The 50,912-nt window shown below is 46.9% G+C and carries 35 protein-coding genes; 21 read left to right on the top strand and 14 right to left on the bottom strand.

Annotation, left to right across the window (positions count from 1 at the left end):
• Positions 1 to 73: 73 nt before the first annotated feature.
• Both L976_RS06065 and nadC read right to left on the bottom strand, forming a co-directional pair.
• Complete coding sequence (locus L976_RS06065) at positions 74 to 475, bottom strand: prepilin-type N-terminal cleavage/methylation domain-containing protein (RefSeq protein ID WP_156143235.1); 402 nt, start codon at positions 473 to 475, stop codon at positions 74 to 76.
• 521 nt (positions 476 to 996) lie between these two features.
• A complete protein-coding gene (gene nadC / locus L976_RS06060; protein WP_047535181.1) occupies positions 997 to 1,878 on the bottom strand; it encodes a carboxylating nicotinate-nucleotide diphosphorylase in 882 nt (293 codons plus the stop codon).
• A 230-nt stretch (positions 1,879 to 2,108) separates the two neighbouring features.
• On the opposite strand from nadC, the gene ampD reads away from it, so the two are divergent.
• The 9 genes from ampD (at position 2,109) to L976_RS06015 (ending at position 20,463) form a co-directional block, all read left to right on the top strand.
• Positions 2,109 to 2,648, top strand: coding sequence for a 1,6-anhydro-N-acetylmuramyl-L-alanine amidase AmpD (gene ampD, locus L976_RS06055; RefSeq protein ID WP_047535178.1), 540 nt, complete (start codon positions 2,109 to 2,111; stop codon positions 2,646 to 2,648).
• 162 nt (positions 2,649 to 2,810) lie between these two features.
• Positions 2,811 to 3,662: a beta-lactamase regulator AmpE gene (ampE, locus tag L976_RS06050; RefSeq protein ID WP_037413617.1), complete on the top strand. Its 852-nt coding sequence runs from the start codon at positions 2,811 to 2,813 to the stop codon at positions 3,660 to 3,662.
• A 394-nt stretch (positions 3,663 to 4,056) separates the two neighbouring features.
• A complete protein-coding gene (pdhR, locus tag L976_RS06045; protein WP_011070781.1) occupies positions 4,057 to 4,809 on the top strand; it encodes a pyruvate dehydrogenase complex transcriptional repressor PdhR in 753 nt (250 codons plus the stop codon).
• Between the two features lie 80 nt (positions 4,810 to 4,889).
• Positions 4,890 to 7,556, top strand: a complete 2,667-nt coding sequence (gene aceE / locus L976_RS06040) for a pyruvate dehydrogenase (acetyl-transferring), homodimeric type (RefSeq protein ID WP_037413614.1) — start codon at positions 4,890 to 4,892, stop codon at positions 7,554 to 7,556.
• A gap of 12 nt (positions 7,557 to 7,568) precedes the next feature.
• Positions 7,569 to 9,575: a dihydrolipoyllysine-residue acetyltransferase gene (aceF, locus tag L976_RS06035; RefSeq protein WP_047535174.1), complete on the top strand. Its 2,007-nt coding sequence runs from the start codon at positions 7,569 to 7,571 to the stop codon at positions 9,573 to 9,575.
• Positions 9,576 to 9,724: 149 nt separating this feature from the next.
• The gene (gene lpdA, locus L976_RS06030) at positions 9,725 to 11,152 is read left to right on the top strand and encodes a dihydrolipoyl dehydrogenase (RefSeq protein ID WP_011627382.1); all 1,428 of its coding nucleotides are present in this window, start codon (positions 9,725 to 9,727) and stop codon (positions 11,150 to 11,152) included.
• 167 nt (positions 11,153 to 11,319) lie between these two features.
• Entirely contained in the window at positions 11,320 to 15,792 is a 4,473-nt protein-coding gene (locus L976_RS06025) for an EAL domain-containing protein (protein ID WP_047535168.1), read from the top strand.
• A 225-nt stretch (positions 15,793 to 16,017) separates the two neighbouring features.
• A complete protein-coding gene (locus tag L976_RS06020) occupies positions 16,018 to 18,231 on the top strand; it encodes a patatin-like phospholipase family protein (RefSeq protein WP_047535167.1) in 2,214 nt (737 codons plus the stop codon).
• A gap of 189 nt (positions 18,232 to 18,420) precedes the next feature.
• The gene (locus L976_RS06015; RefSeq protein ID WP_047535165.1) at positions 18,421 to 20,463 is read left to right on the top strand and encodes a M13 family metallopeptidase; all 2,043 of its coding nucleotides are present in this window, start codon (positions 18,421 to 18,423) and stop codon (positions 20,461 to 20,463) included.
• A 58-nt stretch (positions 20,464 to 20,521) separates the two neighbouring features.
• Here the strand turns inward: L976_RS06015 and L976_RS06010 are convergent, their stop codons facing one another.
• A complete protein-coding gene (locus L976_RS06010; RefSeq protein WP_231570474.1) occupies positions 20,522 to 20,836 on the bottom strand; it encodes a DUF2845 domain-containing protein in 315 nt (104 codons plus the stop codon).
• A 65-nt stretch (positions 20,837 to 20,901) separates the two neighbouring features.
• A complete protein-coding gene (gene hxpB, locus L976_RS06005; RefSeq protein WP_047535161.1) occupies positions 20,902 to 21,555 on the bottom strand; it encodes a hexitol phosphatase HxpB in 654 nt (217 codons plus the stop codon).
• A gap of 420 nt (positions 21,556 to 21,975) precedes the next feature.
• Between hxpB and acnB the strand changes: the two genes are divergently transcribed.
• On the top strand, positions 21,976 to 24,573 hold the full coding sequence (gene acnB / locus L976_RS06000) for a bifunctional aconitate hydratase 2/2-methylisocitrate dehydratase (protein WP_047535159.1): 2,598 nt from the start codon (positions 21,976 to 21,978) through the stop codon (positions 24,571 to 24,573).
• A 183-nt stretch (positions 24,574 to 24,756) separates the two neighbouring features.
• Here the strand turns inward: acnB and rsd are convergent, their stop codons facing one another.
• Positions 24,757 to 25,242: a sigma D regulator gene (rsd, locus tag L976_RS05995; protein WP_086023981.1), complete on the bottom strand. Its 486-nt coding sequence runs from the start codon at positions 25,240 to 25,242 to the stop codon at positions 24,757 to 24,759.
• Between the two features lie 461 nt (positions 25,243 to 25,703).
• Between rsd and hemE the strand changes: the two genes are divergently transcribed.
• The 3 genes from hemE to L976_RS05980 all read left to right on the top strand — a co-directional run bounded on the left by hemE (position 25,704) and on the right by L976_RS05980 (position 30,603).
• Positions 25,704 to 26,768 (top strand): uroporphyrinogen decarboxylase, encoded by a 1,065-nt coding sequence (gene hemE, locus L976_RS05990; protein WP_037413592.1) that lies wholly within the window; start codon positions 25,704 to 25,706, stop codon positions 26,766 to 26,768.
• A gap of 385 nt (positions 26,769 to 27,153) precedes the next feature.
• Positions 27,154 to 29,724, top strand: coding sequence for a cyclic di-GMP phosphodiesterase PdeB (gene pdeB / locus L976_RS05985; RefSeq protein WP_047535157.1), 2,571 nt, complete (start codon positions 27,154 to 27,156; stop codon positions 29,722 to 29,724).
• Between the two features lie 75 nt (positions 29,725 to 29,799).
• Positions 29,800 to 30,603: an SDR family oxidoreductase gene (locus tag L976_RS05980; RefSeq protein WP_037413590.1), complete on the top strand. Its 804-nt coding sequence runs from the start codon at positions 29,800 to 29,802 to the stop codon at positions 30,601 to 30,603.
• On the opposite strand, the gene L976_RS05975 is transcribed toward L976_RS05980, so the two are convergent.
• The 4 genes from L976_RS05975 to purH form a co-directional block, all read right to left on the bottom strand.
• Positions 30,600 to 30,821 (bottom strand): hypothetical protein, encoded by a 222-nt coding sequence (locus L976_RS05975; protein ID WP_037413589.1) that lies wholly within the window; start codon positions 30,819 to 30,821, stop codon positions 30,600 to 30,602. The genes L976_RS05980 and L976_RS05975 overlap by 4 nt on opposite strands.
• A gap of 182 nt (positions 30,822 to 31,003) precedes the next feature.
• The gene (locus L976_RS05970) at positions 31,004 to 34,213 is read right to left on the bottom strand and encodes an ImpA family metalloprotease (protein WP_047535155.1); all 3,210 of its coding nucleotides are present in this window, start codon (positions 34,211 to 34,213) and stop codon (positions 31,004 to 31,006) included.
• A gap of 179 nt (positions 34,214 to 34,392) precedes the next feature.
• Positions 34,393 to 35,691, bottom strand: a complete 1,299-nt coding sequence (purD, locus tag L976_RS05965; RefSeq protein ID WP_047535152.1) for a phosphoribosylamine--glycine ligase — start codon at positions 35,689 to 35,691, stop codon at positions 34,393 to 34,395.
• A gap of 105 nt (positions 35,692 to 35,796) precedes the next feature.
• The gene (gene purH / locus L976_RS05960; RefSeq protein ID WP_023268923.1) at positions 35,797 to 37,395 is read right to left on the bottom strand and encodes a bifunctional phosphoribosylaminoimidazolecarboxamide formyltransferase/IMP cyclohydrolase; all 1,599 of its coding nucleotides are present in this window, start codon (positions 37,393 to 37,395) and stop codon (positions 35,797 to 35,799) included.
• A gap of 336 nt (positions 37,396 to 37,731) precedes the next feature.
• Here purH and zntR point away from each other — a divergent pair, with 336 nt between their 5' ends.
• Both zntR and L976_RS05950 read left to right on the top strand, forming a co-directional pair.
• Entirely contained in the window at positions 37,732 to 38,205 is a 474-nt protein-coding gene (gene zntR, locus L976_RS05955) for a Zn(2+)-responsive transcriptional regulator (protein ID WP_047535147.1), read from the top strand.
• Between the two features lie 2 nt (positions 38,206 to 38,207).
• Complete coding sequence (locus tag L976_RS05950; RefSeq protein ID WP_047535144.1) at positions 38,208 to 39,713, top strand: permease; 1,506 nt, start codon at positions 38,208 to 38,210, stop codon at positions 39,711 to 39,713.
• 106 nt (positions 39,714 to 39,819) lie between these two features.
• On the opposite strand, the gene L976_RS05945 is transcribed toward L976_RS05950, so the two are convergent.
• A complete protein-coding gene (locus L976_RS05945) occupies positions 39,820 to 40,707 on the bottom strand; it encodes a prohibitin family protein (RefSeq protein WP_037413580.1) in 888 nt (295 codons plus the stop codon).
• Positions 40,708 to 41,041: 334 nt separating this feature from the next.
• Between L976_RS05945 and L976_RS05940 the strand changes: the two genes are divergently transcribed.
• Genes L976_RS05940 through L976_RS05930 form a run of 3 tightly spaced genes read left to right on the top strand, consistent with a single transcriptional unit; the run spans position 41,042 to position 43,215 of the window.
• Positions 41,042 to 41,296 (top strand): hypothetical protein, encoded by a 255-nt coding sequence (locus L976_RS05940; protein WP_047535141.1) that lies wholly within the window; start codon positions 41,042 to 41,044, stop codon positions 41,294 to 41,296.
• A 3-nt stretch (positions 41,297 to 41,299) separates the two neighbouring features.
• Positions 41,300 to 41,590 (top strand): hypothetical protein, encoded by a 291-nt coding sequence (locus tag L976_RS05935; RefSeq protein ID WP_047535138.1) that lies wholly within the window; start codon positions 41,300 to 41,302, stop codon positions 41,588 to 41,590.
• A 5-nt stretch (positions 41,591 to 41,595) separates the two neighbouring features.
• The gene (locus L976_RS05930; protein ID WP_047535135.1) at positions 41,596 to 43,215 is read left to right on the top strand and encodes a PepSY-associated TM helix domain-containing protein; all 1,620 of its coding nucleotides are present in this window, start codon (positions 41,596 to 41,598) and stop codon (positions 43,213 to 43,215) included.
• A 73-nt stretch (positions 43,216 to 43,288) separates the two neighbouring features.
• Here L976_RS05930 and L976_RS05925 read toward each other — a convergent pair whose 3' ends face one another.
• Positions 43,289 to 44,461 carry an MFS transporter gene (locus L976_RS05925; protein ID WP_047535132.1) on the bottom strand — a complete coding sequence of 391 codons (1,173 nt, stop codon included), beginning with the start codon at positions 44,459 to 44,461 and terminating at the stop codon, positions 43,289 to 43,291.
• A 651-nt stretch (positions 44,462 to 45,112) separates the two neighbouring features.
• Here L976_RS05925 and L976_RS05920 point away from each other — a divergent pair.
• Positions 45,113 to 46,513 (top strand): DASS family sodium-coupled anion symporter, encoded by a 1,401-nt coding sequence (locus tag L976_RS05920; protein WP_047535129.1) that lies wholly within the window; start codon positions 45,113 to 45,115, stop codon positions 46,511 to 46,513.
• A 66-nt stretch (positions 46,514 to 46,579) separates the two neighbouring features.
• Here the strand turns inward: L976_RS05920 and trxC are convergent, their stop codons facing one another.
• A complete protein-coding gene (gene trxC, locus L976_RS05915; protein WP_047535126.1) occupies positions 46,580 to 47,002 on the bottom strand; it encodes a thioredoxin TrxC in 423 nt (140 codons plus the stop codon).
• A gap of 190 nt (positions 47,003 to 47,192) precedes the next feature.
• Here trxC and L976_RS05910 point away from each other — a divergent pair, with 190 nt between their 5' ends.
• Both L976_RS05910 and L976_RS05905 read left to right on the top strand, forming a co-directional pair.
• Positions 47,193 to 47,528, top strand: coding sequence for an FKBP-type peptidyl-prolyl cis-trans isomerase (locus tag L976_RS05910; protein WP_011070807.1), 336 nt, complete (start codon positions 47,193 to 47,195; stop codon positions 47,526 to 47,528).
• 143 nt (positions 47,529 to 47,671) lie between these two features.
• Positions 47,672 to 48,640 carry a sensor domain-containing diguanylate cyclase gene (locus L976_RS05905; RefSeq protein ID WP_037427374.1) on the top strand — a complete coding sequence of 323 codons (969 nt, stop codon included), beginning with the start codon at positions 47,672 to 47,674 and terminating at the stop codon, positions 48,638 to 48,640.
• Between the two features lie 64 nt (positions 48,641 to 48,704).
• Here L976_RS05905 and L976_RS05900 read toward each other — a convergent pair whose 3' ends face one another.
• Entirely contained in the window at positions 48,705 to 49,103 is a 399-nt protein-coding gene (locus L976_RS05900; protein WP_047535123.1) for a DUF1850 domain-containing protein, read from the bottom strand.
• Between the two features lie 35 nt (positions 49,104 to 49,138).
• A partial coding sequence (locus L976_RS05895) for a TRAP transporter permease (protein ID WP_047540182.1) occupies positions 49,139 to 50,912 on the bottom strand: 1,774 nt, incomplete at its 5' end.

Here is a 50,912-nt window from a genome sequence, read left to right as displayed (position 1 = left end):
TATGGTTAACCGGGATAATAAATTGATAAAAATAAAAAAGCCCCGAAAAGGGGCTTTAGAAAAATTTTGGTTATTAGCTGCCGATACCAGCACCTTTTTTACATTTCGTTGCATCAGTACTAGACGCGGCAACTGCATAGCTTACCCCACCAGTACCATCAAATGTTGCTGTCATATCGCAGTTAGAATCGCTCCAAGTCAATACAACGTTTGTTGCGTTGATTGCAGGAGTACCAGTTAATGCAAGTTTTGGATTTTTTCCAACTTCAGTAGCGATATCTGTACATGCAATACCTGTTTGTATACAAGTTTGTGTTTTTTGAGAAAATGCGCTTAGGCCTTTCATGGCAGCACCACCTTCGGCGGTAATTACATAATCCTTATATGCTGGCAATGCGATTGCAGCCAAAATACCGATAATGGCTACTACAATCATTAATTCGATCAAGGTAAAACCCTGAGCTTGCTTGTTCATCTTGATACCTTTCATTTTTTGCTCCAAATATAATGCAAATTGTTGTTTATCGATTGTGTTCGTTTCGGCTGCTTATCTTGATTGCTTGGAATGAATTGCTGGTTTTTTGGCTAGCGACAATTCACTTTGAGCTAATTTTGATAAGGAAGGCCGAAACGGCCATCTCGCCTAGGTAAAAGTTAGTACAAAGTTAAGTAAAATGAAACAACTTTTACGCATAAAGTATTAATTAAATGATTATTTTGTCTAAAAACTTGACGCTAAAACGTATTGCGTTCTAACAAACGTTTGACAATGTTAGTTAAGTTGACGCATTTAAAACAACGTCAAAACATCGGCGCGCATTATACCTGTGTTTTGTTAGGCTATTTAGTGGGTTTATGCTGTAAAGGGCAGGAAGCTAGAATCTAGGACGTTGCTGCGCAACTGCTAGGGCGCTCGCAAGCTCGTTCTAGAATCTAGAATGTAGGAGCTACGAGCTAGGCCCTAGGAACTAGTCCCTAGAGCCTATAACCTTCTTTTTAACCTTTCAGTCGCATGGATAGATCTAAGGCGCGAACATGCTTGGTGAGGGCGCCGACGGAAATATAATCCACCCCCGTTTTGGCAAATTCTGCCAAGGTGTCTAAGGTGACATTGCCTGAGACTTCAAGTTTTGCACCTTTGCCTTTAGCTTGGCTTTTTGCATTCAGTTCAACCGCTTCGACCATCATAGTGATATCGAAGTTATCTAACATAATGATATCTGCGCCAGAATCCAGTGCTAATGCCAGTTCGGCTAAGGACTCGACTTCGACTTCAACGGGTTTATTGGGGTGTAAAGTGCGCGCTGCATCCACTGCTTGGCGTATGCCACCACAGGCCATAATGTGGTTTTCTTTAATTAAGAAGGCATCAAATAGACCAATACGGTGGTTTTTACCGCCGCCGCAGGTGACTGCATATTTTTGGGCAGTGCGCAGCCCTGGAATGGTTTTACGGGTATCGAGCAGCTGTGTGTGAGTGCCTGCAAGTTTGTCTACATAGTGTTTGGTGAGGGTGGCGACACCGGATAAGGTTTGGATAAAGTTCATCGTGGTGCGTTCGCCAGTCAATAAGGCGCGAGCGGGGCCGGATAATTCACACAAGACTTGATTGGGTAACACAAGATCGCCATCATCGACATGCCAATGCAGCGCGACTTCGCCACCTAATTGATTAAAGACTTGTTCTGCCCAGGCTTTGCCACAAAAAACGCCTTCTTCGCGGGTGATTAAGGTCGCTTCGGCATATTTATCCGCCGGAATAAGTTCGGCAGTAATGTCACCGTAGGCAATGGTTTTGGTATGCTCGTTGATTTCAGTGCCGCCAAGATCTTCATTGAGCGCGGTTTTTACGGCGTGGCGAATATCGTTTTCTAGCATGATCGGAGTCCTTGCTTTTATACGTCGGGCGAGTGGGCATGGGTTAACATGGGTCAATCGTCTGCCTGCTTGCATTTGGGCTTAAGATTATCATGGCTGCGCCGCTAGGTGCTAGAGCGTCGCTTTGCTCCTTCTAGAATCTAGAATCTAAAATCTAGCGCCTAGAAGGGCGAAGCCCGCTCTGCTTTCCTAGCAGTCGCGTAGCGACGTTCCGTTTTTAAGGAGTAAACATGGGTTTTGAGTTTGGTTGGTATCGCGCGGTGCGGCGCTGTGAATCGCCACATTTTAATCAACGCCCCTTTGGGGAGATTAGTCTGTTGGTGATCCACAATATCAGCCTGCCCGCTGGATGTTTTGGTTTACCTTACATCGATCAATTATTTCAAGGCTGTTTAGATACCAGTGCCGATGAAACTTTCGCCGATTTAGCGGGGCTTAAGGTATCAGCACATTTTTTAATTCGCCGCGATGGTGAATGTGTGCAGTATGTGAGTTGTGAAGATAGAGCTTGGCACGCTGGCGTGTCCCGTTATGGTGAAAGGGAAAATTGTAATGATTTTTCCATTGGCATTGAGCTCGAAGGGACGGATACTAAGCCCTATACTGCCGCACAATATCAACAACTTGTTGAATTGACTCAAGCCTTGTTTGCACAATACCCTAGCTTGAGTGTCGAGCGGATTGTTGGGCATTGTGATATTGCGCCAATGCGTAAAACTGACCCTGGCCCAAGCTTTGACTGGGAAAGGTATTTAACGGCGCTGCGTTGAAGGCAAAGAAGGATGCTGCTTCTAGAATCTAGGACGCTTCGCTGCTAGGACGCAGCAAAAAGCACTGTTCTAGGACGCCACTTCGTGGATCTAGAACCTAGATGGGCGAAGCCCGCTCTGCTTTTTCTAGTCCGTCCTGCTTTTTTACAAGGAGTACTATCGATGGCATTATTTTCATTACTGGTCGCCATTCTTGTGGAGCGACTAAAGTTTCTTCCCGCCTCTTGGCAGTGTGATCGTGTACTGCAATCTTACCAATCCAGCTTTTTTGGCGATAAAGCGTCGCTTAATAACACTAATATGTTGCTGGCTTTGATACTGCCCGCGGGTGTGGTTTATCTGTTGGGTTGGATTGCGTCGGGTATGTTTTGGGGAGTATTAAGTCTCGCGCTATGGGTGCTGGTGGCGATTATTTGTTTTAATCATCAAAAACAGCGCGATACCTTTAAAAAATATATGCAGGCGGCGTGTCGCTCCGATGTGCAGGCCTGTTATCACTATGCTGCTGAATTAGATTGCAGTGAGTGTTTGGAGGCGGTTTCGGAAAAAGATTTAGGTGCTAAGGTCGGGCAGAGCGTTGCTTGGATTAACTATCGTTACTACGGTGCAGTGGCATTATGCCTTATTTTTCTTGGACCTGTGGGGGCAGTGTTATATTGCACTGCGCGATTTTATGCGGAGGAAAATATACGTAAGTCACTTAATTTACCGCTGATTGAAGATATTATGTTTGCGTTTGATTGGCTCCCAAGCCGAGTGTTTTCCTTTGGCTATGCGCTCAGTGGTCAGTTTAGTGAAGGACTCGCGGCGTGGCGCAATAATGCGTTAAATATCAATGCCAGTGCTAGGCAAGTGGTCACTGAAACCGCACTCGCTGCCCAGCCTTTGCCCGAGGTGTCTAGCGCGCCTGTTTGTGTGCAGTCGACCTTAGCATTGTTAGTCTTAAGCAAACGTAACTTTACGCTGATGGTTGCTGTGTTATCACTGCTGACTATTTTTGGATTGGTGAGTTAATAAGAAGGACGCTGCGAGGCTTCTAGAATCTAGGACGCTTCGCTGCTAGGACGCAGCCAAAAGCACTGCTCTAGGACGCCACTTCGTTGCTCTAGAATCTAGCACCTAGAACCTAAAATCTAGAATCTATAAGGGCGCAGCCCGTTCTGCTTTTTCTAGCTACTGCGCTTTTTGCAGCGATCTAGAACCTAGCCGCTAGCACTTGCTCTTGCTGTGGTTTAATGGTCTGACCCCATGATGAGTTTTTTAGGCTATGCTCTCTCATCGTGAGCGGTTTTGAGTGAGATCACCTTTTAAGGTTGATTTTCAATCTGGACATCAAAAGTGTGATTTGATAAAGTGCGCTCACTCATAAAAATTGGTAAGACCAATTTACAACGGAGCTGAGCGCCAAATGGCCTATAGTAAAATTAATCAGCCAAAAATTTCTGATGTGATCATGGCGCAACTCGAGCAAATGATCCTCGAAGGCAGTTTACAGCCGGGCCAGAAATTACCACCGGAGCGTGAACTGGCCATCCAGTTCGAAGTATCTCGTCCCTCATTGCGTGAAGCGATTCAAAAACTTGAGGCGAAAGGGCTATTAATGCGCCGTCAAGGCGGCGGTACTTATGTCAAAGAGCAACTCTGGCAGAGTCTTGCCGATCCTATCGTTGAATTAATGACAGCCGATCCAGAAAGCCAATACGACTTGCTGGAGTTTCGTCATGCGACCGAAGGCATGATGGCCTATTTTGCCGCATTGCGTGGCACAGACGCTGATATGCAAAATATCAAGCGGATGATCCTTGAGGTGGAAGCCGCCACCAATATCGAACAACAAGCTGCTGCTATTGTGCGCTTCTATCGCGCCGTCGCTGAAGCGTCACACAATGTGGCTATGTTGCATCTCGTACTCAGTTTAACCCCTGTGCTGCATAAGAATGTGGCGCAAAACCTGGAGCTTTTAAGCCGCCGCGAAGAAGCTTCCACTATGGCTAACGATCACAGACGTGCTCTGCTCGCTGCTATCGTTCGTCGTGATCCTGAAGCCGCTAGAGAAGCCTCTAATGAACATTTAAGTTACATCGAAGAGGTGATGTTATCTGTGCGGGAAGAAGATAGCCGGTTGCAGCGAAGTTTGCGCCGTTTAAAGAGTGGCGCTTAAGTTCCCGACTTTAGCACTCGCTAAAGCGGAATATGCCGCAAACACCATTCATTATCATGTATATAGAGAAGGACAGTGTCATGTCTGAAGATATGCTACAAGACTTAGATCCGTTAGAGACTCAGGAATGGGTTGATGCCCTGCAAGCTGTATTAGAACAGGAAGGCCCTGAACGCGCCCATTTCTTATTAGAGAAACTGATCGATAAAGCCCGTCGCAATGGCACACACTTGCCTTACACGGCGACCACAGCCTATTTGAACACCATTCCAGCGGGTCAAGAGCCGCACATGCCAGGCAACCAAGAGATGGAACGTCGCATTCGCGCCATCATCCGTTGGAACGCCTTAGCTATGGTGCTACGCGGTTCTAAGAAAGATTTAGAGTTAGGCGGCCATATTTCGAGTTTCGCGTCGAGTGCAACCATTTATGACGTGTGCTTTAACCACTTCTTCCGTGCGCCAAACGAGAAAGACGGCGGCGACTTAGTGTATTTCCAAGGTCATATTGCCCCAGGTATCTATGCGCGTTCATTCTTAGAAGGTCGTTTAACTGAAGACCAACTGGCTAACTTCCGTCAAGAAGTGGATGGCAAAGGTCTGTCTTCGTATCCGCACCCTAAATTGATGCCTGACTACTGGCAATTCCCAACGGTTTCTATGGGGTTAGGCCCAATTCAAGCGATTTACCAAGCGCGCTTCTTAAAATATCTAACTGACCGTGGTCTGAAAGATTGTTCTGAGCAAACCGTTTACTGCTTCTTAGGTGACGGTGAGTGTGACGAGCCAGAAGCCTTAGGTGCGATTGGTTTAGCCGCCCGTGAAGAATTAGATAACTTAGTCTTTATCATCAACTGTAACCTGCAACGTCTGGACGGCCCAGTACGCGGTAACGGTAAGATCATCCAAGAACTGGAAGGCGAATTCCGCGGCGCTGGCTGGGAAGTCGTGAAAGTGATTTGGGGTCGTTACTGGGACCCATTATTGGCCCGTGATACCAGCGGTAAGTTATTGCAGTTAATGGAAGAAACCGTTGACGGTGAATACCAAAACTGTAAAGCCAAAGGTGGCGCTTATACTCGCGAACACTTCTTCGGCAAATACCCAGAAACCGCCGAAATGGTAGCGAACATGTCAGATGATGACATTTGGCGCTTAAACCGTGGTGGTCATGACCCAGTTAAAGTGTACGCGGCATTAGACCATGCGCGTAAGACTAAAGGTCGCCCAACGGTGATCCTAGCGAAAACCGTTAAAGGTTACGGCCTAGGTGATGCGGGTGAAGGTAAGAACATCGCCCACAACGTGAAGAAAATGGGTATCGAGTCTATCCGTTACTTCCGCGATCGTTTCAATATCCCGATTCCTGACGATCAATTAGAAGATCTGCCGTTCTACCACCCAGGTCCAGATTCGGAAGAAGTGAAGTACATGATGAGCCGTCGTGCCGCGCTGCATGGTAGCGTGCCACAACGTCGTGAGAAGTTCAGCGAAGAGCTGGAAGTGCCATCACTGAAGATTTTCGATTCGATCTTAGCAGGCTCAAATGGCCGTGAAATTTCATCGACCATGGCGTTTGTTCGCGTACTGACTGCGCTGTTAAAAGACAAGAAAATTGGCAAAAACATTGTGCCAATTATTCCTGACGAAGCGCGTACTTTCGGTATGGAAGGTCTGTTCCGCCAAGTGGGTATTTATGCTCACGAAGGCCAAAAATACGTACCGCAAGACTCTGACCAAGTGGCTTACTATCGTGAAGATAAAACCGGTCAGGTGCTGCAGGAAGGTATTAACGAACTGGGTGCAATGTCATCTTGGGTAGCGGCTGCGACCAGCTACTCAGTCAACGATACACCGATGATCCCATTCTACATCTACTACTCAATGTTCGGTTTCCAACGTATTGGCGACATGGCATGGGCTGCGGGTGATATGCGTGCACGTGGCTTCTTAGTCGGTGGTACTTCAGGCCGTACAACACTGAACGGTGAAGGTTTACAGCATCAGGATGGTCACAGTCACGTACTGGCTAACACTATTCCTAACTGTATTACCTACGATCCAACTTATGGTTATGAAATTGCCGTTATCGTTCAAGATGGTATCCGTCGTATGTACGGCGAAAAACAAGAAGATATCTTCTACTACCTGACCACAATGAACGAAAACTATATTCAGCCTGAAATGCCAGAAGGTGCCGAGGAAGGTATCGTTAAAGGTATCTACAAGCTGGAAACGGTTAGTGGTTCTGGTAAAGGCAAAGTGCAGTTACTGAGCTGTGGCACCATTCTTGAGCAAACCCGTAAAGCGGCGCAAGCGCTGGCGAAAGACTTTGGTATCACTGCCGACGTATTTAGCGTGACCAGCTTCAACGAACTGACTCGCGATGGTCAAGCGGCAGAACGTTGGAACATGCTGCACCCAACGCAAACGCCAAAACAAGCGTATATCAGCCAAGTGATCTCCAGTGATGCGCCTGCAATCGCAGCAACTGACTACATGAAGATCTACGGCGAGCAGTTACGTGCATTTATGCCAACCGATTACAAAGTGTTAGGTACTGACGGTTTCGGTCGTTCAGACAGCCGTGACAACCTGCGTCACCACTTCGAAGTGGACGCTAAGTTCATCGTTATCGCGGCACTGAAGTCACTGGTTGATCGTAAAGAGCTGCCTGTTGATGTGTTAGCGAATGCCATCAAGGAATACGGCATCGACGCTGACAAGATCAATCCACAGTACGCGTAAGAGGCAATAAAAATGGCTGAATTAAAAGAAGTTTTTGTTCCTGATATCGGCGGCGATGAAGTACAAGTTATCGAAATCTGTGCTTCTGTGGGCGATACCTTAGCAGCGGAAGAGTCGATTCTGACCGTTGAAAGCGACAAGGCGACCATGGACATTCCTGCGCCTTTCGCGGGTGTGTTAGCCGAATTGAAAGTGGCCGTCGGTGACAAAGTCAGCGAAGGTACCTTAATTGCGATGATGCAAGCAGCGGGCGCATCCGCTCAAGCTGCTGCGCCAGTTGCTCAAGCTGCCGCTTCTGCGCCAGCTCCAGCAGCACCTGCTCCAGCCCCTGTGGCTGCCGCGACAGCGACGGGCGCAACCCAAGTGGTTGAAGTCACTGTGCCGGATATCGGTGGTGACACCGATGTGTCTGTTATTGAAGTCTTAGTCGCCGCTGGCGATAAGATTGAGGTTGACGCTGGCCTTATCACGCTTGAAACCGACAAAGCGACCATGGACGTACCATCGCCATTCGCGGGTGTGGTAAAAGAAGTGAAAGTGGCTGTGGGTGACAAGGTTTCCCAAGGCTCATTAGTGATCATGCTCGAAGTGGGTGGCGCAGCTCCTGCTGCCACGGCTCCACAAGCAAGCGCGCCAGCAGCGTCAGCTCCTGTCGCTCGAGCTGCACCTGCGGCGGCTGTTGCTCCAGTAGCTGCTGCACCAGTGGTTGCCGTTAAAGAAATCCAAGTGCCAGATATTGGTGATGCCAGCAATGTCGATGTGATCGAAGTGCTAGTGTCTGTGGGTGATATGATCACTGCTGACCAAGGTTTGATCACGTTAGAAACCGATAAAGCGACCATGGAAGTGCCTGCGCCATTCGCCGGTAAACTGCTGTCGTTAACCGTTAAAGTCGGTGATAAGGTTTCTCAAGGTAGCGTGATTGCGACGATTGAAACTGTGACTGCCGGTGCAGCTCCTGCACCTCAAGCCGCCGCGCCAGCATCTGCACCAGTCGCCCAAGAAGTGGCTCCAGCACCTGTTGCAGCCGCGCCTAGCCGTCCACCGGTTCCACATCACCCAAGTGCAGGTGCGCCTGTGTCTACTGGTGCGGTGCATGCGTCTCCTGCGGTTCGCCGTTTGGCCCGTGAATTTGGTGTGGATCTCACTCAAGTGACGGGTTCTGGCCGTAAAGGTCGCATCATGAAGGAAGACGTTCAGGCGTATGTGAAATACGAACTGTCTCGTCCTAAGGCGACAGCAGCAACTTCCGTTGCAGCGGGTAGCGGTGGTGGTTTGCAAGTAATTGCCGCACCGAAAGTGGATTTCAGCAAGTTTGGTGAAGTGGAAGAAATTCCATTAAGCCGTATCCAGAAGATCTCTGGTCCAAACCTGCACCGCAACTGGGTAACTATTCCCCACGTGACTCAGTTCGATGAAGCTGATATCACTGAAATGGAAGAGTTCCGTAAGCAGCAGAACGACGCAGCGGCGAAGAAGAAAGCCGATTATAAGATCACTCCGCTGGTCTTTATGATGAAAGCTGTGGCGAAAACGCTACAACAGTTCCCAGTGTTCAACTCAAGCTTAAGCAGCGACGGTGAATCACTGATCCAGAAGAAGTACTACCACATCGGTGTGGCGGTTGATACGCCAAACGGTTTGGTTGTGCCAGTGGTGCGTGACGTGGATAAGAAAGGCATTATCGAGTTATCTCGTGAGCTGGCAGATATTTCTATCCGCGCCCGTGACGGTAAGCTGAAGTCCGCCGATATGCAGGGCAGCTGCTTCACTATTTCAAGCCTAGGTGGCATTGGTGGTACTGCATTTACCCCAATCGTTAACTACCCAGACGTGGCGATTTTAGGTGTGTCTAAATCTGAAATTAAGCCTAAGTGGAATGGTAAAGAATTCGAGCCTAAATTGATGTTGCCACTGTCGCTATCCTACGATCACCGCGTGATCGATGGTGCAATGGCTGCACGCTTTAGCGTGACCCTGTCAGGAATTCTGTCCGATATTCGTACTTTGATTCTGTAAACAAATAAGGCTGCTCATCTTGAGTGGCCTTTTGTTTATTGTGATCAGTATCAAACACAGGTTAAAATGCGCCCACCTTACGCGCTGGCGCATTTTCGGTTGGCAGGATTACTCCCCTCCAACGGATTGAATGAGAATTAGAGGAAAACATGAGTAACGAAATCAAAACTCAGGTAGTGGTATTAGGTGCAGGTCCTGCGGGATATTCTGCTGCCTTCCGTGCGGCTGACTTAGGTCTGGAAACCGTTATCGTTGAACGTTTTAGCACTTTAGGTGGCGTGTGTTTGAACGTGGGTTGTATCCCATCTAAAGCCCTGTTACACGTTGCTAAAGTCATCGAAGAAGCCAAAGCCGTTGCTGCACACGGTGTGGTGTTCGGCGAGCCAACCATCGATTTAGACAAGTTACGCAGCTTCAAGCAAAAAGTGATCAGCCAGTTGACTGGTGGCTTAGGCGGCATGTCTAAAATGCGTAAAGTAAACGTTGTTAATGGCTTCGGTAAATTTACAGGCCCTAACAGCTTAGAAGTGACTGCTGAAGACGGCACTGTGACCGTTGTTAAGTTTGACCAAGCGATCATCGCTGCGGGTTCTCGCCCAATCAAACTGCCATTCATTCCCCATGAAGACCCACGTATTTGGGATTCGACCGACGCATTAGAACTGAAAGAAGTTCCTGGCAAACTGCTGGTAATGGGCGGCGGTATCATCGGTTTAGAAATGGGTACGGTTTACTCTTCTCTGGGCAGTGAAATCGACGTGGTTGAAATGTTCGACCAAGTGATCCCTGCGGCTGACAAAGACGTTGTTCGCGTATTCACTAAGCAAATCAAGAAGAAATTCAACCTGATCCTCGAAACCAAAGTCACTGCGGTTGAAGCCCGTGAAGACGGTATCTACGTTTCGATGGAAGGTAAGAGCGCGCCAGCAGAGCCTGTTCGTTACGATGCGGTGTTAGTGGCAATCGGCCGTACGCCAAATGGTAAGCTTATCGACGCTGAAAAAGCGGGCGTTAAGATTGATGAGCGTGGTTTCATCAACGTAGACAAGCAATTACGTACAAACGTACCGCACATCTACGCAATCGGTGACATCGTTGGTCAACCAATGTTGGCTCACAAAGGCGTGCACGAAGGCCACGTTGCGGCTGAAGTGATCGCGGGTATGAAGCACTACTTCGATCCAAAAGTGATCCCATCAATCGCTTACACAGACCCTGAAGTGGCCTGGGTTGGTCTGACTGAGAAAGAAGCGAAAGAGCAAGGTATTGCTTACGAAACAGCGACTTTCCCATGGGCAGCCAGCGGCCGTGCAATCGCTTCAGATTGCAGCGAAGGTATGACTAAGCTGATTTTCGATAAAGACACTCACCGCGTAATCGGTGGTGCTATCGTAGGTGTGAACGGTGGCGAACTGTTGGGCGAAATCGGCCTAGCCATCGAAATGGGTTGTGATGCTGAAGATTTAGCATTAACCATTCACGCTCACCCAACGCTGCACGAGTCAGTAGGTCTTGCGGCTGAAATCTACGAAGGTTCTATTACTGACCTGCCAAACCCAAAGGCAAAGAAAAAGTAATTTAACCTTTGTCTCGTCCTGAAATAAGTTGAGACTTATATTCGTAAAAGCGCCTTTAGGGCGCTTTTTTATTGCCTAAGTAAAAATGTAAAGTTAATGTGAATGTGCGGGTGTATTCAGACTGTTGAACTGCTACAGTAAAACTATGGTGTTAAGTAAGTCGTCAAATGAAAAAAATAATAATCCACTTCCTTTTGGCATCAATATTGGTTTTTTGTTCAGGTCTTCATTCGGCTTGGGCGGGTAGTTTTGTACAACGGGTTTTTTCTGACAGGGACGGACTTGAAGCGACCAGTATTCGCGCGCTCACACTCGATGACCATGGTTTTATATGGGCTGCAACCGAGCAAGGTTTATATCGGGTTAGTAATTCTAAAGTGAGGCGAATTGATAAAACGGGTTCTGAGTTACGCCTTGCTGATGAGTTTTTGACAACAGTTGTCAATATCGATCGCGATATGCTGTTAGTCAGTACCAATGCCGCAACCTATCTTTATGACATCGCAAAAAATCAATTTACCCAGATGGGGTCACCTAATTTATTCCCTCATTTCCCTGGTGGAGTGTTAATTTCTGCTGCTCGTAAAAATGCCCAAGAATGGCGCTTGTTGATTGATAACGGCCAGATTTACGACTTATCCCCCTCAACCTTGACCTTAACTTTAGTGAGTCAGTTACCCGTTAATCGCGATCTACCCTGGCGCAAGTTATTGAGCATGCCTGATGGTCAGTTTCTTGTTGCGGGTCAATTTCAATTGTTACTCCTTAACAGTGCCGGGGAAAAAGTCGTTGATTATCAATGGACTGAACCTATGGGCAGTATTCTGGATATGCTTGAGGATTCAAAACAGCGTATTTGGATTGCAACGAGTCGAGGGATTTACCGATTAGAACCAAAAACCTTACAGATTTTCCCTGTTCCTGAATTACCCGATTGGAGCACTGCTATGGCTGAAGGCCATAATGGTGAGATTTGGTTTTCGAGTCGGGCAGGTTTATTAAAGTGGTCTCCAGATACCCATAAGATTGAAAATTATCAACAAGAGCTTAAAACTCAAGCCAATATGGAAACATTAAAGGCGATATTGTTTGATAAATCAGGTTTGATGTGGGTTGGGGGCTCTGGAGATGGTTTAGCCTTACTGGCCTCGCAACCGGATTTCATTCTTGATACTTATACTGGCGAACCGCCACACCAATTATCTGACGCTATGGTGTGGTCGGTGTTTGCGAGTGATGAAGGATTATGGTTTGGGGCGTCAAATGTCAGCTTTGTCGGGCGAAACACTCAAAAAGCAATTACCGTAGATATTGAGGGATTAAAGCCGCACGAGAGTGTTTACGAGATCAGTCGCTTTATTGACCACTATTTATTAGTTTCGACCACGAGTGGTTTGTTTGTCGTGGATAAGTTGACCTTAAAAGGGATCAGTTTTGCCCAGTGGACGCATGGTGGTGAAGCATTTAAAAATAAACTCATCTATGGCACTTATGCCGATCCGAAACTCAAAGGACGGTTTTGGATTGCAACGGGTACGGGGCTGTATTTTTGGGAGCAAGGACTGTTTGAGCCGCAGCCATTTAACTTTGATGGGGCAACTGGGAATTCGCCAGAGCTTAAGCGGCCAACCATTCGTTCTTTATATCGAGCCTCTGACGGTAAATTATGGATAGGTGGACGAAAGGTATTTGGTTATATTGACGAGCAAAATCTTTTTCACGATCAAAGACAATTGTTCAGTGGCTTAAACTCTGTGCCCTCAATTAGCCATATTGAAGAAATATCTCCCGGTGTGATGTGGTTTGGCTCCTATGAAAGGGGCTTATTCGAATTAAATCTCCACAGCGGTAAACTGGTTTCGTTAAGTTCACAATGGCAAGTAAATTGTAGTTCAGTATTTTTTATCCAAAAAACAACCAATGCCAATGTCGTTGCCTGTGCTGATTCGCTAATTCGTCAAGATAGAGCGACAGGGCAAATCTCAATGTTTAACCAACTTGATGGCCTAATTTCTAATGAAATGAATGAAGGCGCCTATTTCTATTCTGCCGTTTCAGGTCTGTATATTGGTACTCCTGAAGGGGTGATGAACCTTGATGTGGACAAGATGGTCAACCGTATTGCCGATGATCATGTGATGTTGGAGTCGGTATCGGTTTATTACGACAACAATACCCAAGTCTCGTTGTTACCCAAACCGTTGATGGTGATTAAGCCTGACGCCAATATGGTAAGCCTGCAGATCACTAACCTCGATTACCTTGATGATTCGCCAATACAATTTAAATATCGACTCAGATATCAAGGGGAGGAAGATAACTACGTGCTGCTCCAAGGTGAGTCGCAGGTAAACCTCGCAGGCTTAGCAGCGGGAGAATATCTACTTGAGGTGTTAAGCCAAGTCAATGGAATCTGGTCAGATAAGCCCTTTACTTTTCCCTTCTATGTTGAGCAGCACTGGTGGCTGACTCAAGGGTTTAAAGGTCTATTATTATTAGTGTTTTCAATTATTGCACTGAGTTTAGCGTGGTATCGACAGCGTCAGGTTCGCACCTTTATGGCGATGAACCAAGCGCTAACCGAGAGTGATGATCGTCTCAGGCAATCGTTACGTGGCAGCGACTCTGATCTTTGGGAATGGCACAGGGATAGCCAATGTTTTTATCTCGATAACCGCGGTTATGTCTTGGGAAGTCATGCCAACGAAATTGTACTTACTCTTGAATCACTTCCCGTACATCCTTTGGATCGGGAAAAAGTACTGGTGCAATGGAATAGCATGCTTGCAGGAGAGGTTGATCGGTTTGAAGCCGAATATCGATATCATCGTCGCGATGGTAACTGGGGCTGGTTGAGGGTGCGTGGGCGTCCTGTGGCTCGTAATAAACAAACCCAAGTTATTGAGCGGGTAGCGGGGATTTATAGTGATATAACCTTGCAGCGGCAGCTTGAAGATGAAGTCAGTCTTTTAGCCCAAGCGTTTGAAAATACATCAGAAGGTGTACTTATTTTAGACGTAGATGAAAATATTCGTGTTGCCAATCATGCCGCTCAGCACATTATAGGCTCAGAACAACAGAGCTTAGTCGGCCTATCATTTTCGCAATTTGTGCAAATGAAGGATGGGTTATCTACGGAAGTTGCCCAGTTACTTGGTCAGGATAGCTCATGGACGGGTGAGCGTGAGTTAGTCGGACAAAACGGCCTAGTGTATCCCGTATGGCTTAACGTGTCGGTGATGCAGTCACTGAATGAAAATGCCATTCACTATGTAGTGGTATTTTCAGATATCACTGAGCGGAAACGCACCGAGGCCGACCTTAGACGTCTGGCAAATTACGATGTATTAACAGGACTCCCTAACCGTTCGTTATTCGCCAATCGTTTGATGCAATCTATTCAAGCGGCTGAGCAAAGTGGTGAAAAGTTAGCATTGCTGTTTCTTGACCTAGATAGATTTAAGCATGTCAATGATTCCTATGGCCACAGTATGGGCGATGCACTCTTAGTTGAAGCATCTAATCGATTACAATCCTGTATCGGAAGTGACCATTTACTCTGCCGTTTTGGTGGCGATGAATTTGTTATTTTGCTGAAGAATGTTAAAGAGTTAAGTGATATTAACCACTTAGCTGAACAGTTGTTGGCACAAATCGTCGCGCCATTTAGGTTGTTTGGCCGCGAGTTTTATATTTCAACCAGCATTGGGATCAGTATTTGGCCCGATGATGCAATGCAGCCAGAAGCCTTCATAAAAAATGCGGATCTGGCCATGTATCATGCCAAGGAAGAAGGTCGTGGTAACTTCAAATATTATTCATCAGAGCGCAATGCCCAAGCGTTATACCATTTACGTTTGGAGGCTGATTTACGTAAAGCGATAGAGCGGCAAGAATTTGAACTGTATTATCAACCACAAATTGATATTTTGCAGGGGGATAAATTTATTGGCATGGAAGCACTCATTCGTTGGCGACATCCCGTCGATGGTTTTGTGCGACCCGATATTTTTATTAAAGTTGCCGAAGCTTGTGGTTTGGTTGTTGATATTGATCGCTGGGTTTTACGCCGTGCGTGTTCGGATGGGGCCAAATGGGCAATGCAAACCGCTGAGCCATTTAAATTGTCGGTCAATATTTCAGCTGTGCATTTCCGTCAACCAGACTTTATCGATGGCGTGAAGAAAATTCTCGATGCCACCCGTATGCCCGCTTCATCTTTATGTTTAGAAATTACCGAAGGAGTGTTAATGAAAGAGTTGCAGGTGGCTAAAGCCCACTTAATGCAGCTTGACGAGCTTGGCATTGAAGTCGCGATTGACGACTTCGGCACCGGATATTCCTCTTTAGCTTATTTACGCAATTTTGAGGTGAATACACTCAAAATTGACCGTTCATTTTTGATCGATATCGCCTCGAATTCTGCCGATCAGGCTATTGTGAGTAGTATTATTGAATTGGCACGTAACTTAAAATTAACCGTAGTAGCCGAAGGGGTTGAAACCGTTGAGCAGTTAGAGCAGCTTTTTAGCCGTGGCTGTTATATTGTTCAGGGCTATTACTTTGCCAAACCAATGTCTGTCAGTGATTTTGAAAAATATCTTCAGTTACAGTCTCCGCTTGACTCATGGCAATCTTAATCTGCAATTTATGTGTGCTTAATTGCGCATTTTTAGCCTCGGCTCAAGTTGGGATTTTATGTTGAATTATCTGTTTACAGCACTTGTGTTTAAACGTAAATGAAATAACGCGATCATTAATGGCAAATTTTCAACTCATCGGTTCAGATAAAATATGACTGATGGTTAAATAGATAAATTTGCTAATATTAACTCGAAATTTTTTATCCTATAAAAGTACTCATTATGATGCGCAGAATAGTAGCTTCTCTCTTTTTATGTGTGTTGCTGACTCCCTTATGTGCGGCTGAACGGCCAAAAATAGGATTAGTGTTAAGCGGTGGTGGTGCTAAAGGCGCCGCCCATGTTGGTGTACTTAAAATTTTAGAAGAACATCATATTCCTGTGGACTATATTGCAGGTACAAGTATCGGCGCTTATGTCGCGGGTATGTATGCCTTGGGATACAGTGCAAGTGAAGTCGAAACCATCATGATGGGGGTTGATTGGGATAGTGGTTATTCGGATACCATCCCTCGTAATGTATTGAGTTATCGAGATAAACAGTTACGAGATCGCTATAATATTCCGCTCAATATTGGTTATACCGAAGGCGAGGTGAAAGCGCCAAGTGGGGTATTGCGTGGGCAGACCATGTCGCAGTTATTACGACAGTCTACGGATTTAGTGGAGCAATTTGGTGATTTTGATGCTTTAGCTATTCCTTATCGTGCCGTGGCGACGGATTTAGAAACCAGTCTACCCGTAGTGCTTAACCATGGCAGTATTATCAAAGCAATGCAGGCTTCTGCTACGGTGCCAGGTGCATTACAACCTACGCAAATCGACGGTAAGTTACTGGTGGATGGTGGTATTGCCAACAATATGCCTGTGGACGTAGTGAAGGCGATGGGCGCTGATATTATCATTGCTGTGGATATTGGCTCACCACTGGTAAAAAAAGATAAGCTCGATAGCACTATTGCCGTATTAGATCAGTTGTCCAATTTCTTGACTAACGCCAGTACTGAAAAACAAAAGCAATTATTGACTGATAATGATGTGTTGATCCGTCCTGCGATCGATGCCCTAAGCACAACCGATTTTACCATCATGCCTTTAGCGTTAACCCTCGGCAAAGAAGCGGCGACCAGTCAGTTAGTTAAATTGCAAAAGATGAGCGTTAGCGAAGAACAATATGCCGCCTATGTTGAGAGTAAAAGGGCCAAGGGTAAGACTGTCATGGCGGATATCGCTCATCCTATCAAGGAAATTGTGTTTGATAACCACTCAAAAGTTAGCCTTAATTTATTAAAAGAAACCCTAGAACTTAAACCTGGTCAGAATATTACTAAAGATGAATTGAACGATGCGATAAAACGTATCTATTCCTTAAATAAATTTGAACGTGTTGACGCCGAATTTGTGGAGGGTAAAGAAGGGCGTGTACTTACGGTAACCACGCGCGCTAAATCATGGGGACCTAATTATTTCCAACTAGGCTTTAATTGGGAGGACGATTTTAGCTCTGATTCAGCCATCAGCTTTGATATGGCTTATACCATGACAGACTTAACCTTTAATGGCGGAGAGTGGCGAAACGAAGTTAAGCTTGGATTCGAGAAGCTATTTGCGACTGAGTTTTATCAGCCCTTGAATCGGGATCAAGAGTTTTATAGTCGAGCTCGTTATCAATACGATATCCATAATTGGGACTTATACGATAACAATAATCGTGCGCTAACCTTTGATAAGAAAACCCACACCGTCGAATTAGGTATTGGTTACAACTATGTGCTGCAAGGCGTTGTCGAGTTGGGGCTAGTGGCGGAAAAAGGTGTCATTATTAATGATGCATGGTTACTTCAGGATTTTGATTTTAACTCCTATGGCGCTTATTTCAGGATGGGGTATGACAGCTTAGACAGTATTAGTTTTCCTACATCGGGCAATCGTGTCAGCTTAAACGTTTATGTTCGTAAAGAGAATTTTGACGATGTCATCGATAATCAGAACGACTATAGCGTGCAGATAGAGGCCGACTGGAAAGGCGCACTGAGCGTTGGTAATCATGCGTTTGTGGGTAAAGCGTCGCTTGCGACAAATAATAATGATGGCCTCAATACCTTACACTTATCTGATTTGGGCGGTTTCTTAAATCTTTCTGGTTATCACAAGGACTCGTTGAATGGAGCTCATAAACTCTTTGGTGCCTTTATTTATCAGTATGATTTAGGGCGTGATGCCTTAGGTATGCGAGATTACCCGCTCTATTTAGGGCTAAGTTTAGAGGCGGGAAATGTGTGGTTTGAACGATCAGAAGTATCGCTTACTGATCTTATTTATGCATCGAGTCTGTACATTGGCACTGATACCACAATGGGACCTGCGGCGATTGGTTTTGGTATTACCGATATGGGTGATAAGTCAGTTTATTTATTTATTGGTAAAGCGTTTTAATGATAAGGGTATAACTAGGGCGTGTTGACGTTTCGAGATTAGATTTTGTTCATTCTGTCTTTTAATAAGGTGGGATGAATCGATAAGTGTCATAACCTTTTACAAAATCTTACTACAGCCAAACCAGTCTAAATGCTAAGGTTTTGCAGGAAAAAATAACAACACTCTCAACGGAAGCTGGGGAAAACAATGAAGAAGATAAGCACACTGGCGCTGGGTATTGCCTTGAGCCTAGGTTTAGCCGCTTGCAGCAGCGAGCCTAAAACTGAAGTCGCCGCGGTTTCTGGCATTGAATTACAAAACTTTGATGCCTCAGTTCGCCATCAAGATGATTTTTACTACAGTGTTAACGGTAAATGGTTAGCCAACACACCTATTCCAGCTGATAAATCCAACTACGGTGCATTTTCTGTGCTGTACGATCAAAGCCAAGATGCATTGAAAAAGATCATCGATGCAGCGGCCGCAAAAAAGAATGCTGCCCCTGGCTCCAATGAGCAAAAAATTGGCGACTTTAATGCCAGCTTTATGAATACCGATTTGCTCGAAACCTTAGGTGTAACCCCATTAAATCCATTACTGGCGGACATCTCTGCAGTGAAAAATCACAGTGAATTACCCGCGGTGATGGGGAAATTACTCACCAGCGGTTCAGGTATTCCCTTTGGTTTCTACGTTAATAACGACGCGAAAAACTCTACCCAATATGCAGTGTATTTAAGCCAGTCAGGCTTAACCTTGCCAGACCGCGATTACTACTTAAAAGATGACGCTAAGTTTGTCGCTAATCGCCAAGCAATGGCGAAACATGTGACTGATATTCTGACTGAAGCGGGCTATAAAAATGCAAAACGTGCCGCGAAAAACGTGGCCGATATTGAAATGATGATCGCGAAAAGTCAGTGGAGCCGTGTAGAGTCGCGCGATGCGAACAAATCCTATAACAAACTGAACCGCGCCGAGCTGCAAAAGCTCATGGGACAGTTTGATTTTAATGCCTTTGCCGCGACTGCTGGCTTAGGTGATAAAGTGACTGACGTGATCGTGCGTCAACCCTCTTATTTTGAAAAGTTAGGTGCAAATTTTGATGCCTTCCCTGTTTCGGCTTGGCAGGACTATTTAACGTTCCACCTCGTGGATAGTTACGCCGAGCTGTTAAGTAAAAACTTTGTCGATCTTAACTTTGCCTTTAAGAGCAAAACGTTGATGGGCATTGAAGAGCAGCAACCACGCTGGAAAAAAGCGGTTGATGGCGCCGACCAAGTAATAGGTGAATTAGTGGGTGAAGAGTACGTTAAGCAGTACTTTAAACCAGAAGCCAAAGCTCGCATGGAAACTATGATCAAAAATCTGATCAAAGGTTTCGAAGTCAGTATTAATGAGCTTGAGTGGATGACGCCAGAAACTAAAGTCGCGGCTCAGGAAAAACTGTCTAAGTTTACCTACAAGATTGGTTATCCAGACAAATGGAAAGACTACACTGCGCTAGAAATCAAGCCTGATGAGCTGGTGGGCAACTATATGCGTTACGCCCAGTTTGAATATCAAGACATGATCAACAAGCTCGGTAAGCCAATCGATCGTACCGAGTGGCATATGACACCGCAAACGGTGAACGCTTATTACAGCCCAGTTGGCAATGAAATCGTATTCCCAGCAGCGATTCTGCAACCGCCATTTTTCAATATGGAAGCCGATGATGCGGTCAACTACGGCGGTATCGGTGCGGTTATTGGCCACGAAATCAGCCATGGTTTCGACGACCAAGGCGCTAAGTACGATGGCGACGGTAACCTGCGTGACTGGTGGTCGGATAAAGACCGTGAAGAGTTCCAAAAACGCGGTAAGCAACTGTCGGCGCAGTATTCTGGCTACGAAGCATTACCCGGTAAGTTTGTGAACGGTGATTTAACCTTAGGCGAAAACATCGGTGACTTAGGTGGGTTAACAGTAGCTGCTCGCGCCTATATGATGAGCTTAAACGGTAAACCTGCTCCCGTGCTCGATGGCTTAACGGGCGAGCAGCGTTTCTTCGTCGGTTGGTCACAGGTATGGCGTCGTAATTACCGTGATGAAGAGTTAGGTCGTCGTTTACTGACGGATCCACATTCACCTAGCCACTACCGCGCGATGGGGACGCCGCGCAATATTGAAGCTTTCTATAAAGCCTTTGAGCTGAAAGAGAGCGACAAGATGTATTTAAAACCAGAAGAGCGCGTAAAAATCTGGTAATCCATAGGATGAAAACGAAAAAGCCAGACATCTGTCTGGCTTTTTACTTGGGTTAGGATTAATGCCCATATCCTAAGGTTTCAATTTTTTCGATTTTTTGATCGGTTGCATAAACCCGCCGCATCAATCGTGTCGGGCCAAAATCATAGGTCCACTCAGCATATTCTATCGGCAACTTGCTTGGATCAATCACGATATCACCCGCGGAGTTTCGATAAGTGGCGGGTTGGCTATATTCTTTGGCTTCGTTTGGCGGTCCGCACTTTTCTAACACTGCGTCTAAGGGATCGCCTACGTTGATGACGAATTGCTTACAGCGCATAGAATCTGTCGCTAAGGCTGGCAAACTCGCCGCCCACAGTATTAACAACACATAATACTTCATCGGTGTATCACTAGCAGTGATTAACCTTTCTCAAATTGATTCGGTGACTTTATTTAGAACACCTTATCAAGCTCCAATAAACTCTCTAATTGATGATGGGCTATGATCCATTTTGCTTCACCGCGTTGTTCTGGCGCAGGAATCGCAACGGTTTGCATATTGGCGGCGCGGGCAGCGATCAGACCATTAAAAGAGTCTTCAATCGCGAGGCAATATCGCGGGTCAACCCCTAAGGCCGCTGCGCAATTTAAGTAAACCTCTGGATGGGGTTTGCCATAGGTGATCGCTTCAGCAGATTCTACCGCCATAAATTGGCCCTTAAGCTTAAGCCTTGCTAGCACTGCATCAATCAACGCTGTTGGTGAAGAGGTGGCTAAGCCTACCTTTAAGCCTTTTGCCTGGCAGTATGCCATTGCTTGTTGAACGCCAGACATCGGCTCACCGGTTTGCCGAATTTCTTCAGCAACTTTGTCAACAATGGCGTTGCTGACCTTGGCATTATCGTAATCGGCCCAAGGCGCTTTGTGATACCAATAATCGACACATTGATCGATACGTAACCCTGTGGTTTGTTGAATCGTTTCAATAGTGACGGGCACGCCAAGTGCCGATAACACTTCATATTCAACCCTTTGCCAAAGGGGTTCTGAATCAATTAACACGCCATCCATATCAAAAATAACGGCTTGAATACTGAGAGATGTCATTACTACTCCAAAGGACGGGAAATGGGTCATTCGAGCTTGAGTGTAAGTTTAAGCCCGTCATCTTCAAAGCCTAAACACACAAAGTTGAGAAATATTTTTGGTGGAAAAGAATTGATGTCCAAAAAATAATCGTTCGATTTTAAATTGATGAACGTATGTTAACTATTTGTAGATTATGGTTTTTTATCTGTTTTCAAACTATTGTCTAATTTCCATTGTTTTATTGTTGCCGTAAGTTGAGTTGCACCTCCGGATTTAGCCCTTATTTCGTCTTTTGCCGAGTGTGACCTGATTCATACTTTTGCAAAGCTGTAGTATACTGCTGGCCGGAAATACGGGTCGATCATGTCGGACTGTCAGCTTCAATTGAGAAGACGTGCAGTTTCGTTGTTAGAGCGCCAAACAAAGAGGAATGTTGCCGTGCTAGAAGCATATCGTAAACACGTCGCAGAACGTGCTGCAGAGGGCGTAGTCCCTAAGCCATTAGATGCACATCAAGTGGCTGAACTGGTTAAATTGGTTCAAAATCCCCCCGCTGGTGAAGAAGCTGTTATTCTTGACCTGCTCGAAAATCGAATTCCCCCCGGTGTTGACGAAGCCGCTTACGTAAAAGCCGCTTTCTTAGATGCGGTAGCTAAAGGCACTGCAACTTCACCTATCCTGTCTGCCGAACGTGCGACTGAGTTATTAGGCACTATGCAAGGTGGTTATAACATCGAGCCGCTGATCGCTCAGTTAGATAACCCCGCTCTGGCGCCTTTAGCTGCTAAAGCCTTATCTCACACTTTGCTGATGTTTGACTCTTTCCACGATGTGGTTGAGAAAATGGAAGCGGGTAACGTCTATGCAAAACAAGTGGTTGAAGCGTGGGCAAATGCAGATTGGTACTTAAGCCGTCCAAAATTAGCGGACAAAGTCACCCTGACCGTATTCAAAGTCTCTGGTGAAACCAACACCGACGACCTGTCACCAGCACCCGATGCTTGGTCACGTCCAGATATCCCATTGCACGCCTTAGCGATGCTGAAAAACGCGCGTGATGGTATCGAGCCAGATGTACCTGGCAGCGTAGGTCCAATCAAGAAATTAGAAGAACTGAAAACCAAAGGTTTCCCATTAGTTTACGTGGGTGACGTTGTAGGTACAGGTTCATCACGTAAGTCAGCTACTAACTCAGTACTGTGGTTCATGGGCGATGATATCCCATTCGTACCTAACAAACGTGCTGGTGGTTTCTGCTTAGGTGGCAAAATTGCGCCGATTTTCTTCAACACTATGGAAGATGCGGGCGCACTGCCAATCGAACTCGACGTCAGCAAAATGGAAATGGGCGATGTGATCGACATTTACCCATACGCTGGTGTTGTTAAGCGTCATGGCTCAGATGAAGTGATTTCTGAGTTCAGCCTGAAAACCGACGTACTGTTAGACGAAGTGCGTGCAGGTGGTCGTATTCCACTGATCATCGGTCGTGGTTTAACTGATAAAGCGCGTGCGGTATTAGGTTTACCAGCCTCTGACGTATTCGTACGTCCTCAAGACATCGCTGATAATGGCAAAGGTTATACCCTTGCACAGAAGATGGTCGGTAAAGCCTGTGGTGTTGCTGGTGTACGTCCAGGCCAATACTGTGAGCCTAAGATGACTTCTGTAGGTTCACAGGACACTACCGGTCCTATGACCCGTGACGAGCTGAAAGACTTAGCTTGTTTAGGCTTCAGTGCCGATTTGACTATGCAGTCATTCTGCCACACTGCCGCTTATCCAAAACCGGTTGACGTTAATACTCACCACACGCTGCCAGACTTCATTATGAACCGTGGTGGTGTGTCGCTGCGCCCAGGTGACGGTGTTATTCACTCTTGGCTAAACCGTATGTTATTACCAGACACAGTTGGTACTGGTGGTGACTCACATACGCGTTTCCCCATCGGTATTTCATTCCCAGCGGGTTCTGGTCTCGTTGCCTTCGCTGCTGCGACCGGTGTGATGCCTCTGGACATGCCAGAATCAGTATTAGTACGCTTCAAGGGCAAGATGCAACCTGGTATCACCCTACGTGATCTAGTACATGCTATCCCATTAAAAGCGATTGAAATGGGTCTGCTGACGGTTGAGAAGAAAGGTAAGATCAACATCTTCTCTGGTCGCGTACTGGAAATCGAAGGCTTAGAAACCCTGAAAGTAGAACAAGCATTCGAACTGTCTGACGCCTCAGCAGAACGCTCTGCAGCGGGTTGTACTATCAAGTTAGACAAAGAGCCAATCATCGAGTACCTGAACTCGAACATCACTATGCTGAAGTGGATGATCGCTGAAGGTTACGGTGACCGTCGTACTATCGAGCGTCGTATCAAAGGCATGGAAGAGTGGTTAGCGAATCCTGAGCTGATGAGTGCTGACGCCGATGCCGAGTACGCAGCAGTGATCGAAATCGATCTGAACGAGATCAAAGAGCCAATCCTGTGTGCGCCAAACGATCCAGACGATGCCGTGTTATTGTCATCTGTTGCGCAAACTAAGATTGACGAAGTGTTCGTGGGTTCTTGTATGACTAACATCGGTCACTTCCGTGCGACCGGTAAGATGTTAGACAAGTTCGCTAAGACGCTACCAACACGTCTTTGGATTGCACCACCGACTAAGATGGACAAAGACCAACTGACCGAGGAAGGCTACTACGGTATTTTCGGTCGCGTTGGTGCGCGTATCGAGATCCCAGGCTGTTCACTGTGTATGGGTAACCAAGCACGTGTGGCTGAAGGTGCGACAGTGGTTTCTACTTCTACCCGTAACTTCCCGAACCGTTTAGGTACAGGTGCTAATGTATACTTAGCGTCTGCGGAATTAGCGGCAGTAGCAGCATTGTTAGGTCGTCTGCCTACGGTTGAAGAATACCAAGAATACGCGAAAGAGTTAGACGCAACCGCAGCTGACACTTACCGTTACTTGAACTTCGATCAAATCGATTCTTACACTAAGAAAGCATCACAAGTGATCTTTCAATCAGCTGTATAATCGATTGATATGATAATGAAAAAGCCAGCGAAAGCTGGCTTTTTTGTTTCTATTGAATGCTTTACTGTACTGTTAATGCGCAAACAATCACATAGCAACTTAACGAAAGATAGAGGATAAATTGATTATTTATCGGTCAGGCATCTCTTTAGCGCAGTGTTTAGCGTGGCTTATCATGCCGCATTAAGCTTGCTGGGCGTGCTCTGAGTATTTGCTGTGCAGCACTTCGAGGAGTTTATCCTCTAACTCGAAACGCGTTTCCATGGTATGCGCCAGTTCGGAGAGATCTTTATCGAGCTGATACATCACTTGATCGTCCTGCGTTTCAGCGTACTTATCGTTAAAGTCTAGCGCTGCGTTGGTCGTTGGGGTGATCTTAGGCAAAACCTGTTGAATAGCCGCTTTGCAAGGGGCGCCAAATTTTTCGCAGGCGTTAATCACTTGGTCATACACTTCGAAATGACCTTCAGAAACGTAATCCACTAATAAATCACAAAATGACTTAACGTTCTCAAAAGAGGGAAGCGATTTTTCCGCATTAGTGTAGGGCGGTAGCCCAGCAATTTGGCAATAATGCACCAAGAGTTTGCGACGATTTTCTAGCCATTGATCTATAAGCTTATTTGAACCGCCCCACTTTTGTTCTGCTTTTTCGAGTTCTCTCAGCATGATGCATTCCATTTAAGTGCTAGGACATAACTCTAATGTAGGGGAGAAATAGCTCTTCGATCAACCCTTTTTATCGGGATTTGCGATAATTGGTAAATGGACAAACCAGCTGTTTTGTATAAAAAAATGTGGAAATAAAAAGCCCAACGATAGAAACCTATCGTTGGGCGAGTAATGTATATAGCAGGCTCGATGCGACGAGCTTCTTGATTGTTCTTGCTAGCGCAGACTTTTTATACCAAAGGCAGGGAACTGGTGCAACTTTTTTCTGTCTGACTGTGACTTTGAGTTCGATTAATAAACAGTATGTTATCTGGCTAGCATTTTGAGGATAACTGCTTAAATGGACAGCAATGATGGGGAATAGCTCACATAAATTATCTCATATTGGTTACATTATTCGCGTAAATGCTAAACTACCGACCCAGCGGATCTCAATAAAAGTCTAGGAATCAAGCCAAATGGCAGAATTAAAGAATGATCGTTATTTACGCGCCCTATTAAAACAGCCTGTCGATATGACTCCGGTTTGGATGATGCGTCAAGCAGGCCGCTACCTTCCTGAATATAAAGCGACTCGCGCTCAAGCGGGCGATTTCATGTCTTTATGTAAAAACCATGAATTGGCCTGTGAAGTGACACTACAACCGCTGCGTCGTTATGAACTGGATGCGGCGATTCTGTTTTCCGACATTTTGACTGTTCCCGATGCAATGGGATTAGGTCTGTATTTTGAGGCGGGTGAAGGCCCACGTTTTGAGCGCCCAACAGATACTATCGATGCCATCAAAAAATTATCAATCCCAGACCCAGAAGATGAACTGGGTTATGTGATGAAGGCCGTTAGCACGATTCGTCGTGAACTGAATGGCCAAGTGCCATTAATCGGCTTCTCTGGTTCGCCATGGACTCTAGCCACTTACATGGTTGAAGGCGGTTCGAGCAAAACCTTCGAAAAAATTAAGAAAATGGCCTACGCCGAGCCTGCTGCATTGCATATGTTGCTTGATAAGCTTGCAGATTCAGTGACCTTATATTTAAACGCACAGGTGGCTAATGGTGCGCAATCTTTAATGATTTTCGACTCTTGGGGCGGCGCGTTATCGCACACTGCTTACCGTGAGTTCTCACTGCGTTATATGCAGAAAATTGTTGATGGCTTAACTCGCTTTGCTGATGGCCGCCAAGTGCCAGTGACCTTATTCACTAAGGGCGGTGGTTTATGGTTAGAAGCGATGGCTGAAACGGGCTGTGATGCTTTAGGTTTAGACTGGACTGTCGATATCGCTGACGCCCGTCGCCGTGTTGGTCATAAAGTTGCTCTGCAAGGCAACATGGATCCATCCATGTTATATGCACCAATCCCACGTATCGAAGAAGAAGTCGCTCAAATTCTGGCTGGCTACGGTGAAGGTACAGGCCATGTGTTTAATTTAGGCCATGGTATTCACCAGCATGTGGACCCAGAGCATGCAGGTGCCTTTATTAAGGCGGTTCACGCTCAATCTAAGCAGTACCATAAATAAGCTGCACTAAATAACAAACGGACCTGAGGGTCCGTTTTTTATGGCGTTTATCACAGCGTCAGAAACTTCCACTTGGGCGTTGTTAATTGGGTATTAACTTGTGGTTTAGCGAGTGCATTAATTAATCGCGTGCTTTATAGCGTATGTCTCCGCGGTGTTAGTGCATTGGAGCTCGGTTACCATCTAACTTTTTAAAACTTTTTTATCGAATAGCTGCGTTAAATCAAAGGCGTTTAAAGCAATTAAATGCATGCTATTGCCTACTTTAGCAACGGATAAAGCAAAGTGATATTTAATACTATTTGCAAATGAGATATGTTGCATGGCGCTATAAGGGACTAAATAAAGCCGTTTGTTAATTTAATTACGTAAGCCGTGGTAAAAGATGCGCATAGGCAACAAAATATTGGTATTTATTGCAGGGTTCTGTTTACCAGCCGTTGTGCTTGTCTCCTATTGCCTCGGGGTTTGGTTTGACCATAGGGTCGAATTGTTACGTCAGGATAATGTACAGCGCGAGCTGGCGAATATTCAGCAGCAGTTCCGCATCGATGTCGATCGGTTAGGGTTTCTCACTAATATTTATGCCTCGCCATTAGCTCATCTCGATAGCGAGCAGTTAAAAGCCCTCGAGTCTTCGTGGCTTGAGAGCTCCATGTCTGCCAATTTAAGTTGGTTTATTCTGCGAGATGGAAATTTGCAGAGTGTTTTTCAAAATGAGCAATCAATAGATGATGTGAATCGGCAGGAAATCGCCAAGGCGATAACAACGCAGGCTAAGCCTGAGTTTGCCAGCGCCTATTTAATTGGCGATAAAGGATATGTCGTCACTGCGGTCGCTTCACATTTGGGTGAGTATGTGCTGTTAGTGCGGCAACTTACTGAGCGCGATCTACTGGAATACGCCCAAACCTCCCTTGTCGCGCGGATCAGCATGTCTAATGCTGTAACAACACATAATACCTTACATCCAAGTTCGGTTGCGCTGCCGAGTCTCATTAGTCAACAACCAATCTATCTCCAGGTTGAATTTTCTGATGATCCTTTTCGAGATGTAAAGCTTAGTCTCGACTGGGTGTCGCTTGCGGTGATATTACTGGGGGTATTCATTGTCGCCTTGGGTTATGTTTGGTTGCGTTCAGGCTTGTTACAGCCCCTTAATAGCTTGATGCAGCAATTAGCGCTCGTTGATCCTATGGCGAGTGTATATCGGCCTGTGACCAGCGAGGGTAATGAAGAGTTATCTGTATTGGCGAATCGCGTAAACAGCTTACTCGCGAGGATTTATCAGCAGAAAGAGCGCGGTAAAATAACCTTAGAGTCGATTGCTGAAGCCGTTATCTTGACCGACATCGATGCAAACGTCATTTACATGAATCCAAAGGCTGAAACACTGCTTGATGTGGCCAGTTGTGATGCCGTTGGTGAGAGTCTTGCTAGCTTATTAAAGGCTGGAGAGCAGTTAAATCAAGCGGTATTTCACTGTATTCGCCTTGGCGAAACGACACCTCAAGTCGCTAAAATCAAACTGTTAACCACAACGCCACGGATTATTGAACGTAGCATTAGTAACGTGCTTAATCATGAAAAAGAGATTGTCGGTACTGTAGTGGTACTGCGGGATATCACCCAAGAAGAACGCCTTAAGCACCAGCTACAAAAACGCGCAAACTTTGATGGTATTACCGGGTTACTTAATCGCCAAGCGTTTGAAGAACAACTGCCCGAGTTCGCCGGTCAAACGAGGAGCCTTGCGGTATGTTATTTGGATTTAGAGCAGTTTAAGTTGATCAATGATAGTTGTGGCCATACTGCGGGTGATCGCATGCTGGCCATGGTCGCTAAGGCAATCCAATCATGTCTTGGGCCTCAGGAGTTATTCGCTCGCTTAGGAGGGGATGAGTTCGGACTGGTGATCTGCGATCGCTCGGCGTTAGCCGTGGTGCAGTTGCTAAAGCACATTATTGCCCAGGTATCGTTGCAAGTGTTACACGATAAAAATTGCAACTACAAAGTCGGTTTAAGTATTGGTGTTGCCTTTGGGCGTGCGCCCTATATCAATGCGCAGGAGTTACTCAAGGATGCGGATATCGCTTGTATTGCCGCTAAAGCTAAGGGCGCCAATCAAATTCATATTTATGATGATAAAGATAAAGAACTGACCTACCAGCGTAATGCGCCTAAATGGGCGATGCGTATTGCCCAAGCAATTGAGGAAAATGAACTCTTGCTCTACTACCAGCCCATCCGAGGATTAGGTGCGAGTTCTAAACGCCAACGGATGGAGATTTTGCTCAGGATCCAAGAGCCTTGTGGTCGCATTTTGGCGCCTGCCCAGTTTATTGCTGCCGCAGAGCGTTTTAAGCTGATGCCTGAAATTGATAAAGAAGTGATACGTAAAGCCTTTTTATGGCTGTCACTAAATTCGCAGCTTTGGCCGGATCACTGCATTTCAATCAACCTTTCGGGCAATAGTCTCGGCGCCGAAGGCATGGTGGAATATATTGCTAAGCAGCAGCAGATTTTTGATATTCCTAGCCAATGCGTTTGCTTTGAAATTACCGAAACGACTGCGATTCAAAACCGTCACCGCGGCATGGAAATGCTCAGGCAATTGCGCAAACTCGGTTTTTCCTTTGCATTGGATGATTTTGGCAGTGGCTTTGCTTCCTACGGCTATTTACGCGAACTGCCCGTGGACTACGTCAAAATCGATGGCTGCTTTGTTAAAAACCTGGCCGTCAATGCCAAGGACTATGCCATCGTTAAATCTATTCAAGACGTTTGCCGAGTAATGGGAATTGAGACGGTCGCCGAATTTGTAGAAAACCAAGAGATTATCGATAGATTGCAAGCGATTGGTATCAACTATGCTCAAGGTTATGCGATAGGACGGCCGCAACCTCTAGCAAGTTATTGTGAGCAGTTTGAGATGAGCTTAGCGCAACGCGCATAGGGGATTGCGCTTTTTAGGTGATTATGCCAATTTACCCTTAACCGAAGTTAACATATTAGTAACAAGGATATGGTTATGGATGGACTGACGGGTAAAGTGGTTATTATTACAGGGGCTTCTGAAGGTATTGGTCGTGCGCTGGCTATTGCCATGGCGCGGGTAGGATGCCAACTTGTATTGAGTGCTCGCAACGAAACGCGTCTTGCCTCACTTGCCCTCGAAATTGCTAACTATGGTCCTACTCCCTTTGTTTTTGCCGCTGATGTCAGCAGTGCCTCCCAGTGTGAAGACTTAATTCAAGCCACGATTGCCCATTATGGCCGTCTCGATATTTTGGTTAATAATGCGGGCATGACGATGTGGTCGCGTTTTGATGAGTTAACCCAACTAGCGGTTCTTGAAGATATCATGCGCGTTAATTACTTAGGCCCTGCCTATTTGACCCATGCCGCCTTACCCTATTTAAAGTCGAGCCAAGGTCAGGTCGTGGTGGTGGCTTCGGTGGCTGGGTTAACAGGCGTACCGACTCGTAGTGGTTATGCGGCGTCTAAGCATGCTGTTATCGGTTTTTTTGATTCGCTGCGGATTGAGCTTGCTGACGATAATGTGGCCGTGACGGTGATTTGCCCTGATTTTGTCGTCTCGCAAATCCATAAGCGAGCCTTAGATGGTGCGGGTAAGCCACTCGGTAAATCGCCAATGCAGGAAGCTAAAATTCTTTCCGCAGAGCAATGTGCCGACATGATGCTACCTGTGATAGCAACCCGAGGCCGGCAGCTTATCACTTCTCTTCGCGGCCGGCTCGGACGTTGGCTTAAGCTGATTGCACCGGGCTTAATCGATAAAATAGCCCGTAAAGCAATTGCCTCAGGCCATTAGCTTTTATTGAGGTGTTTAACGATGGCTTGTTCAGCTTCATTTTGGGTTGCCTTATCACCATCAGCTTGGATGTTGGCTGTTGCCTTATGGCCTGTGAGATCCTCGGCAATATGAAGCCAGTCAGGATGCCAGTAAAAATTCTGTCCCGACAGTGTTTGCCAATTATGCACGCCGGACTTTTCGCCTTGATAAATAATGTCTTTGATTGAATAACCCATAGAAAACCCCTGATTTATTATTGGATATCATTATTGAGGTCAAATAGTGCGCTATCCACTTCGCAACTTGTGTGCGTTAGATCACGCTTTTAGGCAAAAATAAACCTCGCATTTGCGAGGTTTATTTTTTATTGCACTTAATTTTCAGTGTCTTAACGTCTAGTGCTTTAATGTCTAGAGTATTAAGGTTTCGCGCATTGGCTAGGTGAGCCTGTGCCTTTCCAAAGTGTGCTGCTATCGCTCAGTGACAGTGGGATAAAGGTTAAGCCTTGGCTCATATTCGCGGGTGGTAAATCAGTTTCGAGCTCATACATACCCATTGGTACCGTGCCAAGGCTGGCGTTTGCTGTGACTTGCATGGCTGCAAGACTAGAGTAACGCAGTCCTAGCATATCGAAATGGCTGCGCCAATCTTTGCCTGTGAGTTTGCTTAAGGAAACCAACATAAAGTCATTGCCAGGAATGTCTCTGACCGTTTTACCACCGTAGACGCTATGGCCATCGAAGGGGAATAAGTCAAAACCGAGTTTACTGCGGTTTGCCTCCCAATCGCTGGCGTTATTAGCGTATTTACCGAAAATACGGCTGTGCTGATACAGCAAAGTAAAGAGATTAAAGCCATTACTTAAGGTTGTGCCATCACTTAGCGTCATGCCATGGGCCTTGAGGGCCATTTGGATATAAAACCCCATGCGATAGCCATTATGTACCGCATAATCATTACTTGCCCAAGGTGCGGTATATCGGTCTTCGCCGATATCTAACACTTTACAGTTAGCGCCAAAGACTACACGTTTGCCACTGGTATCCTTAGTGCCTATGGCATCGGACATAAACACATAAAAGAGATCTTTGTGATTCATATGGCCATCTTTAATGATGTCGCTATTACCATCACGCAAATAATGGGTCTTCCATAGCACCACATAGGGGAAGATATTGTTGGAGTTTTCTCCTGCACGGCTGCCATAACCTGTCCAATTATCGCTATTGGCGGCAGTGGCATATTGCACATTGAGGCGGTTGGTTTGCAGATTATGGCCAAGTTCATGGTTATCTCCCCAACCCGTGGGTGAAATATTCCAAGCGGCATCCCAAGGATTGCCACTGCAACCCGATCCACATTGGGCATTCTGGTCATAGTTAGCGTGTTGGATAATCGTGCGAGTGTGCAGATTAACATCGATACAATCTTGCCCAAACAGTGCCTGACAGCTTGATAGCACCTCGGCGGGTAACGACTCACTTAAGCTTTTACCTTGGATCTTAAGTCCTGCTAAGGTGTAAACACTATTGATATGGTCCTCGACGATGCTTTTGAGCAAGGCGGTAACATCGGGGATCTTACCGCCAATGGCATTCATAAAACGGTCGCGGCGTAAATGCTGTTCAGCGCCATCGGTGCGCAGATCCACATGGGGCAGCTCAGTGTTTTGAATTTTGTCATTGAAGGCAGTGATTTCAGAAGGATTAGAAAAATCCATGATACTCGGGTGCTTAGCCACATTTTTTGCTTGCATATCGACACTGAGCGCGCCTTCGCCGCCACTGATATAGAAATAAATCGGGCCGCCATAGGGGGTTGAAAACTCGATGCTTTGCCCCTTTGCGAGCTTAATTCGTTGCTGTGCTAACTCAAGCGGCGCGCGATAAACCTTTTGTTCAAAAGCGCGGTTGGTATTGCGTCTATGATAATTGAGCTTAATTTCGACGTTGGCATTGGTGCTATCCAAACGACTGAGCGTGATGGTTTGTCCCGGTAAGGCGTACCAGCCTGAGCTGGTCCATTGACCCGTATAAGGTACGCTAATGGTTTTGCGCTCTGATACTGTGGCCGGATAAGCGTAGTGAGCATTAGTGCCTTTACTTAGATTGGCTCTGTCGGTGACATATTCCCCTAAATCGGCTTGGGCAAGGTTATGGGCGCGGGCGTAGCTCACCGTCCAATCGGCAAATAGTGCTTGCTGCCATTGGGTGAACTCGCTGTAGGCGATGGGATAATCAATTTCACTACGGTATTTATCGGCGAGCAGTAAACCGGCCTTTATCAGTGGGAAGTTACTGCGACTAAACGCATCAATGCCATTGATATCTAAGGTTTCAGCGCTGCTGCGATACCAGTCGGCACCCGCTTTAAAGGCCTCAACAAAGGCGCTGCTATTACAGCTCAAATAATTGCCTGTGCAGTCATTTAATACCTGCGTGTCAAAGCGCTGCTCCCGCAGATTTGCCAGTAGTTTCTTAACATCTTCAAGGGCTTTATCTTCAGCCAGAATGGTGCTTACACTCAGATTGTCGGCGTTGAGTTTCGACCAATAGTTGCCCGCAGTCGATAGCCCCATTTCAAGATAGAGTGGCGAGAGCATAGCGCTTTGTTCGCGTCGATAATTTGAGAGTAGCAGGGGAATACCCGCAGCCTTGGCTTTGGCAATCGCCGCTTGAATGCCCGCGTAACCTAGGTTGTCGCGGTCAATATCGCTGATAACGATTAAATCGGGTTTTAAGGTATCGATACAGCTGGCGAGGGCGCTGTAGTCGCAGCTATTGGCGGTATTGATACTGTGAGCATCGGGATAGTACTTGCTTAGCCAAGTGCGGATCCCTTCGTTATGGGGGAAATACCAACTGTCGGCACGGCTCGGCATTTGGGCCGTGACTATGCTGAGGCCATCCTGTTGATCGCCACCTTTAGTCAGCCATGAGATGAGATTTTTCAACAGTATATCTGTCTGCGCAGAAGTGTTGACGCTAAATAAGTTGCCACCCATAGCGGCATAGCGTTGTCCCTGTTGCTCGCCCGCCATCACTAGGCCGCGAACGGCACTGGCGCCACTGCCATCCACATTTGATGGCAGTAGGGTAAAAGTGTTTTCCGGCATAAAGCTCGAAAAGGTAATGGAGTCGTGGGTCGGATGCCAGCTAATGCTGCTACCTACACCTTGATAGAGCTGGGTGATTTTCGCTTTGCGGGCAGCGTCCACTTTGGCTAGTTCGGTAGTGCTGAAGTCAATCAGCTCAATGGCGCTGGCAAGGGTATGATCTTGATGGCGAATGGCATTTTCAGCATTGCTGATAAAGGCTGGAGTAATCGTGCAATCCGCCGACATCGCCGCTGTGGTATAAGTTAACTCGGCTAATGAACCGCCACAGCCACTAATTTTTTCTAGTACAAAGCCTGCGTCCGCTTGAACACTAAAGCTGGCTCTTTTGCCCGAATCGACTTTTTGGCTTGCAGGAGTGAGTTTGCCGCCCGATACCTGACTTGCACTGGCGGTATATTGGGTGATAGTCGGTGGCTGAACGGGTGGTGTGGTGGTGCTCGCATCCTCAGATCCGCCCCCGCAACCGCCAATCAGTAAGGCGATGGCGGTAGATATAAGTCTAATCTCCATAGGGAGTCCTTATTATTTTGGGAATTAACAATTATGCAGCATTGTAGCGGAATAATACGGGCTAAAGTAGATAATATCTTAATAAAATTTATATAAATCATTATCTTAAATTTGACGATCGTCAAATTTAAGGCATAAAAATACCGGCATTAGGCCGGTATTTTTAGTGGGATTAACCCTTAGCTCTGTTGTTCACGGGCAATGGCGCGATAGCCAATATCAGTACGGAAATACACATCATCCCAATGGATTTCATCAACCAATTGATAAGCGGCTTTTTGTGCTTCGGTCACTGTGTTTCCTAAGGCTGTAGCGCATAACACGCGGCCGCCATTAGTGACTACATGTCCGCCTTTCATTTCAGTACCGGCGTGGAAGACCTTGGCATCATGATTACCTAGGCTTAGGCCGTCAATCACATCGCCTTTGCGGTAGTCATCAGGGTAACCGCCAGCGGCTAATACGACACCGACTGCGGCGCGCTCGTCGTACTCGGCGGTAACTTTATCCAGCTCGCCGCGGGTTGCTGCTAAACAGAGTTCAACCAGATCTGATTTTAAGCGCATCATAATAGGTTGGGTTTCTGGATCGCCAAAGCGGCAGTTGTATTCCAGTACCTTGGCGCTACCGTCTGGTGCGATCATTAGACCTGCATACAGGAAGCCAGTGTAAACATTGCCTTCAGCCGCCATGCCATCAACCGTTGGGCGGATAACATTAGCAATCGTCCAATCGTGTACGCTTTGGGTGACCACGGGCGCAGGGGAGTAAGCGCCCATGCCGCCAGTGTTTGGACCGTGATCGGCATTATCGCGAGCTTTATGATCTTGGCTAGTCGCCATGGCAAGGATATTTTTGCCATCGACCATCACGATAAAGCTGGCTTCTTCGCCTTTTAAGAATTCTTCGATAACCACGCGAGAACCCGCATCACCAAACTTGTTGCCCGCGAGCATATCATCAATTGCAGCATCAGCTTCGGCTTGGTCTTGGGCGATAATAACGCCTTTACCTGCGGCTAAACCGTCAGCTTTGATTACGACTGGGTAACCCGTCTTGCCCGTCAGTTCGCGCACGAAGGCTTTAGCGTCTTGGATTTCGGTACAGTTTTTATAACCCGCGGTTGGGATATTGTGGCGCGCTAAGAAGTCCTTAGTGAAGGCTTTAGAACCTTCTAACTGCGCAGCCGCTTTGGTTGGGCCAAAAATGGACAGACCCGCAGCGTTAAAGGCATCAACCACACCTAATACCAGCGGAGCTTCTGGGCCAACGATGGTGATTTCGATCTGATTGGTTTTAGCAAAATCGAGCAGGGCAGGAATGTCAGTTGCACTGATATTTAAGTTTTCAAGCTTTGGTTCGAGAGCTGTGCCCGCGTTACCCGGTGCAACATAAACTAGTTCGACCTGAGGTGATTGTGCCGCTTTCCAAGCTAGGGCATGTTCGCGGCCGCCGCCACCAATAACTAATACTTTCATGTTAAGTCATCCCTTTGAGTTTTAAATTCTTGTGGTTAGATACTTATGTTCACTGAGTGCGATAAACGAAACAGCCAGCACTTGGCGTGCTGGCTGTAGGAGGCATTAGTGACGGAAGTGGCGCATGCCAGTCATTACCATGGCCATGCCGTGCTCGTCGGCCGCGGCGATGATTTCAGCATCGCGCATTGAACCACCTGGCTGGATGATGCAGCTGATGCCTGCTGCCGCTGCGGCATCGATACCGTCGCGGAACGGGAAGAAGGCATCTGACGCCATCACAGAGTTCACCACTTCTAAGCCTTCATCGGCAGCCTTGATACCCGCAATCTTAGCGCTGTAGACGCGGCTCATTTGGCCTGCGCCGACACCGATAGTCATGCCGTCTTTAGCGTAAACAATCGCGTTAGATTTAACGAACTTAGCCACTTTCCAGCAGAACATTAAGTCCTTCAGCTCGCTCTCGGTCGGTTGACGCTTAGTCACGACTTTAATGTCATCTAAGCCAACCATGCCTTGGTCGCGGTCTTGCACCAGCAGGCCACCGTTTACGCGCTTATAGTCTAAGGTCTTGGTCTTAGTATCCCATTGACCGCACTCTAACAGACGCACGTTGGTTTTCTTGGCCACTACATCGCGGGCACCTTGGCTCACGACTGGCGCAATAATCACTTCAACGAATTGACGCTCAACGATAGCGCTAGCGGTTGCTGCATCTAACTCGCCGTTGAAGGCGATAATGCCGCCAAAGGCTGACGTTGGGTCAGTTTGATAGGCGCGGTTATAGGCATCGAGCAAGTCTTTACCCAGTGCAACACCACATGGGTTAGCGTGTTTAACGATAACGCAGGCGGGCTCGCTGAACTCTTTCACACACTCAAGGGCGGCATCGGTATCGGCGATGTTGTTGTAAGACAGTGCCTTACCTTGCAGTTGAACGGCAGTTGCGACTGAGGCTTCGTCGATCTTAGTGTCAACATAGAAGGCCGCAGTTTGGTGGCTGTTTTCACCGTAACGTAGATCTTGCTTCTTCACTAATTGAGTGTTGAAGGTGCGTGGGAACTTTGAGTCTTCGAAGCACTCATCAGTGCTATGCGCTGGAACCATAGTGCCGAAGTAGTTGGCGATCATGCCATCGTAACCAGCGGTGTGTTCGAAGGCGGCAATCGCTAAATCAAAACGGGTTGCGTGAGTCGTGCTGCCATTGTTGGCGGCCATTTCGGCTAATACGCGATTATAGTCGGCCGCATTTACCACGATAGTCACGTCTTTATGGTTTTTCGCCGCAGCGCGCACCATAGTCGGGCCACCGATGTCGATGTTTTCAATCGCATCTTCTAAGGTGCAACCGGCTTTAGCAACAGTGTCTGCAAAGGGGTAGAGGTTAACCGCAACCAGATCGATTGCATTGATATTGTTAGCAGCCATGACATTTTCATCAAGACCGCGACGCGCCAAAATGCCGCCATGCACTTTCGGGTGCAGGGTTTTAACGCGACCATCCATGATCTCAGGGTGTCCTGTATAGTCAGATACTTCGATAACAGGCACGCCGTTATCCGCTAACAAGCGAGCGGTGCCGCCCGTTGACAGCAGTTCAACGCCTTGGGCGTGTAATGCTTTGGCGAATTCGAGAATTCCGGTTTTATCTGAAACGCTTAACAGCGCGCGACGAATGGGTCTGGCATTATTTGCAACAGTCATTTGGGTACAGGGTCCAGTTATTTTAGTTTCAAGGATCTTTCGGAAAACAGAACAACTTCTATCGGATTCTGCTTTCCAAAAGTCCCTTGGTCCTACTTATATTTTTTGTCCCAGCGTCAGGCGCGCGTATTCTACCGTAAAACTAGATTTACGGGTGTTTTTTCTGCGCGATTTCACAATATTGATATCAGAACAAAGTGGAATGATTTTTGGGCGAGGTGTAAATTTCAAAATAGCCCTTGACCTTGGAGTAGGCTCTAAGGTTTATACTCGCTTCATCATATTGATTGTCAGTGTTGCTTGAGATGATTCGAGTAAAACTGCAAAGGATTAACTATGTACCGAATTGGTGAGTTAGCCGATTTATGCGAGGTTAAGGCCGACACCCTCAGATTCTATGAGAAACACGGCCTGCTTTCGCCTTCGAGCCGTACCGACTCTGGCTATCGGGTCTATACCGATGCCGACGCGGCGCGGCTGCGTTTTATTCTGCGGGCGAAGGCGGTGGGTTTTACCTTAAGTGAAATCAGTGAGTTGTTGTCTATCGACCTCGACAAATCCAACTGGGCCTGTGCCGATGTAAAGGGCATGGTGGACCTGAAGCTGGCGCAGGTACAGGCGAAGATTGCCGAGTTACTGCATTTTCAAACCAGTTTGCAGAGCTTGTCGGATGCCTGCTGCGGCGGACCGCGTAGCGCCGAACATTGCTCGATTTTAGAGGCGCTAGAGTCGAGTACCGAGCGAGTACGCGTTGAGCATGATCATGGTGCAGTCCACAGCGCTACAACCCTAGATAAGTCAGGGAATTAATTATGTTACTGAAAAACTTTATCGATCTGTTTTTAGATTCCGCTCCTTGGCTGTTGCTTGGCTTGATTCTGGCGGGTTTACTTAAAGTATTCGTGCCTATGGCCTGGATGCAAAAGCAGCTCGGCGGACATGGCTTTAAAACTGTGGTCAAGGCAGCGTTATTGGGCGCGCCTTTACCTCTGTGTTCCTGCGGTGTGATCCCCGCTGCCGTGGGGTTGCGCCGCTCTGGGGCATCGAAAGCGGCAACCACCTCCTTTTTAGTCTCCACTCCTGAAACTGGGGTTGATTCAGTAACGGTTTCCTACGTGTTACTCGGCCCGTTTATGGCAATAGTGCGCCCAATTGCGGCGATCACCAGTGCCATTGTTGCGGGCTTACTGGTGGGACGTGATGATGACGATGGCAAACCTGCGGTTAAGGCCGAGGCCCTGTCAGACACGGCTCAGTTAGACAAGACTCAGTCAGACAAGGCATTAGCTCGCGCAGCGCCTGTCGCTTCATGCTGCGCCTCAAAATCCCCGTCGCCAGAGACAGTGGTAAAAGCCGAAGTGGTAAAAAGCTGCTGCGCCTCGACTAAGGCGCCTGCAATCACGCCGGTCAAATCTTCCTGTTGCGGCAGTGATAACGCGAAAGCGCCATCAACCGAACCGAAAATCAAAATGACACCTATGGCTAAGCCTAGTCTAATGGCGGCTGGCGGCCCAAGCATGGGGGCTGTAGGTATGGTTAATGCGGCTAAAGTCAGTGCGGTCAAGGTTGAAAATGCTGGTTCATGCTGTGGTACGCAAACTGCCGCGCCTGAAAAAATAGTCGTAGTGAAGAAGGGCGCTTGTTGTGGTAGCTCAAGCGCGAAAACGGCTGAGAGCCATCAAGCCGAAGGCGAGAGCTGCTGTGCGTCGACTCAGGATATGGCGACTGAGTTGAAGTCAGAATCTGTGATTGCGCGTATTGGGCTTGGGCTTAAATATGCGGCGACGGATCTGGTGCGTGATACGACCCTCTGGCTGCTGGTGGGTTTATTCTTCGCAGCATTAGTACAAACCTATGTTCCTGCTGACTTTTTAGCTAAATGGGGCGATGGGTTGCTGGCCATGCTGGTGATGGTACTAGTGTCTGTCCCTATGTATATCTGCGCAACGGCTTCGACACCGATTGCTGCGGGATTGTTACTCGCTGGCGTGTCCCCCGGCGCCGTGCTGGTGTTTATGATGGCAGGCCCAGCAACCAATATCGCTACTTTAGGTGTAGTGACTAAGGAGCTGGGAAAGCGTGCGCTCTACGGCTATCTTGGCGGTGTGTTAGGTGTTGCCTTAGTAGCTGGTGCCTTAGTGAACTATCTAGTGGCGAACTTTGGTTTTGAGGTAATGCCACAGATTGGCCATGAACACCAAATGCTACCAAGTTGGTTAGTGGCCACCTCGGGCATAGTACTGGCGTTGTTGATGGCGAAAGTGGTGTTTGAGAAGATCCCAAGAAGCTGGTTACGCCGCAGCGATTGCTGTTCATAGCGCTAACGCTAAATAAAAATCCCCAGCAATGACTGGGGATTTTTATGGTAAAGCCTAATGCGTATCGCTAGTGGCAAATAGCTTACTTGCGATGCTTAGTCGTTTGTTAGTTCGACTTCTTAGCATCGATAAAGGGCAGAGTGCCCGTTGGTAAGACTGTGGTTGGTAGTTTTCCATCCCATTTCTCGGCCTTGGTCAGTTCGACAAGGTTTTGATTTTGTGCCAGAGCCTCGGCGCGGCTCTTAATCGCAGAGGCTTCAGCATCCCCTTTAATCCTAATACTTTCGGCCTCAGCCTTCGCGCGGGCGAGTTGCGAGTCTGCTTCCGCTTGCGCTTGGGTCACGGCGATTTGGGCGCTGACTCTTTCTTTCTCTAGGTTTTGCAGTTGGGTTTGCACTTCAACCTCTGCGCGCATTCTGTCTTCAACAGATTTCTCATAGGCGTTGGAGAAGTCGATATTTTCAATCTGTACCGAGGTGATCTCGATTGGCCCTTTCACCGATTGGGTGATGGCATTGGTCACATCGATACCAAATTTGATCCGTTCCTGTACCACTGAAATTGCGGTGTATTTACCAAAAATGTTTTCAACTTGTGTTGGCACTTGGCGGTCGAGTAATCGCGCCACCATGGCATCGATACTTTTGAAGTTGGCATAGACTTCTTCGACCCGATCCGGCGGTACGCTAAAGGTGACTGAAGCGTTAAGTGTCGCGGGTTGTTGGTCACGGCTATAGGCTTGTAGTGAACTGTAGCTAGTCGTGTGGGTTTGGGTTGAGATTTTTACTACGGTGTCAAACATGGGCAGTTTAAACCCAAGTCCCGGCTCTGCTGTACCAATGATCTTACCGTTACGTAGAATCACCCCGCGTTCACCTTGGTCAACCGTGTACCAACTGCCAAAGAGTGAGATAAATAGGATGAGTAAAATCACTAAAGGAATGATTTTAGATAGGCCAAAGGAACTTGGCAGGTTGAGTTCATTTTTTATCATTTAGCTTCCTTTGCTAGGGTCGTCGAGATGGGGTTGGAGTGAGCGCGGATCGTGTTGATGACTATTTATATCGAGACGAAACGGTTGCTGCAAAATGTATCTTAATGGTTAACGGCTGGCAACAATCGGGTATCTAGCTTATCAATATGTGACAGTAATATCACAACTCATCCTTACACTGTAAATCTTATTGCGAATTATTCTCACCATGGCTAGAGTCCTGAGATTCAAATTCTTCCATTGCTTTCATGCGTTTATCTTTTTATAGGATATACACCGAGCATAGGCAAATGGACTCGAATGCTAACGCTTTGTGGTGAGAGGAAAACATCCCGTGTTGCAACTTATATCTGTGTTAGCGACGCTGTTGGCCTGCTTGTTATTGTATTTAACGAATAAGCAGCAAAAACTATTTGCAAGCTCCCTTCCTAAGCGGCCTTGGCGGTTACTCGCCTATGCTTTTGCCTTTGCCAGTTTACTCGGTTGGCTCAGTCTCTTTACCCTTAGCGCCGCGATTTTTATTTGGTTAGCCCTGTTGATGTTATTGACGGGGTTAGTGCCTTTTATCTCACTTTTCGGTCGGAAATAACTCATGGCACGTTTAGCTGAACAGGATAAATTGCAACCCGACTGGTGGACTAAGTCACTGGCTGGATTGATTTTAGGATTTACCTTAGCGCTTGGATTGGTGGGGTTATTTGCCTGGTTTGGCCCAGGCGGCATCGATGCCGATACTAAAGTGCAGTTCAACATGTGGCTGATTACGCCTATCTGGTTATTGATCTTAAGTTTTAGCTTTATGTTTAAAACCGGACTCAGGGCAATTGGCTACTTGGGCTTGTTTAACGTTTTGACTTATATAGTGTTATATACCTTTAGGTGACAAGGATGAAAGTTCGCAGTGATGTGTTACGTGTGTATCAGTCTATCCATATTTGGACTGGTATCATCGCGGGAATCGTATTGTTTATCGGCTTTTATGCTGGTTCGCTCACCATGTTTAAGGGGGCGATTGACGCTTGGTCAATGCCGCCAGCCCTAACTTTGCCTCAAGTGCCCGCTGACAAACTGGATGATTTAGTCGCGCAAGTGTTAGCGCAGGATGATAAGGCCAAAACCGGTTTTAGTTTGCACTTAAATGATGAACATCAATCGCCGATGACCTGGTATCAGCAGGGCTCTGAGCGTGAACTCAGCATGAGTAATCAGCTTTGGCATGCCAGTCTTGACGAAAATGGGCAGCTACTGACACAGTTAAGTACGCCCAGTGAGTTGGCTGAGCTGATTGACCAATTACATCGCACCGCGGGGATTGCCGGTGAAGTGGGTCACGATCAGGCAGGTGTCTATGTGTTGGGGATAGCCGCCGTTTTATACTTCTTAGCATTGGTTTCTGGGGTGATTTTTTTACTGCCCACCTTAACCAAAAGCTTTTTCGCCCTACGTAAAGATAAGGGCGAAAGCCGTTTCTGGCTCGATGCCCATAATTTAGTCGGTATTACCAGTCTGCCATTTCATTTAGTGATTAGCCTTACCGTGATTGTGTTTGCCTTCCATGATCAGCTTTACGATGGGCTTAAGCAGGTGGTTTATGGTGAAAAACCGCTCTTTGTCCAGCCCGCGCCTGACAGAACGCCCTATACACTTGCCGATTTGCCAAAGGTCACCACTGTGTTAGCCAAGGTGCAGCAAATCGCCCCCGATTATCAAGTGAATGAAATGACCTTTATGAACTTGGATAATTCCCGTGCGACCTTGCGCTTGGGGTTATATAACCCCAATGGTTTTATGCGTGGACCCGTTACCGATTTCTTATACCTGCATCCTTACAGTCTTAAGGTGTCCAACAGCACGATTGGCCAAAGTGATAAGGGGATTTGGGCCAGAACCGTTGCGGTATTCTTTGGATTACACTTTGGCAGTTATGGGGGCGATCTCGGGCGCTGGGTGTATTTCTTCTTAGGTTTGAGCGGCGCTTTTTTATTTTACAGTGGCAACCTGCTGTGGCTGGAAAAACGCCGTAAAAAGCAGGCCAGTGAACAAACCCGTGCTTGCCGTTTAATGGCCAGTGCCACAGTGGGGATTTGCTTAGGCTCCGTTGCCGCCTTAACGATAAGTATGTTGCTGGGTAAATGGTTTTACGCGCATGTGAGCAATATTAACCACGTCTATTTGTGGCTGTATTATCTGGTGTTTGGATTGCTGGTGGCTTACGCCTTTTGGCGTGGTGCAGCCAAGGCGGCGCTACTGATTTTGCCTTTGTGCGGCTTGGCTACATTGGCGATGCCAATCACGTCTCTAGTTGCGGTATTCGCGCCAAGTTTAGGCTTATGGGCGCCTTATTCTTCAGCGACTTTGGGCGTTGATCTGGTGGCGTTGGCCTTTAGCGGGGTGTTCTTTTATGGTTACAAGCTGACTCGCCATCGGGTGCTTAATGGGCCGCAGGACAGTATCTGGGCCATTTCCGCTACAGTGCCAGTGGCAGAACTCACCCAGCAAACATCGTAATAGCAATGGGCGCCGTTATCGACGCCCATTACTATTTATCGGATGCAGATGACTCAACATTAACGGCCCTGGACTAAGCCTTCGCTGCGGGTAGGCGAGCTTTACTTCGGGCCAGTAAGTGCGCACTGAGGTAGCAAGCCGTGACTAAAAAACTTGCGGCTAAATACAGTGGTAAGCCATGTTCTACATCATCGAAACGACTGGCGGCAACCGGACCAATAACCGAACCCACAGAATAGCTGAGCAACATAATCTGAGTGGCGGAGACGATTTGGCTGCTGGGTAAATGATCGCACGCCAGACTGATGGCGATGGGATAGAGAGCAAAGGCGCAGGCGCCGAGTAACACAAAACCCAACCATAATCCCACAAGCGATGTTTGCATCAGTAACAACAGCGCCGCAGCACCCACTAAGCAAAAGGCGGTCATCAACACACTCTTTTGAATGCGGGGAGATAAATAGCTCACTAAGGGCTGGACTATCATGCCGCCCAAGATAATTAGCGCCATAAATTGCCCGGTTTGCTGGGCAAAACCCATGTCTCGCGACACATACACAGGCAATAAGCCGTAGATGGGGCCTAGTAATAATCCCGAGACTAAACAGCCGATCACGGCGGGTTTACTTAAGGTTTTTAGGTCGGAAAGGGCAATAGCGTGTTGTTCACTGGACTGTGGTTGGCCACGTTTAACCAACAGTGCAGGCAAACTGGCGGCGGCCAGCAAACCGATCACCACCAAGTAGGGTAAATTACCCGTGGTACCTAAATAATCAACGGCGAGTTGCCCAATGGCGGTGCCACCGTAGAGGGCGGTCATATATAAACCTAAACGTTTTGCCCGTTGTTTTTGGGTATCGGCCATTAGTAACCAGGATTCAACTACCACAAAAATCCCCGCCACGGCGATGCCGGCAATCAAGCGTGCTGCTAACCAAACACTGCTCTGTGGCAGCAAAACCATCACCACAACGCTGCACAGTAAGATATTTAAGAACAAAATAAAGGCCTTACTGTGCCCTATGCGGCTGACAATCGGTGCAATACAAGGTGCGCCCAGTAATAAGCCAAGGTAGAAAATACTCGCCAGCCAAGGAGCAAGATCAAGGCTCAAATCAAAGTAAGTGAGTGAGAGTGGGATCAAACTCATCAAGTAGCCTGACGCTAAAGCAAATAGACTAAGTCCTGCCACTGGAACAAACAGCCCTGGCTTTTGATTGGGTTGAGCTAACAGCGTATTTTCCACAAGCGGTACCAAAACAGGTAAAAAAAATAAACAGAAGGCACGATTACGGTCGCGACTCTAGGCTGGATTGCTGACGGGGTAAAGTGAGTTAGATTGACTGAGATGGTGAATAATATTTGTGTTTATTATTCATATAGATATTGAAGTTTAAATGTTATTGGTTTGGGTGAAAAAGCAACATTCAACGCGTTGTTTGGTGATCACTTACTTATCAGAACGAACAAAATCTAATCTCGAAATATTAACACGCTCTAGTGCTCATAAGCTTTGTTATTAGCGATGAAAAGTCAGTGGGATGATTATCTGGATGTTATGCAATTAATTAGCATTTTATTTTGTTAAAAATTAATATTAAATTAAGGCTTTTATCACTTTGAATTACGCTGTGACTTGATCTTTGTCACAGTTTTAAATATTTATTTAGTTACAGCTTTATCAAGCTTTTGCAGTATTTTTATCCGTTTGAAAGTTTTGTTCATCACTTAAGATCAAAAATAGGTGGTTTTTATCGCGAAAATGGGTTTTTTGCGTTTTAAGTCTTAGCATTTTGTTGTTGCTACGTAGCTAAAGTACAAAATAAACTGCTTTTACTAGTGTGACCTATGCCCTAAATTTGCTAGAAAAAATAATGGTATGAAGGTAGTAGTCACCATGTCCTTAACGCAATCAACGTCGGTTCCCCCTAATCCTTTGCCCGCCAATACTGGGCTTGAAAAGAAAAATATGCTGGTCTTAATGGCGGATATTGTGCTGCTATTTGCACTGTATTACGGATTACCCTTTGAGCAGGGAGTGAATACTGGGCTTGCGATTTTAGTCTTTGCAGCCATTCTGTGGTTAACCGAAGCGATTCATATCAGTATTACTGCGATTTTAGTGCCTATTTTGGCGGTATTCTTTGGGGTATTTGAAACCAAAGAGGCCATGAGTAACTTTGCCAATCCAATTATCTATCTATTTTTCGGTGGTTTTGTGCTTGCAGCTGCATTGCACAATCAAAAGATTGATACCTTAATCGCGCAAAAATTACTGCTGGCCTCTAAAGGCAAGCTGAGTATTGCTTGCTTAATGTTGTTTGGGGTAACTGCGCTGCTGTCGATGTGGATCAGTAATACCGCAACCACGGCTATGATGCTGCCACTGGCACTGGGAATTTTGCAGCAATTAGATCGTAAAACCTATCACAGTACCTATGTGTTCCTATTATTGGGGATCGCCTATTCCGCTAATATCGGCGGTATTGGTACTTTAGTCGGCAGTCCGCCCAACGCGATTGCCGCAGCGCAGGTGGGGTTAAGTTTTAGCGATTGGCTAAAATTTGGCATTCCAACCGTGATCTTAATGCTCCCTATGATGCTCATTGCGCTCTATTGGTACTTTAAGCCAGACTTGTCGGCTAAATGCGAGCTTGCACTTGAAGATCAAAAGCTCACGTTCCAAGGAAAACTGACGCTGGTTATTTTCCTTGCGACCGTATGTTGCTGGATTTTCAGTGTGCCGTTGGCAAAAGCACTTGGCGGAATAACTCAGTTTGATACCGTCGTTGCACTCGGTGCTGTGGTATTACTGGCGGGGCTCGGTTTAGTTGGTTGGAAGAAGATTGAATCGACCACTGACTGGGGCGTATTGATTTTATTCGGTGGCGGTTTGACCTTGAGTGCCGTGCTCAAAACTACCGGTACCAGTGTGTTCCTCGCGCACTGGATGACGGATATTTTTGGCAGCACCCACATGTCGCTGTTTGTGTTTGCGGTGATCGCCTTTGTGGTAATGCTAACCGAATTTGCCAGTAATACCGCGAGTGCGGCGCTGTTAGTGCCTGTATTTGCGGCCATTGCCGAAGCATTGGGGGTATCCCCCGTCATGCTATCCGTGCTAATTGGTATTGCCGCATCCTGCGCCTTTATGTTGCCAGTGGCGACGCCGCCTAACGCCATTGTTTATGGCTCTGGCCATATCAAGCAGTCGGAAATGGTACGAGTGGGCATGATAGTTAACTTCCTCAGCATGATAGTGCTGGGCATTATTGCTCACACCTTCTGGGAAGTGTAATTGCCTCTGATTCATCCAAATAAAAATACCCAGCTTAGCTGGGTATTTTTATGGGCGAAGCACACATTAACTATAACGTTTTAACCATTGATCGAACGCTGGCTTAGGTAAGGCGCCAGCTTGCTGCGCGAGGAGTTGTCCCTGCTTGAAAATCATTAAGGTGGGAATGGAGCGTATATTAAATTGAGCCGCAAGTGCTTGTTGTTCTTCAGTATTGATTTTACCGAAGCGGAATCTTGGCTCCCATACTTTTGCGGCCTCAGAAAATATAGGCGCAAAACTCTTACAGGGACCGCACCAGCTGGCCCAAAAATCAACAACTAAGGGCAACTCTGATTTATGGGCATGATTGATAAAATTGGCACTTGTGAGTTCAATCGGAGTCGCCGCAAACAGATTCTGTTTGCATTTGCCGCAGGTCGGCTGCTCAGTTAACCGCTCTTGGGGTACGCGGTTTAAGGTGTCACAGTGGGGGCAAGCGATAATCATAATCTGGCTCCTAAGCTCGGGGATGATCTAGATATGGGGTTGAATAAGTGGAATTTAAAGGAGGATAGGATCAAGCAAGATTGGTATAAGCCACAAAATCCCCACTGCACGCCGACAAGTAGGAGTGCCGATGTTAGAATAAGCACTTTGATAAATCACTGTGTTAAGTGAAGAGTAAGAGATTAATTAAATGACTGAATTAGAAATAATCGATCTGGTTGTCGGTGATGGAAAAGAGGCCGTAAAAGGCGCGTTGATCACTACCCAATACCGCGGTTTTTTGCAAGATGGTACGCAGTTCGATTCCTCCTATGACCGTGGTCAGGCATTTCAATGTGTGATTGGGACTGGCCGAGTGATTAAAGGTTGGGACCAAGGGATTATGGGGATGAAAGTGGGCGGCAAACGCAAGTTATTGGTGCCAGCTCATTTAGCCTACGGCGAGCGCCAAGTTGGGGCTCATATCAAACCCAATTCTGATCTTACTTTTGAAATCGAATTGCTTGAAGTACTGACTCGCGACTAAGTATGACAAGATAGTAAGACTCTGTATAAGCTCGATAGGGCGAGTATGATCTAGGGTCTTCTCGTCCTTCTCACTATGTCACTTCGGCATTGTTTGTTTTACACTGGACGAGGTTTCCCCACGTTAAGGAAAGAGATTTTTCTGTGGCATCGGATACGGCAGCAGAACAGATTAAGCAACTTCAGGCCGAAATTGCACAGCTTAAACGTGAAAACGCTCAATTAACGGCGTTGAATCGTCGTGCCGAAGAGAAACTATTCGCCGCCCTTGATGGCAATGGTTTGTGCTTATGGGAACAGCATATTCCAAGTGGGAATTTAACCATTTTCAATATGCGCTGGGGCGAAATGCTTGGTTTTAGCCCCGATGAGTTAGCAGCCCATGTTGATATCTGGAAAAGCAAATTACACCCAGAAGATAAAGACTGGGTAATCCAAGCCTTTGAAGATCATGTGAATGGCAAGGCCGATTATTACCAGGCCGTGCACCGAATGCTGCATAAAGATGGCAGCGTTACTTGGGTGTCGGATCGGGGTCGCATTGTAGAACGTTTACCTGATGGTACACCGCTGCGGATGATGGGCAGCCATATCGATATCACCCAAGAAAAGCGTTATGAACTCGATTTAGCGCTACTCGCCCATAGCGACCCACTTACCAACCTGATGAATCGCCAAGCTATAGCCAAGGCCTTCGATGAGTGCTTGCAGCCCGGCATGAGTGGTGCGTTATTTTTTATCGATCTTGATGGTTTTAAAGCCTTAAATGACCGTTACGGCCATAAATTTGGCGACAATTTATTAGTGCACGTTGCAGATTCTTTGGTCGCTCATTCGGGGGAGCAAGCGAAGATCGCACGGTTGGGTGGTGATGAGTTTGTGATCATACTGCCATCCACCGAGATTGAATCATTAAGCATGCTTGCACAATCCTTGCTTGATGTTTATCGACAGGTTTTTTTACTTGAAGGTCATGAAGTGGCGATTGGACTGAGCATCGGCATTGATATTTTTAGTGATGGTGATAGTTTTGCTGAAAGTTGCGAACGTGCAGACGCCGCCATGTATCGCATTAAACATCAAGGGAAAAACGGCTACAGCTTCTCTCGTTAAGAGCATTATTGAGCGCTAATGGGCAGCATCGCGCCTTGCTTGCGCGCCTCTATAAAGTGATATTTCACTGCTCACAACTCCATACCTCAACAGCGGCATCTTGCTTATTTGGAGGGCCAAGCCAATGACTCATGGCTTGGCATTGCACTTTACCAGTGGCGTTGGCGAAACACAGCTCAAAATCTCCCGCTTCGGGGATGCGACCTAAGCGTAATTTGGGCAGCACGGGCAGCTTAGGCTGATAATGCCAACTTCCATTGTTAAACACCGCATCATCTGGGATTTCCATACCCGCACCAGTGCCTTTCACTCTGGCTTCAACTAACACTAAGCCTTGCGGTGTGAGCTGATAGTCTTCTTCCCAGCGAATTTTTTCGATGCTGTGGTTCCACGCGAGGGTGAACTGCTCTGTGGGCACTTGTGCCCACAGTGTGCCAGCTAGGCCTAAACATAGACCTAGCATGTTATTGCCTTACCTTCGCATAAAATTCCAAAACATTACCCCTGCTCGGCAAGACGTTTCAGTTTGCGGGCTCTGAGGCTGTGCTGCACGATAAACAGTAGCGCCAGTCCAAAGCCAATTTCATCACTGAGCGGGGTGGCAAGGATCAAACTGGCTCCAGCGAGGAAGCCGATAACCCGTTCCCACCAATAGAGTTTTTGTAGCAGGTAGCCGGTAAAGACCACTCCCCAAATCCCAATCGCGACAGTGACTTTGATCAGCACATAAATAGTGGCCAACCAGCTATCGCTTTGCAGCATTAGTGCTGGATCGTAAACCGCCATAAAGGGGATAACAAAGCCTGCGATAGCAATACGAATCGCCCACAAACTGATCTTAAGCCCCGACTCCTTTGCAATCGGCGCGGCCGCAAAACAGGCTAAGGCAACGGGTGGCGTTAAGTCAGCCATAATCCCAAAATAAAACACAAACATATGGGAGACGATCAGCGGCACGCCTAAATCCAGTAACGCCGGTGCGGCAATTGAGCTGGTAATAATGTAGTTAGGGATGGTGGGTATTCCCATGCCTAATACCAGACAAGTGAGCATAGTTAATACTAAGGATAAGAACAGGTTATCCTGCCCGACAGCGAGAATATAGCTGGCAAAAGTGGAGGCTATTCCCGTGAGCGAGACAATACCGATGATCACTCCCACTAAGGCGCACGCAATCCCAACTGGTACGGCATGGCGCGCACCTTCGACCAATGCATGTAAGCAAATGGTCAGAGTATCTTTACCGCCCTTGATAAACCAACAGATGGCCACGAGTATGGCAATGACTCCAAATACTACGCCAATCCCCATCTGGAAGAAGCCCGCGCACAGCACGCCAAGGGCAATCCAAAAGGCAAAACGCAGGGCATTAGAAGGCAGGCGCAGCACAATGGCTGAGCCTAAGATCACTATCGAGGTCAGCGCTAAACCGACCATGCCCGAGAACAGCGGTGTTCTGCCAGAAAACAGCAAATAAACCAAAATAAACAATGGAATAAGCAGATACCAACGCGCTTTAACCGCCGCCCAAGGATCGGGACATTGATCTTTAGGCAAGCCACAAAGATTGGCGCGTTTGGCTTCTAAATGCACCATCCAAAAAACGGAGCAAAAATACAGTAACGCTGGCAGCAAGGCGGCTTTGGCGATTTCAATAAACGGCACGTTAATGGTTTCGGCCATGATAAAGGCCACCGCGCCCATAATCGGCGGCATGATTTGGCTACCCATACTGGAGGTCGCTTCAACACCACCGGCAAAGGCGGGGCGGTAACCAAAGCGTTTCATCAGAGGAATGGTAAATTGTCCAGTGGTCACCACGTTGGCGACGCCTGATCCTGTGATTGTTCCCATCATCGCCGAGGAAACCACGGCGACTTTGGCCGGGCCACCCAGTTTATGGCCGAATAAGCCCATCGCAAAATCGGTAAACAAACGGATCATGCCTGCTTGTTCTAAAAAGGCACCAAACAAAATAAACAGGAAGATATAAGTGGCCGACACATAAGTTGGAGTGCCATAAAGCCCCTCGGTGCCAAAGGATAACTGGTTGATAATTTGGTCAACGCCATAGCCGCGGTGCATTAAGTCGCCGGGGAGGTATTGGCCGAATAAGCCATAGGCTAAGAAAATACAGCAAATGATCGGTAATGCCCAACCCATCACTCGTCGCGCGGCCTCAAACACTAAGACAATCAACACCACGCCAATCACCATATCGGCATCGGTTAATTCACCCGAACGTTGGATCAGATCGGCCTCAAAAATCCAT

Origin of the sequence: Shewanella sp. ZOR0012 (assembly GCF_000798835.1) — a bacterium.
GTDB lineage: Bacteria > Pseudomonadota > Gammaproteobacteria > Enterobacterales > Shewanellaceae > Shewanella > Shewanella xiamenensis.
The sequence above is the reverse complement of the archived record's forward strand: the minus strand, read 5'-3'. Positions and strand labels throughout refer to the sequence as shown.

What these genes read in the sequence shown, in the direction of transcription:
- hemE (WP_037413592.1), top strand. Translation starts at nt 25,704, where the DNA reads ATGGCAGAATTAAAGAATGATCGTTATTTACGCGCCCTATTAAAACAG.
- nadC (WP_047535181.1), bottom strand. Translation starts at nt 1,878, where the DNA reads ATGCTAGAAAACGATATTCGCCACGCCGTAAAAACCGCGCTCAATGAA.
- L976_RS05980 (WP_037413590.1), top strand. Translation starts at nt 29,800, where the DNA reads ATGGATGGACTGACGGGTAAAGTGGTTATTATTACAGGGGCTTCTGAA.
- aceE (WP_037413614.1), top strand. Translation starts at nt 4,890, where the DNA reads ATGTCTGAAGATATGCTACAAGACTTAGATCCGTTAGAGACTCAGGAA.
- L976_RS05900 (WP_047535123.1), bottom strand. Translation starts at nt 49,103, where the DNA reads ATGCTAGGTCTATGTTTAGGCCTAGCTGGCACACTGTGGGCACAAGTG.
- rsd (WP_086023981.1), bottom strand. Translation starts at nt 25,242, where the DNA reads ATGCTGAGAGAACTCGAAAAAGCAGAACAAAAGTGGGGCGGTTCAAAT.
- L976_RS06065 (WP_156143235.1), bottom strand. Translation starts at nt 475, where the DNA reads ATGAACAAGCAAGCTCAGGGTTTTACCTTGATCGAATTAATGATTGTA.
- L976_RS05975 (WP_037413589.1), bottom strand. Translation starts at nt 30,821, where the DNA reads ATGGGTTATTCAATCAAAGACATTATTTATCAAGGCGAAAAGTCCGGC.
- lpdA (WP_011627382.1), top strand. Translation starts at nt 9,725, where the DNA reads ATGAGTAACGAAATCAAAACTCAGGTAGTGGTATTAGGTGCAGGTCCT.
- purH (WP_023268923.1), bottom strand. Translation starts at nt 37,395, where the DNA reads ATGACTGTTGCAAATAATGCCAGACCCATTCGTCGCGCGCTGTTAAGC.
- L976_RS05945 (WP_037413580.1), bottom strand. Translation starts at nt 40,707, where the DNA reads ATGATAAAAAATGAACTCAACCTGCCAAGTTCCTTTGGCCTATCTAAA.
- L976_RS06020 (WP_047535167.1), top strand. Translation starts at nt 16,018, where the DNA reads ATGATGCGCAGAATAGTAGCTTCTCTCTTTTTATGTGTGTTGCTGACT.
- L976_RS06025 (WP_047535168.1), top strand. Translation starts at nt 11,320, where the DNA reads ATGAAAAAAATAATAATCCACTTCCTTTTGGCATCAATATTGGTTTTT.
- ampE (WP_037413617.1), top strand. Translation starts at nt 2,811, where the DNA reads ATGGCATTATTTTCATTACTGGTCGCCATTCTTGTGGAGCGACTAAAG.
- ampD (WP_047535178.1), top strand. Translation starts at nt 2,109, where the DNA reads ATGGGTTTTGAGTTTGGTTGGTATCGCGCGGTGCGGCGCTGTGAATCG.
- L976_RS05935 (WP_047535138.1), top strand. Translation starts at nt 41,300, where the DNA reads ATGGCACGTTTAGCTGAACAGGATAAATTGCAACCCGACTGGTGGACT.
- aceF (WP_047535174.1), top strand. Translation starts at nt 7,569, where the DNA reads ATGGCTGAATTAAAAGAAGTTTTTGTTCCTGATATCGGCGGCGATGAA.
- hxpB (WP_047535161.1), bottom strand. Translation starts at nt 21,555, where the DNA reads ATGACATCTCTCAGTATTCAAGCCGTTATTTTTGATATGGATGGCGTG.
- purD (WP_047535152.1), bottom strand. Translation starts at nt 35,691, where the DNA reads ATGAAAGTATTAGTTATTGGTGGCGGCGGCCGCGAACATGCCCTAGCT.
- L976_RS05970 (WP_047535155.1), bottom strand. Translation starts at nt 34,213, where the DNA reads ATGGAGATTAGACTTATATCTACCGCCATCGCCTTACTGATTGGCGGT.
- pdeB (WP_047535157.1), top strand. Translation starts at nt 27,154, where the DNA reads ATGCGCATAGGCAACAAAATATTGGTATTTATTGCAGGGTTCTGTTTA.
- pdhR (WP_011070781.1), top strand. Translation starts at nt 4,057, where the DNA reads ATGGCCTATAGTAAAATTAATCAGCCAAAAATTTCTGATGTGATCATG.
- L976_RS05910 (WP_011070807.1), top strand. Translation starts at nt 47,193, where the DNA reads ATGACTGAATTAGAAATAATCGATCTGGTTGTCGGTGATGGAAAAGAG.
- trxC (WP_047535126.1), bottom strand. Translation starts at nt 47,002, where the DNA reads ATGATTATCGCTTGCCCCCACTGTGACACCTTAAACCGCGTACCCCAA.
- L976_RS06015 (WP_047535165.1), top strand. Translation starts at nt 18,421, where the DNA reads ATGAAGAAGATAAGCACACTGGCGCTGGGTATTGCCTTGAGCCTAGGT.
- L976_RS05930 (WP_047535135.1), top strand. Translation starts at nt 41,596, where the DNA reads ATGAAAGTTCGCAGTGATGTGTTACGTGTGTATCAGTCTATCCATATT.
- L976_RS05920 (WP_047535129.1), top strand. Translation starts at nt 45,113, where the DNA reads ATGTCCTTAACGCAATCAACGTCGGTTCCCCCTAATCCTTTGCCCGCC.
- zntR (WP_047535147.1), top strand. Translation starts at nt 37,732, where the DNA reads ATGTACCGAATTGGTGAGTTAGCCGATTTATGCGAGGTTAAGGCCGAC.
- L976_RS05950 (WP_047535144.1), top strand. Translation starts at nt 38,208, where the DNA reads ATGTTACTGAAAAACTTTATCGATCTGTTTTTAGATTCCGCTCCTTGG.